This window comes from Ruegeria sp. HKCCSP351, assembly GCF_017872535.1.
In the GTDB taxonomy this organism is placed as follows: domain Bacteria; phylum Pseudomonadota; class Alphaproteobacteria; order Rhodobacterales; family Rhodobacteraceae; genus Ruegeria.
The window spans coordinates 282,524-339,286 of the sequence record NZ_JAEDOV010000004.1; the positions used below are offsets into that span (position 1 = coordinate 282,524).

At 59.0% G+C, this 56,763-nt stretch carries 55 protein-coding genes (2 of these 55 only partly in view); 17 read left to right on the plus strand and 38 right to left on the minus strand.

The features are described from left to right. The 6 genes in view from I9182_RS10975 to I9182_RS11000 are tightly spaced (at most 10 nt apart) and all read left to right on the plus strand, a layout consistent with a single transcriptional unit that may run on beyond the window. Window positions 1-1,182, plus strand: the 3' portion of a protein-coding gene (locus I9182_RS10975; protein ID WP_209598314.1) for a glycosyltransferase family 4 protein. The gene continues 66 nt to the left of window position 1, outside the view; the window shows 1,182 of its 1,248 coding nt (coding positions 67-1,248); the start codon falls outside the window, past its left edge; it ends in the stop codon at window positions 1,180-1,182. Further along, a complete protein-coding gene (locus I9182_RS10980) occupies window positions 1,182-2,258 on the plus strand; it encodes a glycosyltransferase family 4 protein (RefSeq protein ID WP_209598246.1) in 1,077 nt (358 codons plus the stop codon). The genes I9182_RS10975 and I9182_RS10980 overlap by 1 nt, the downstream gene beginning before the upstream one ends. After that, a complete protein-coding gene (locus I9182_RS10985; RefSeq protein ID WP_209598247.1) occupies window positions 2,255-2,839 on the plus strand; it encodes a histidine phosphatase family protein in 585 nt (194 codons plus the stop codon). Before I9182_RS10980 ends, I9182_RS10985 begins: the two co-directional genes overlap by 4 nt. After that, window positions 2,836-3,978, plus strand: a complete 1,143-nt coding sequence (locus I9182_RS10990) for a glycosyltransferase (protein WP_209598248.1) — start codon at window positions 2,836-2,838, stop codon at window positions 3,976-3,978. The genes I9182_RS10985 and I9182_RS10990 overlap by 4 nt, the downstream gene beginning before the upstream one ends. Beyond that, complete coding sequence (locus I9182_RS10995; RefSeq protein ID WP_209598249.1) at window positions 3,975-4,730, plus strand: polysaccharide deacetylase family protein; 756 nt, start codon at window positions 3,975-3,977, stop codon at window positions 4,728-4,730. The genes I9182_RS10990 and I9182_RS10995 overlap by 4 nt, the downstream gene beginning before the upstream one ends. Before the next feature lie 10 nt (window positions 4,731-4,740). Further along, complete coding sequence (locus tag I9182_RS11000; RefSeq protein WP_209598250.1) at window positions 4,741-5,217, plus strand: class I SAM-dependent methyltransferase; 477 nt, start codon at window positions 4,741-4,743, stop codon at window positions 5,215-5,217. Here I9182_RS11000 and I9182_RS11005 read toward each other — a convergent pair whose 3' ends face one another. Continuing rightward, a complete protein-coding gene (locus tag I9182_RS11005; RefSeq protein ID WP_209598251.1) occupies window positions 5,218-6,360 on the minus strand; it encodes an alpha-D-ribose 1-methylphosphonate 5-triphosphate diphosphatase in 1,143 nt (380 codons plus the stop codon). A gap of 52 nt (window positions 6,361-6,412) precedes the next feature. On the opposite strand from I9182_RS11005, the gene I9182_RS11010 reads away from it, so the two are divergent. Next, window positions 6,413-7,096: a DUF1045 domain-containing protein gene (locus I9182_RS11010; protein WP_209598252.1), complete on the plus strand. Its 684-nt coding sequence runs from the start codon at window positions 6,413-6,415 to the stop codon at window positions 7,094-7,096. Here I9182_RS11010 and phnN read toward each other — a convergent pair. Genes phnN through phnG form a run of 8 tightly spaced genes read right to left on the minus strand, consistent with a single transcriptional unit; the run spans window position 7,078 to window position 12,674 of the window. Beyond that, a complete protein-coding gene (gene phnN / locus I9182_RS11015) occupies window positions 7,078-7,626 on the minus strand; it encodes a phosphonate metabolism protein/1,5-bisphosphokinase (PRPP-forming) PhnN (RefSeq protein ID WP_209598253.1) in 549 nt (182 codons plus the stop codon). The genes I9182_RS11010 and phnN overlap by 19 nt on opposite strands. Next, a complete protein-coding gene (phnL, locus tag I9182_RS11020) occupies window positions 7,623-8,306 on the minus strand; it encodes a phosphonate C-P lyase system protein PhnL (protein ID WP_209598254.1) in 684 nt (227 codons plus the stop codon). The genes phnN and phnL overlap by 4 nt, the downstream gene beginning before the upstream one ends. A gap of 22 nt (window positions 8,307-8,328) precedes the next feature. After that, window positions 8,329-9,099, minus strand: coding sequence for a phosphonate C-P lyase system protein PhnK (gene phnK / locus I9182_RS11025; protein WP_209598255.1), 771 nt, complete (start codon window positions 9,097-9,099; stop codon window positions 8,329-8,331). Then, entirely contained in the window at window positions 9,096-9,956 is an 861-nt protein-coding gene (locus I9182_RS11030; RefSeq protein ID WP_209505309.1) for an alpha-D-ribose 1-methylphosphonate 5-phosphate C-P-lyase PhnJ, read from the minus strand. The genes phnK and I9182_RS11030 overlap by 4 nt, the downstream gene beginning before the upstream one ends. Then, window positions 9,953-10,549 carry an HAD family phosphatase gene (locus I9182_RS11035; RefSeq protein ID WP_209598256.1) on the minus strand — a complete coding sequence of 199 codons (597 nt, stop codon included), beginning with the start codon at window positions 10,547-10,549 and terminating at the stop codon, window positions 9,953-9,955. The genes I9182_RS11030 and I9182_RS11035 overlap by 4 nt, the downstream gene beginning before the upstream one ends. Further along, the gene (locus I9182_RS11040; RefSeq protein WP_209598257.1) at window positions 10,546-11,637 is read right to left on the minus strand and encodes a carbon-phosphorus lyase complex subunit PhnI; all 1,092 of its coding nucleotides are present in this window, start codon (window positions 11,635-11,637) and stop codon (window positions 10,546-10,548) included. Before I9182_RS11040 ends, I9182_RS11035 begins: the two co-directional genes overlap by 4 nt. Before the next feature lie 3 nt (window positions 11,638-11,640). Then, window positions 11,641-12,216 (minus strand): phosphonate C-P lyase system protein PhnH, encoded by a 576-nt coding sequence (gene phnH, locus I9182_RS11045; RefSeq protein ID WP_209598258.1) that lies wholly within the window; start codon window positions 12,214-12,216, stop codon window positions 11,641-11,643. After that, window positions 12,216-12,674: a phosphonate C-P lyase system protein PhnG gene (phnG, locus tag I9182_RS11050; RefSeq protein WP_209598259.1), complete on the minus strand. Its 459-nt coding sequence runs from the start codon at window positions 12,672-12,674 to the stop codon at window positions 12,216-12,218. The genes phnH and phnG overlap by 1 nt, the downstream gene beginning before the upstream one ends. Before the next feature lie 103 nt (window positions 12,675-12,777). Here phnG and phnF point away from each other — a divergent pair, with 103 nt between their 5' ends. Beyond that, entirely contained in the window at window positions 12,778-13,488 is a 711-nt protein-coding gene (gene phnF / locus I9182_RS11055) for a phosphonate metabolism transcriptional regulator PhnF (RefSeq protein WP_209598260.1), read from the plus strand. Between the two features lie 202 nt (window positions 13,489-13,690). Here phnF and phnE (I9182_RS11060) read toward each other — a convergent pair whose 3' ends face one another. The 4 genes from phnE (I9182_RS11060) to phnC form a co-directional block, all read right to left on the minus strand. Further along, complete coding sequence (gene phnE, locus I9182_RS11060) at window positions 13,691-15,058, minus strand: phosphonate ABC transporter, permease protein PhnE (RefSeq protein WP_209598261.1); 1,368 nt, start codon at window positions 15,056-15,058, stop codon at window positions 13,691-13,693. Continuing rightward, complete coding sequence (phnE, locus tag I9182_RS11065; RefSeq protein ID WP_209598262.1) at window positions 15,055-15,936, minus strand: phosphonate ABC transporter, permease protein PhnE; 882 nt, start codon at window positions 15,934-15,936, stop codon at window positions 15,055-15,057. The genes phnE (I9182_RS11060) and phnE (I9182_RS11065) overlap by 4 nt, the downstream gene beginning before the upstream one ends. Before the next feature lie 66 nt (window positions 15,937-16,002). Continuing rightward, entirely contained in the window at window positions 16,003-16,905 is a 903-nt protein-coding gene (gene phnD, locus I9182_RS11070) for a phosphonate ABC transporter substrate-binding protein (RefSeq protein WP_209598263.1), read from the minus strand. 67 nt (window positions 16,906-16,972) lie between these two features. Beyond that, a complete protein-coding gene (gene phnC / locus I9182_RS11075; protein ID WP_209505290.1) occupies window positions 16,973-17,794 on the minus strand; it encodes a phosphonate ABC transporter ATP-binding protein in 822 nt (273 codons plus the stop codon). Window positions 17,795-17,957: 163 nt separating this feature from the next. On the opposite strand from phnC, the gene rpe reads away from it, so the two are divergent. After that, window positions 17,958-18,647, plus strand: a complete 690-nt coding sequence (gene rpe, locus I9182_RS11080; protein ID WP_209598264.1) for a ribulose-phosphate 3-epimerase — start codon at window positions 17,958-17,960, stop codon at window positions 18,645-18,647. A gap of 247 nt (window positions 18,648-18,894) precedes the next feature. On the opposite strand, the gene tuf is transcribed toward rpe, so the two are convergent. The 10 genes from tuf to rplJ all read right to left on the minus strand — a co-directional run bounded on the left by tuf (window position 18,895) and on the right by rplJ (window position 35,282). Next, window positions 18,895-20,070, minus strand: a complete 1,176-nt coding sequence (gene tuf / locus I9182_RS11085) for an elongation factor Tu (protein WP_209598265.1) — start codon at window positions 20,068-20,070, stop codon at window positions 18,895-18,897. 84 nt (window positions 20,071-20,154) lie between these two features. Next, window positions 20,155-22,272 carry an elongation factor G gene (gene fusA / locus I9182_RS11090; RefSeq protein WP_209507797.1) on the minus strand — a complete coding sequence of 706 codons (2,118 nt, stop codon included), beginning with the start codon at window positions 22,270-22,272 and terminating at the stop codon, window positions 20,155-20,157. An 18-nt stretch (window positions 22,273-22,290) separates the two neighbouring features. After that, window positions 22,291-22,761, minus strand: a complete 471-nt coding sequence (rpsG, locus tag I9182_RS11095) for a 30S ribosomal protein S7 (RefSeq protein WP_039529242.1) — start codon at window positions 22,759-22,761, stop codon at window positions 22,291-22,293. Window positions 22,762-22,776: 15 nt separating this feature from the next. Further along, window positions 22,777-23,148 carry a 30S ribosomal protein S12 gene (gene rpsL, locus I9182_RS11100; RefSeq protein WP_005621086.1) on the minus strand — a complete coding sequence of 124 codons (372 nt, stop codon included), beginning with the start codon at window positions 23,146-23,148 and terminating at the stop codon, window positions 22,777-22,779. 424 nt (window positions 23,149-23,572) lie between these two features. Next, a complete protein-coding gene (locus I9182_RS11105; RefSeq protein WP_209598266.1) occupies window positions 23,573-24,442 on the minus strand; it encodes a DMT family transporter in 870 nt (289 codons plus the stop codon). Between the two features lie 138 nt (window positions 24,443-24,580). Then, a complete protein-coding gene (locus I9182_RS11110; RefSeq protein ID WP_209598267.1) occupies window positions 24,581-25,360 on the minus strand; it encodes a hypothetical protein in 780 nt (259 codons plus the stop codon). 211 nt (window positions 25,361-25,571) lie between these two features. Further along, complete coding sequence (rpoC, locus tag I9182_RS11115) at window positions 25,572-29,813, minus strand: DNA-directed RNA polymerase subunit beta' (protein ID WP_209507791.1); 4,242 nt, start codon at window positions 29,811-29,813, stop codon at window positions 25,572-25,574. Window positions 29,814-29,919: 106 nt separating this feature from the next. Next, window positions 29,920-34,056: a DNA-directed RNA polymerase subunit beta gene (gene rpoB / locus I9182_RS11120; RefSeq protein ID WP_209598268.1), complete on the minus strand. Its 4,137-nt coding sequence runs from the start codon at window positions 34,054-34,056 to the stop codon at window positions 29,920-29,922. A gap of 250 nt (window positions 34,057-34,306) precedes the next feature. Next, complete coding sequence (gene rplL / locus I9182_RS11125; RefSeq protein WP_209507787.1) at window positions 34,307-34,684, minus strand: 50S ribosomal protein L7/L12; 378 nt, start codon at window positions 34,682-34,684, stop codon at window positions 34,307-34,309. A gap of 79 nt (window positions 34,685-34,763) precedes the next feature. Further along, complete coding sequence (rplJ, locus tag I9182_RS11130; RefSeq protein WP_209598269.1) at window positions 34,764-35,282, minus strand: 50S ribosomal protein L10; 519 nt, start codon at window positions 35,280-35,282, stop codon at window positions 34,764-34,766. A gap of 447 nt (window positions 35,283-35,729) precedes the next feature. Between rplJ and I9182_RS11135 the strand changes: the two genes are divergently transcribed. Next, a complete protein-coding gene (locus I9182_RS11135; RefSeq protein WP_209598270.1) occupies window positions 35,730-36,500 on the plus strand; it encodes a class II glutamine amidotransferase in 771 nt (256 codons plus the stop codon). Window positions 36,501-36,557: 57 nt separating this feature from the next. Here the strand turns inward: I9182_RS11135 and rplA are convergent, their stop codons facing one another. Together rplA and rplK are read right to left on the minus strand one after the other, a co-directional pair. Next, window positions 36,558-37,256, minus strand: a complete 699-nt coding sequence (gene rplA, locus I9182_RS11140) for a 50S ribosomal protein L1 (RefSeq protein WP_209598271.1) — start codon at window positions 37,254-37,256, stop codon at window positions 36,558-36,560. A gap of 1 nt (window position 37,257) precedes the next feature. Then, on the minus strand, window positions 37,258-37,707 hold the full coding sequence (rplK, locus tag I9182_RS11145; protein WP_010440985.1) for a 50S ribosomal protein L11: 450 nt from the start codon (window positions 37,705-37,707) through the stop codon (window positions 37,258-37,260). A 447-nt stretch (window positions 37,708-38,154) separates the two neighbouring features. Between rplK and I9182_RS11150 the strand changes: the two genes are divergently transcribed. From I9182_RS11150 to I9182_RS11160, 3 genes are all read left to right on the plus strand, one after another. After that, the gene (locus I9182_RS11150; protein ID WP_209598272.1) at window positions 38,155-39,366 is read left to right on the plus strand and encodes a peptidoglycan-binding domain-containing protein; all 1,212 of its coding nucleotides are present in this window, start codon (window positions 38,155-38,157) and stop codon (window positions 39,364-39,366) included. Window positions 39,367-39,678: 312 nt separating this feature from the next. Further along, a complete protein-coding gene (locus I9182_RS11155) occupies window positions 39,679-40,539 on the plus strand; it encodes a hypothetical protein (RefSeq protein ID WP_209598273.1) in 861 nt (286 codons plus the stop codon). Next, window positions 40,536-41,300, plus strand: coding sequence for a hypothetical protein (locus tag I9182_RS11160; RefSeq protein WP_209507775.1), 765 nt, complete (start codon window positions 40,536-40,538; stop codon window positions 41,298-41,300). The genes I9182_RS11155 and I9182_RS11160 overlap by 4 nt, the downstream gene beginning before the upstream one ends. A 116-nt stretch (window positions 41,301-41,416) precedes the next feature. Here I9182_RS11160 and nusG read toward each other — a convergent pair whose 3' ends face one another. The 7 genes from nusG to I9182_RS11195 form a co-directional block, all read right to left on the minus strand. Continuing rightward, the gene (nusG, locus tag I9182_RS11165; protein WP_209507773.1) at window positions 41,417-41,950 is read right to left on the minus strand and encodes a transcription termination/antitermination protein NusG; all 534 of its coding nucleotides are present in this window, start codon (window positions 41,948-41,950) and stop codon (window positions 41,417-41,419) included. Window positions 41,951-42,145: 195 nt separating this feature from the next. Next, window positions 42,146-42,343: a preprotein translocase subunit SecE gene (gene secE, locus I9182_RS11170; RefSeq protein ID WP_170427365.1), complete on the minus strand. Its 198-nt coding sequence runs from the start codon at window positions 42,341-42,343 to the stop codon at window positions 42,146-42,148. Between the two features lie 99 nt (window positions 42,344-42,442). Further along, entirely contained in the window at window positions 42,443-42,601 is a 159-nt protein-coding gene (gene ccoS, locus I9182_RS11175; protein ID WP_209507770.1) for a cbb3-type cytochrome oxidase assembly protein CcoS, read from the minus strand. A 5-nt stretch (window positions 42,602-42,606) separates the two neighbouring features. Further along, window positions 42,607-44,784, minus strand: coding sequence for a heavy metal translocating P-type ATPase (locus I9182_RS11180; protein ID WP_209598274.1), 2,178 nt, complete (start codon window positions 44,782-44,784; stop codon window positions 42,607-42,609). Window positions 44,785-44,787: 3 nt separating this feature from the next. Further along, entirely contained in the window at window positions 44,788-45,246 is a 459-nt protein-coding gene (locus I9182_RS11185; RefSeq protein WP_209507766.1) for a FixH family protein, read from the minus strand. A 2-nt stretch (window positions 45,247-45,248) separates the two neighbouring features. After that, window positions 45,249-46,676: a cytochrome c oxidase accessory protein CcoG gene (gene ccoG, locus I9182_RS11190; protein ID WP_209507764.1), complete on the minus strand. Its 1,428-nt coding sequence runs from the start codon at window positions 46,674-46,676 to the stop codon at window positions 45,249-45,251. A 102-nt stretch (window positions 46,677-46,778) separates the two neighbouring features. After that, window positions 46,779-47,654 (minus strand): LysR family transcriptional regulator, encoded by an 876-nt coding sequence (locus I9182_RS11195; RefSeq protein ID WP_209507762.1) that lies wholly within the window; start codon window positions 47,652-47,654, stop codon window positions 46,779-46,781. Between the two features lie 100 nt (window positions 47,655-47,754). Between I9182_RS11195 and I9182_RS11200 the strand changes: the two genes are divergently transcribed. Then, complete coding sequence (locus I9182_RS11200; protein WP_209598275.1) at window positions 47,755-47,913, plus strand: hypothetical protein; 159 nt, start codon at window positions 47,755-47,757, stop codon at window positions 47,911-47,913. Between the two features lie 152 nt (window positions 47,914-48,065). On the opposite strand, the gene ccoP is transcribed toward I9182_RS11200, so the two are convergent. Genes ccoP through ccoN form a run of 4 tightly spaced genes read right to left on the minus strand, consistent with a single transcriptional unit; the run spans window position 48,066 to window position 51,476 of the window. Next, window positions 48,066-48,929 (minus strand): cytochrome-c oxidase, cbb3-type subunit III, encoded by an 864-nt coding sequence (ccoP, locus tag I9182_RS11205; RefSeq protein ID WP_209507758.1) that lies wholly within the window; start codon window positions 48,927-48,929, stop codon window positions 48,066-48,068. Further along, entirely contained in the window at window positions 48,926-49,111 is a 186-nt protein-coding gene (locus I9182_RS11210; RefSeq protein ID WP_209507756.1) for a cbb3-type cytochrome c oxidase subunit 3, read from the minus strand. Before I9182_RS11210 ends, ccoP begins: the two co-directional genes overlap by 4 nt. 12 nt (window positions 49,112-49,123) lie before the next feature. Further along, window positions 49,124-49,852 (minus strand): cytochrome-c oxidase, cbb3-type subunit II, encoded by a 729-nt coding sequence (ccoO, locus tag I9182_RS11215; protein ID WP_209507754.1) that lies wholly within the window; start codon window positions 49,850-49,852, stop codon window positions 49,124-49,126. A 16-nt stretch (window positions 49,853-49,868) separates the two neighbouring features. Next, a complete protein-coding gene (gene ccoN, locus I9182_RS11220) occupies window positions 49,869-51,476 on the minus strand; it encodes a cytochrome-c oxidase, cbb3-type subunit I (protein ID WP_209598276.1) in 1,608 nt (535 codons plus the stop codon). A gap of 201 nt (window positions 51,477-51,677) precedes the next feature. Between ccoN and I9182_RS11225 the strand changes: the two genes are divergently transcribed. Continuing rightward, the gene (locus tag I9182_RS11225) at window positions 51,678-52,517 is read left to right on the plus strand and encodes a universal stress protein (protein ID WP_209598277.1); all 840 of its coding nucleotides are present in this window, start codon (window positions 51,678-51,680) and stop codon (window positions 52,515-52,517) included. 40 nt (window positions 52,518-52,557) lie between these two features. On the opposite strand, the gene I9182_RS11230 is transcribed toward I9182_RS11225, so the two are convergent. Together I9182_RS11230 and I9182_RS11235 are read right to left on the minus strand one after the other, a co-directional pair. Beyond that, window positions 52,558-52,812 (minus strand): GlsB/YeaQ/YmgE family stress response membrane protein, encoded by a 255-nt coding sequence (locus I9182_RS11230; RefSeq protein ID WP_209598278.1) that lies wholly within the window; start codon window positions 52,810-52,812, stop codon window positions 52,558-52,560. 73 nt (window positions 52,813-52,885) lie between these two features. Next, entirely contained in the window at window positions 52,886-53,629 is a 744-nt protein-coding gene (locus tag I9182_RS11235; protein ID WP_209598279.1) for a transcriptional regulator FnrL, read from the minus strand. A 61-nt stretch (window positions 53,630-53,690) separates the two neighbouring features. Here I9182_RS11235 and hemN point away from each other — a divergent pair, with 61 nt between their 5' ends. Then, window positions 53,691-55,046, plus strand: coding sequence for an oxygen-independent coproporphyrinogen III oxidase (gene hemN / locus I9182_RS11240; protein ID WP_209598280.1), 1,356 nt, complete (start codon window positions 53,691-53,693; stop codon window positions 55,044-55,046). 213 nt (window positions 55,047-55,259) lie between these two features. Beyond that, a protein-coding gene (locus I9182_RS11245; RefSeq protein ID WP_209598281.1) for an elongation factor G crosses the window boundary here: on the plus strand, window positions 55,260-56,763 show its 5' portion. The gene runs 425 nt beyond the window's last position; 1,504 of the gene's 1,929 nt are visible here — the first part of the coding sequence; it begins with the start codon at window positions 55,260-55,262; the stop codon falls past the right edge of the window.

Genomic DNA, 56,763 nt, shown 5'->3' on the forward strand with positions numbered 1-56,763 from the left:
ATCGCACAGGAACTTGTTGCCTTGCAGGAAGCCGGGCACCGATTTGACATCTGGTCTCTGCGCCATCCGACCGACACCAAACGTCACCCTTTGCACGACCGTTTCGCAGGGCAGGTTCACTATCTGCCGGAATACCTGCATGAAGAGCCACAGCGGGTGTGGGCGGCCCGCGCTGCCGCCCAAGACCTGCCCGGCTATGCCGAAGCCTACACGATCTGGCGGCACGACCTGCGCCGCGATCCCACGCCGAACCGCATCCGCCGCTTCGGGCAAGCATGTGTTCTGGCCGCCGAGTTACCCGCCCAGACGCAGGGGCTCTATGCCCATTTCATGCACACCCCCTCGTCCGTCGCCCGATATGCGGCCATCATGCGCGGTCTGCCATGGAGCTTTTCTGCCCATGCCAAGGACATCTGGACCTCGCCGGTCTGGGAAAAGCGTGAAAAGTTGCAGGCCTCAACGTACGGAGCTGCTTTCAGTGCCACCTGCACGGCAATCGGCGCGGAACATCTGCGCAGTCTCGCTGATGACCTCAACCGGGTGGACCTTATCTATCACGGTCTGGACCTGTCGCGTTTCCCCGAACCGCCAAAGCGCGGGACACGTGCCGCTGGTGACCCGTTTCACATGATTTCCGTTGGGCGACTGGTTGAAAAGAAGGGCTTTGACCGCCTTATTGCGGCCTTCACGCTGCTGCCGGAGAACCTGAACTGGCATTGGACCCACATTGGCGGCGGAGGCCTTGGTGACACCCTGCGGGCGCAGGCGCGCGCTGCTGGTATCGCGGACCGCATCACCTGGAGGGGAGCCTGCGATCAGCCAGAGGTGATCGATGCCATGCGCAGGGCCGACCTGTTTGTCCTGCCCAGCCGGATTGCTGCGGACGGGGACCGGGACGGATTGCCGAACGTGTTGATGGAGGCCGCATCCCAGCTGTTGCCGATCCTGTCGACACCGGTTTCGGCCATCCCGGAATTCATCCAATCCGGAACGCATGGCGTGTTGTCTGATGACGACCCGGCTGCATTGGCTTCAGCCATTTCAGCTTTGGCCACTGATCCGGAAACGGCTGCAACTATGGCGCGTGCAGCCTATGACCGCCTGATTGCAGATTTTCGAATGGACCCCGGTATTGCACGGCTGTCGGCCCGGCTGAAAACCCTGAGCATGGAAGACGCGTAATGGCGCGGGTTGCGTTTTATGCGCCAATGAAATCTCCCGGCAGCCAGAAACCCTCGGGCGATCGCGAAATGGCGCGAAACCTGATGCTGGCCTTGGCGGCGCAGGGGAATAAGGTCGAACTGGCTTCGGACCTGCGCGTCTACGACAAGAACGGGGACAGGGACCTACAGAGAACCCTTGTTCGCGCGGCTGAGATTGAAGCACAGCGGCTGAGCGCCGAATTGCCCTTTGATACAGATCTGTGGGTGACTTATCACAATTACTACAAGGCACCCGACCTGCTGGGCCCCAAGGTCTGCCAGGCGCGCGGCATCCCGTATGTGCAACTGGAAAGCACGCGTGCATCAAGCAGGCTGAACGGGCCGTGGGCCGATTTCGCTCAAGCGGCGCATCAGGCGTGCGATGCAGCGGATATCATTTTCTACCACACAGCCAATGACCTGATTAGTTTGGAACGGGACCGCCTTGGCAAGCAGGCACTGGTTGAATTGCCGCCATTTCTGCCTGAAACCGTATTGCCTGTGGCAACGACCGGGGACGGCCCCATGCTTACTGTCGGAATGATGCGGCATGGGGACAAGCTGGCGTCCTACCGGATTTTGGCCGAAGCTCTTTCGCACCTGACATGTGACTGGAACCTGAACATCGCGGGGGACGGTCCGGCGCGGCCGGATGTTGAAGCGTTGATGGTGCCGTTCGGAAGCCGGGTGCACTTTCTGGGCCAGCTCGACCGGGCGACCTTGCAGAAAATCTACCAACGCGCATCCCTGCTTGTCTGGCCGGGCGTAAACGAAGCCTATGGGATGGTCTATCTCGAGGCGCAGGCGACAGGCCTGCCCGTGATCGCACAGGATCGCCCCGGCGTTCGGGATGTGCTGGCACCTGCGGTTTACCCAACGGTTGAAGCTGGGGCCAGAGGGCTTGCCGATCACATGCAAAACCTGTTGGAGGATACCGCGCAGCGCCACGCGCTTGGGGCGAATACGCGCAGCTATGTGGCCCGGCGTCATCTTATGCCTCAGGCGACCGAGCGGTTGTGGGCGCATCTTCGGCCCTTGTTGAAGGATGTATCATGACCCGTCTTGCACTGCTTCGCCACGGGCATACCCACTGGAACCGCGCAGGGCGCATTCAGGGGCGCAGTGATATTCCGCTGGATGAGGACGCACGGTCTGAACTGGCTGGGTGTCGCTTGCCTGACCCATGGGCCGCCGCTGATATCTGGTCCAGCCCCTTGCTGCGCGCCAGTGAAACAGCGCGGATCGTGTCTGGGCGCACCCCGAAAACCTCGGACGCGCTGACCGAAATGAATTGGGGCGACTGGGAAGGACTTCGAGGCATTGACCTGATCGCCGATGAAACCAGCGGGTATCGCCATATTGAAGACTGGAGTTGGGATTTTCGCCCGCCTCACGGTGAAAGCCCTGCCGAGGTCTGGACGAGGTTGCGCCCCTGGATGTCCGGGTTGCGGCAGGACACGGTCGCGGTCTGCCACATTGGCATCATGCGGGTCATTCTCGCCCAGGCGTGGGGATGGGATTTTGATGGCCCCGCCCCCTTCAAGATCAAGCGCAATCGGCTGTATATCGTTGATATGAACACGATGACCGCAGACCCGGACCCCGTTCGCCTGATCAAACATGGGCCGCTGCCATGAAGGTAATGATCGTTGTCACGCACCTTTTGGGAACAGGGCATCTGAGCCGGGCCCTGACGTTGGGCCGGGCGTTCCGGGATAACGGCCACCAAGTCATGGTCGTCTCAGGCGGGATGCCTGCGCCTCAACTGGACAGCAGCGGGCTAACCCTGTTCGCTTTGCCACCGCTCAGATCAGATGGAACCAATTTCACCCGGTTTCTGACTGAAAGCGGTGCCGAGGCTGACGCGGATTTTCGGCGCGCACGTGTGACAGCCATCGTGCAGGCGGTAAACAGCTTTCAGCCGCAAATTCTGATAACCGAGCTTTACCCCTTTGGTCGCCGGTCTCTGGCAGCGGAATTCGACGCGGCCCTGAATGCGGCACGGGCCCTGCCTCAGCCTCCGGTCATCCTGGGATCGATCCGCGATATTTTGGCCCCACCTTCCAAACCTGCCAAGGCCCAGCGTACAGAAGATATCGTCACCCGCTGTTATGACGGCATTCTTGTTCACTCGACAGAAAGTGTCACACCGCTTTCGGTCAGTTGGCCGGTGTCGGACCGATTGGCGGAACGGTTGCATTATACCGGCTTTGTAGCGCCAGAACTGCCCCAACCGCATCCCGAGGCCGTTGGACAGGGCGAAATCCTTGTCAGTGCAGGCGGTGGTTCTGTGGGCCAACCGATCTTTCGCGCGGCCATCGAGGCCGCCCGCCAGATGCCCAACAGGTGCTGGCGCCTGCTGGTCGGCGGGACGGATGCCAAGGCGAGAATAGACGAGCTGTCCCAAATGGCTGATGGAACCTCGGCAATTCTGGAACCCGTGCGCCCGGATTTTCGCCAGATGCTGCCCCATGCGGCTGCATCGGTCAGCATGTGCGGCTACAACACCGCCATGGATATTCTGCAAAGCGGAACACCCGCTGTTTTTGTCCCGTTCGATGATGGCAAAGAGGTTGAACAGGGGCTGCGTGGGCAAAGCCTGTCGAGTTTGCAAGCCATCGAGGTGCTTCTCAGCCGAACCCTGAGCGGGCAAGCATTGGCGCAGGCCGTAGAGCGTGTCATTTCAGATGGACCCCGCGCACAGCAGGATTTTGGATTTGATGGCGCGGCCCAAACGGTGGAGATCGCCAAGCACCTGCTGGAGCGGCGTAAATGAACCCGGACTGGCACCCACTTGAGGTCGAGCTGACCCATTGGCGTGCAGCGGGCCTGTCGCTTCCGCTGTGGTGGCGAGACGATGACGCGATCGCTCCGACATCGCGGTTGGACCGCCTGTCCGGTCTGGCCGCACAGTTGGGCCTGCCGGTACATCTGGCCGTCATTCCCCATGCGGCAACCCCTGCGCTGGCTGACTATGTTGCGCGCGGCGAAACTCTCATCCCTGTGGTCCACGGGTGGTCCCACAAGAACCATGCGCCTGTCGGTGAGAAGAAAGCCGAGTTTCGTCTCAACCGTCCGTTGGACGAGGTTGTTGCGGATGCAGCGGCAGGATTGTCATGCCTTGACGCCTTGTTCGGCAACACCCTGCGGCCGATGTTTGTCCCTCCGTGGAACCGCATTGCACCAGAAGTCATCGAACATCTTCCGTCACTGGGATACCGCATTCTTTCAACGGCAACGTCCCGCAGAACGAAAATGGCGGCTGCGGGGCTTGAGCAGGTCAATACACATCTTGACCCGATTGACTGGCGAGGTTTACGCAGTCTGATCTCTCCGGATCGCCTGATCGCGCAGACAGTCAACCTCCTGCGGGACAGGCGCGAAGGCCGCGCAGACAACGCCGAGCCTTTTGGAGTATTGACCCATCACCTGGTCCATGATCAGGACATCTGGGCCTTTACCGAGGCGTTGCTGAAACATCTGCTGGACGGTCCTGCCACACCCTGGGTCGCACCAAAGAACGAATGAGGACATCGTCATGAGCCGACTGGATTCCATGCTGCGCCGATTGACGGCTCAGCGCGACGGGCTGAACTGGGCAGCCGAACAGATCAGTGACCAAACTGGCGACGTGCTGGATATGGGGTTAGGCAATGGTCGCACCTATGACCACCTGCGAGAGATCCTGCCGAACCGCCGGATCTGGGTGATGGATCGTGTGCTGCAATGCCATCCTGACAGCACCCCCCCAGCCGAAGATTTCCTGCAAGGCGAAGCTGAACCCATGCTGCGGAAACTGATGGCCGAGGGGCACAGGATCGCATTGGCGCATTATGATTTCGGACGTGGCATCAAACACGAAGATGTGGCCGAGGCCGCACGCCTCAGCCCGTTGATCGCGCAGGTCATGCAGCACGGAGGGTTGTTGATATCCGGCCAGCCCCTTGTCGGCTTCAACCAGATCAAAGGGCCCGAGACGATCGCGCCGGACCGCTACCTGTTCTATACGGCCTGATTACGCCACGCGGCGACCTCGCGCCCAAACCGAGTTGAGGGCTGGCACACCTGCGCGCATCCGGAAACGGATAACATCGGCGCGGGCATTGGCGCGCAACTCGCCACGATCCTCTAGCCCGGCGGCCCGCGCCGGGGCCAATGTGACGGTCTTCACCCCACGCGCCATATCACCCCACATTTCACCCAGCATGACCGCAGACAATAACAAGGCCGACGGCACGTAATCCGAGGACATTACGTCCAGATGCCCAAGCTCGGCCAATTCTCGGGCTGCAACATTCCCGGAATGAGAGCCTCCGCGAACAACGTTTGGCGCACCCATCATGACCTTGATGCCGTGATCATGACACGCTCGTGCGGCCTCAACCGTTGTGGGGAACTCAGCCAGCCGAATGCCGTGACTTGCCGAGACCTTCACCTGATCTTCGGTCGTATCGTCATGACTGGCAAGAACGGCTCCAAATCGGCGTGCGGCCTTGACGGTTTCGACCTCGTGCACATCACCGTTGCGATCCCGAAGGCCTTTCAGCTGGGCTACATGCTGAAAGAACGTATCATCGTCCATGGCATATTTGCCCTTCAGATAGGATTGCAGCTTGCCCATGTCGCGAAACTGACGCTGGCCGGGGGTGTGATCCATGATGGACACAAGACCAACCCTGTCCTCGGGTCCAAACTCGTCCAGTTCCTCGATCAGTGTCTCAGAACAGACCTCTGCCCGCAAATGCAGGAAATGGCTGATCTTAAGCGCATCCTGCTCGCGCAGATCCCACAACTCCCGCGACAGGCCGCGGGCATATTTTCCGTACCGTCCGGCACCGGACGGGATCGAACCAACCCGCATCGCATCGAACACACTTGTGATCCCCACGCTGGCCAGTTCCGCGTCATGGGCCAGAATGGCGGCAGCATGGGGCCAATGCACATTGGGGCGCGGCTGAATATGGCGTTCAAGATTATCCGTGTGCAACTCGACAAGACCGGGGCTGACATAGTCGCCTTCGCAATCTATCGCACCAGCGGGAACTGCACGCCCGGTGTCGATTTCGATGATAGTGTCACCTGCTATTCGAACACAACCGATCACGGTTTCATTCGGCAACACAAGCGTGGCATTGGCAAGGATCAAGTCTTCTGTCATCTGAACTTTACGCAATCTGAGGTATTGGAAGGCCACTTAATAGGAGGCCAATGTGACATTCACGCGATACGCGATCTATTTTGCGCCACCCGCCGGGGTGGCCTGGACGGAATTTGCAACCAGCTGGCTGGGCTGGGACATGGCAAAGGGAACGCAGGTCGCGCATCCGATCATGGGTGGCATCGACATAGCGACCATCACTGAGGTGCCGCGCAAATACGGGCTGCACGCGACCCTGAAACCGCCGTTCCGGTTGCGCGACGGCCTGACCTTTGACGCATTGCATCAGGCGTGCATTGCGCTGGCTGCAACTCGGCAGCCCATCACACTCGACGGTCTGGAAATTACCCGTCTTGGACGTTTTCTGGCCCTGTGCCCGCTGGGTGAAACACAGGCGTTGAATGCGCTGGCCGCGGCCTGTGTTCGCGACCTCGACCGGTTTCGCGCACCTGCCACTCAGGCCGAACTGACGCGCCGCCGCGCCGCGGGACTGACCCCCGAGCAGGACGCTAATCTGACCCAATGGGGCTATCCCCACGTGCTGGACGCGTTTCGATTTCACATCACGCTCAGCGGTAAACTGGACAAACCAACCCTCAGGGCAACCCAAGAAGCACTGCACACCCATCTGAGCCCCTTGCTGCCGCAACCTTTCCAGATCACTGATCTTGCCCTGATGGGCGAGGCGGAAGAAGGGCGCTTTCACCTGATCCATCGCTACGCGCTTTCCGGTTGAAGGCGGCGCAGGATTTCGGCAACCGTGTCTTTCAGCGCGCCGGAATTGTCAATTTGGATGACCCGGTTCAGACCATCCGGCAACGCCACTTTGGCGCGACACAACCGCCGCGCCTGCTCGTCTGCGCTTTCCCGTGCCCGCTCGGACAGGCGCCGCGCCAAAACCCCTGCATCTGCTGTCAGAGAGATCACAATCAGATCTCCAAACACCTTCTGCGCCTGCAAAAGAACGCTGCGGGAAAGATTGACCAGAACCGCATTCGCCCCCTGACGCTGTCGCAAAATCTCGGCTGGGATACCATAGAACAGTCCATGTGCAGGCCAGCTCAGCGCAAAAGCGCCTGCCTGTTCCATCTGCTGGAACTCTGCAACCGAAACCCGGTCAAAATCCTCGCCTTGTTCACCTGCGGGGCGGGTGATCACCCTCCGCACGCGCCGGACGCCAGGTGCCTGTGCCTCCAGCGCTTCCATGACACTGTCCTTGCCAACGCCCGAAGGGCCAACAATCGCTATGACAGGGGCAAGTGTCATGCCGCCAGTTCCGGTGTGAAGTCAGCGACATTGACTTCGCGGTCACAGACACTCTCACGTGCATCAAGGTCGTGGAATATCCCGACAATCGCCGCGCCACGCCCTTTTGCCTCTTCAATCAGCGACAACACGGTTTCGCGGTTCTGCACATCCAGACTTGCCGTCGGTTCGTCCAGCAACATCGCCGGGTAGTCATGCGCAAAGCCACGCGCAATGTTCGCCCGCTGCTGTTCGCCGCCCGAAAAGGTTGTGGGGCTCAGGGTCCACAAGCGCTCAGGAATGTTCAGCCGCTTCAGTAACCCGGCGGATTTCTCCAGCGCCTCTGTCCTGTCGCAACCCACGGCCAGCAAAGGCTCTGCCACAACGTCCAGTGTCGGCACCCGCGGCACGACCCGCAGGAATTGACTGACATAGCCCAGCGTTTCCCGGCGGAGGGTCAAGATCTGGCGCGGCTCGGCTTTTGCCACGTCCAGACCTCCAACCAGCACCTGACCAGAGGCCGCCAGGTAGTTGCCATAAATCACGCGCATCAGCGTGGACTTGCCCGCACCAGACGCCCCGGTCAAAGCAACGCACTCACCCGGTTCAACCTTCAGCGACGCGCCTTCCATCACCGGGATAACGGCACCGCCCTGATTGTGCAGGGTAAAGCTTTTGCTCACATTGATCAGTTCAATCATTGCTTCACCTTTTCCCAAATACTCAAACCTGCAGAACGCTGGACACAAGCAGCTGCGTATAGGCGTGTTGAGGATCATCCAGCACCTGATCGGTCAGCCCGGCCTCAACCACATGACCATCCTTCATTACCATCAAGCGGTCGGCCAACAGACGCACCACAGCAAGATCATGTGTCACGATGATCGCGCTCAGCCCCATTTCACGCACCAATCCGCGCAAGAGGTCCAGCAGCCGCGCCTGAACCGAGACATCCAGCCCCCCGGTCGGTTCGTCCATGAATACCAGCCTCGGACCGGTCACCAGATTGCGGGCGATCTGCAAACGTTGCTGCATTCCGCCCGAAAACGCGGTGGGCCGGTCATCAACACGGGCCGCCTCGATCTCGACCCGACCCAACCAGTCAATGGCCTTGTCTCGGATGTCACCATAGCGGCGATCGCCCACGGCCATCAGCCGTTCACCAATATTGCCTCCGGCACTAACTGACATCCGCAGCCCGTCACGTGCATGCTGATGCACAAAGGCCCAGTCGGTACGGCTCAGCATCCGGCGTTCGGGCTCAGACATGGTTACCGTGTCCACCGGCCCGTTCGCGCGCGTGTCAAAGATCACCTGCCCTGCATCGGGCACCAGATGACCGGCCAGACAATTCAGCAGGGTCGACTTGCCCGACCCGCTTTCACCCACGATCCCCATCACCTCACCGGGGTAGAGATCAAAAGTTACATCCGCGCATCCGATCCGCGCACCATAGAGCTTTTCGATGCCCTTGACTTGCAACAGGGGGGTCATGCCGCGTTCTCCTCGGCCAGTCGGCCCATATGGCCCGCTTCGCGGCGCGACCGGCAATAATCGGTATCCGAACAGACAAACATCCGGTTGCCCGCATCATCCATGATGACTTCATCCAGATAGCTATCCTCGGCTCCGCACAGGTCACAGGGATGATCGGCCTTGGTGGCTTCGAACGGGTAATCCTCGAAATCAAGGCTCACGACCCGGGTATGTGGCGGTACCGCGTAAATGCGCTGCTCGCGCCCTGCGCCGAACAGCTGGATCGCATCCATTTCAAGCTTCGGGTTGTCGAATTTGGGGATCGGGGAAGGGTCCATCACATACCGACCACACACTTTCACCGGATAGGCGTAAGCGGTCGAGATTGCCCCGTGCTGGCTGATATCCTCATACAGTTTCACATGCATCAGCCCATATTCTTCAAGGCTGTGCATCTTGCGTGTCTCGGTCTCGCGCGGTTCGAGGAAACGCAGAGGTTCCGGGATCGGCACCTGATAAACGATAATCTGATCTTCGCGCAGCTTCGCCTCGGGGATGCGGTGGCGGGTCTGGATCACCGTCGCCTTCTCGGTTTCCTCGGTCGTCTCCACACCTGCGGTCTTTTCAAAGAACTTGCGGATCGACACTGCGTTGGTCGTGTCATCCGCACCCTGATCGATGACCTTGAGCGTATCCTCAGGCGTCAGCGTCGCGGCCGAGACCTGCACCCCTCCGGTGCCCCAGCCATAAGGCATCGGCATTTCACGGCTGGCAAAGGGCACCTGATACCCTGGAATAGCCAGGCCCTTCAGGATGGCCCTGCGGATCATCCGTTTGGTTTGTTCGTCCAGATATGCAAAGTTGTACGCGCTCATAGCAGTCCCCGCGCAGTTAAGGCTACTTCAAAGGCCTGAGGGCTGGTAAAATGTATGGCGTCCATGCCAACGGCGCGGGCTCCATCCACGTTTCTTGGGCTATCATCGACAAAGATACAGTTCTGAGGGGAAAGATCGGCCCGGTCGCACAACCGACGGAAAATCTCGGGCTGCGGTTTCAACAGCTTTTCCTGACCTGACACTACGGTCACGCCAAAGACCTCGCCCAGTTCAGGATGCACACCAACACCAACGGGCCATGTTTCCGCTGACCAGTTGGTGATCGCATGAACCGGGGTGCCCTGTTCTTTCAAACGATGGAGCAATCGCCAAGTTCCCTCGATCTTGTGTGGGACGGTCATGGCATAGCGTTCAACATAAGAACTCAGACGTCGCTGGTCGTCAGCATCTTCCAGTTCAGCAGCCAGATCAGCGAAATCCTCACCCCCATCGGCCCGCAGGTTACGTTTGGGGAAATCGATACGAGTGAGAAACTCTGCCACCGCCTCGCGGCTACCCATCTCATCCAGCCATGCCAAATGCGGATCCCACTGGATCAAAACGTTGCCGATATCAAAAATGACAGCCTTCATTCCGCAACCTCCTTTGACGTGATCCGCGCGTCAGCCTCGCGGCGCAGTTTGCGGACCAGTTCAAGCTCGGACTGGAAATCCACGTAATGCGGCAGTTTGATGTGTTCGAGAAAACCGGTCGCCTGAATGTTGTCCGCGTGGCTCAGAACAAATTCTTCATCCTGCGCAGGCGCGCCCAGATTGTCTTCGCCCAGTTCCTTCCACCGCAGCGCGCGATCAACCAAGGCCATCGCGATGGCTTTTCGTTCGGATTGACCAAAGACCAGACCATAACCGCGCGTGAACTGAGGCGGCTCGGTTTTTGAACCCTTGAACTGGTTCACCGTCTCACACTCGGTCAGTTCGACCTCGCCGATATCGATGGCAAACCCCAACTCGGGGATGTCCATTTCAACCGCAACCTTGCCGATCCGCAATTCACCCACAAACGCGTGGTTGCGCGCGTAACCGCGCTGGGTGGAATAGGCCATGCCCAGCACGAAACCCTCATCCCCGCGTGTCAGCGATTGCAGGCGCAACGGGCGATTGGCGGGGAATTCCATCGGTTCGCGCGTCAGGTCGCCGGGGGTGTCATCACTTGCCGGCTCGTCCTGAATGAGGCCCTCGTCTTTCAGGAATTCAGTGATATGCGGCGTCGGTTCCTGCCGCGCTGAACCTTCCGGAACTTTCGGGACATCACCGTCCGCAGCCAATTTGAAATCCAGCAAACGATGCGTATAGTCGAACGTCGGCCCCAGAACCTGCCCACCGGGCGCATCCTTGAACGTGGCCGATATCCGGCGGTCGCAGGCCATCTCACCCGTTTCGACCGGATTGGAATGGCCAAATCGCGGCAGCGTGGTGCGATAGGCGCGGATCAGAAAGATCGCTTCGATCAGGTCGCCCCGCGCCTGCTTGATCGCCAGCGCAGCCAGATCGGGGTCATAAAGCGAGCCTTCCGCCATGACCCGGTTCACTGCAAGGCTTAGCTGTTCGCGGATCTGCGCAAGGCTCAGTTCCGCCACATCGGTCGCACCCCGGCGTTCTTCGGCCAACCAGGCATGGGCGTTCTCGATGGCTTTTTCGCCCCCTTTTACAGCAACATACATCGCTTACGCCTCCGACGTGATCTGCGTGCTGCGTGGCAGGGCCGCAACCATATTGCCGCAGGTAAAAAAGAAATCGCACCCCAGAGGATATAGCATCGCGTTCCCCTGAAGCGCCGGAATATCCGGCAGAGACAGGCGCGCGGTCTTTTTGATGCCGGGGCCGCTCAGTATGGCACCGTTCTGCTCTAGCCGGTCGCATTCCACTATCAAGGTCGCAGAACGATCCGGGTATTCCGGCGTTCCGATGCGATAGGCGTTTAGCGGCCCCACTGCGCCCCAGGTGCCAACGGCAAAATCAGCCTTTGCTGCGGATACGAGCGGGGCGCCCGTGTGGAATGTCAGCCAATTGCGGATTGCGGCGGTATCGATGCCTCCGGCCAGATGAACCCTGGTCTCGGGGTCGCACAAAGTCAGCAGCAGTGTACCGGCCGCCACGGACAGGGGCGCAGGGGGTTCGCTGCCCGACAGGACACGTATGTCACCCGGGCGTGCCATGACGGTCATCGCAGCGCGAAACGCATGTGCAGCATCGACAGGCGCGTTTTGAAAGCCCCCGGAAAACTGTGTTTGCGCGGCCATCAATCTTCCCCCCGAACAAGCGTGAAAAACTCAACCTTGGTGGCCGCTGCCTTGGCCGCGCGAGTGCTTTTGACCGCCTGCATTTGCTGCTGAAGCGGGTCGAGCAGCCGCGCCTGCACCTCATCTGCCGCCCCGGTCTGCATCATCGCATCAATCAATGCTGCGGCTTCAGCCTTGGATTTCGATCTGCCCTGAACGTAACCGTGACCAACCGTTCCATCCTGCAACACCACAGAACAGCGCGTGACCGTCATTTCGCCCAGATTGAACGGTGCTCCGGTGCCGCCGGTGCGACCACGCACCATCACGCTCCCGACCTCGGGGCGGCGCAGCCAGTCAAAGCTCGGGCGGGTCTCAATCCCGTCCCACAAGGTCATCAGGGTGTCGTCAGGTGCACGGGCCAGCAAACCCATCCGATCCCTGCGCGCCCCGGTCGCGAATTCTGTCTGATCTGTCATCAAAGCCTCTTGGCCGGGTTGTCTATTTGAACTATACAACTAGACAAATATTAACCCGCGTGTGCGCAACACGCAATCTCCAACTGTGTGAAGATTTGGTGACATGAGCAAAACGCCGATCTGGAAAAGCATCGCCCTGCGCCTGACCTCGGACATTGCCGAAGGTCGGTATCAAACCAGTGACCGCCTGCCGACCGAAGCACAGCTGGCCGCCAAATACGGTGTCAACCGCCACACGGTGCGGCGCGCGTTGGCTGACATGTCGGAACAAGGTCTGGTTCATGCCCGGCGCGGTGCGGGCGTTTTTGTGGCGGCGCGGCCAACCGACTATCCGATTGGCAAAAGGGTTCGATATCACAAGAATGTCTCGGCCAGCGGCAAGATACCGGGAAAGAAAATTCTGGCCCTGACAACACGCGCGGCAGATGAAGCCGAAGCCGAAGCATTGGGTCTGTGCAAAGGGGACCCGGTGCATGTCTATGACGGGTTATCGCTGGCGGATGGGCAGCCCATAGCCGTTTTTCAAAGCGTCTTCCCGGCAGAACGCTTTCCAAACCTGTTGCAGGCGCTGACCGAGACCCAGTCAGTAACAAAAGCCCTGCAACGCAGCGGTATCGCGGACTACACCCGCATCTCGACCCGATTGACCGCGCGCGGCGCGACAGCAACGCAAGCCCTTCACCTGCAACTGTCCGAAGGTGCCCCGGTGCTGTTTTCGGTCGGCGTCAACGCGGACCCGGACGGCAGACCCGTCGAATATGGTCGAACCGTCTTTGCTGGTGAGCGTGTCACGCTAACGCTGAACGAAGAGTAAACCACAACCGATACCGCCCGACGTCGACCTCCTGCCGGAGGCCTCATCCCGTTGGGCATGGCGCAAAAATCGGCCCAGATGCCTTTCGGATCAGCATTATACTGATTATGGGATGAACGGTAATGGAATAGGCTCTGTGACGCTTTTTCAAACGTTTGCGCCGCACTGAACCGTGCTGTTTTCTTGCCACTCCAAACCCGGTTCAGGGCAGCAGGAACGGTTTGGGGTCGGGCGTGCGCAGACTGCGCTTTTTACCCGGCTCACCCTGGATCAGACGTCGGCGCAGCCAGCCCGAAAACCAATCCATCAGCATCACCATCAGAATGATCAGGATGATGTAATAGGCGACCTCTTCCCAGTCTTTCTGTGTGATGATTGCCTGCGTCAGCAGCAAACCAATACCGCCGCCTGTGATTGCACCGATCACCGTCGCACTGCGGGTGTTGGATTCGAGGAAATACAAAAGTTGGCTCAGCAAAACAGGCGTGACCTGAGGGATAACGCCGAACCGATACCGTTGCGCGGCGTTCGCACCGGTGGACTGCACACCTTCGATCTGCTTCTGATCCACATTTTCCAGCGCTTCCGAGAATATCTTGCCGAATGTACCGGTGTCCGTCACCAAAATGGCAAGCGCACCGGTCAACGGGCCGGGACCAAAGGCGCGAGCCAGAACCACAGTCCAGATCAACGCATCCACGCCGCGCACAAAGTCGAATATACGCCGTGTCGCAAAGCGGATGGATCTCATCCGGTTGAAATTGCGCGTCGCAAGAAAGGCCAGTGGCAGGGCTACAATCGCCGCGCCAAACGTGCCCAGAAATGCCATCAGGATCGTCTCGAAGATGGCCCAGGCCACATCCTGATGGCGCCACATCTTGTTGGTCCAGAAATCATTAAAGATCGCACCCGCCTCGCCCGACGCCGCGAGCCCGGCCAGTTCCGGGAAGGACTTGCCGAAATAAGGGCTGTCCAGCGTGAACCAGAATAATTCCCACCCTGTGAAATAGCGAAACACCTCGGACCGGTTGCGGGTGACAGTCAAACGACCTGCGTCCGTGGTCACAGACAGCCGGTTTTTAGAGACGTTGATCCACTCCGGAACCTCGCCCTCCGGCAACTCCGCCTGTACACCGGCCGAACGCGTGGGTGTTGCGCGAATAGTGCCATAGCCGGGAATGTCATATTCCACCGTCTGCGCACCGAAACGCACGACATGGCCCTTTTCAAGGTCGATCACAGTTGTCTCGCCCAGCGCCACCCACTCCGGGGCCTGCCCTTCAGGATATGCCCCCTTGCGCTCACCCTCGATGGCGGCTGAGACTTCACCGGTGCGATTATCCCGGGCGATATGCGTTTTGTAGCTATAGCTGTCAGCCACCAGCGTCTTGCCATTTGCCCAGTTTGCGCGCGCCACAGGGCCCGACACGTCAAAAGCAAAGAAGACATAGACCAGATAGACGAAAACCAGAGCAGGCAACCCGAAGTTCACCAACCTCTTGCGGTTGAACAAGCGATCTGCTTCGGCTTTGAGGTCATCAACAGTCAAATTGGTTGCGAAGGTGCTCATGCCAAAGCTCCTTTTTCCGAGCCGTGGGTCAGACGGTCGCGCAGGTAGCCTGACAGCTGGTCGACGACCACGATTGTAACGAACAGAAGAATGAAGATGGCTGCGGCTTCGTCATAACGCCCTTGCCCCCAAGACATGGCATTGCGCAGCTCGTAACCCAAACCGCCCGCCCCAACAAATCCAAGAATGGCCGAGGCACGGATGTTGATCTCGAACCGCAGCAGCGCGTAGCTGACATAGTTCGGCCCGACCTGCGGAATCACCCCCAGATACATCCGCTGTGACCAATTGGCACCCACGGAATGCAGCCCTTCCACCGGTTTCAGCGAGGCGTTCTCGTTCACCTCGGAAAACAGTTTGCCTAGTGCGCCAGCAGTGTGAATCGCGATGGCGATCATCGCAGGAACCGGGCCACCGCCCAGAATGAAGATCAGAACCAACGCAATTACGATCTCGGGAATGGCGCGGCAGATGTCTGATATTCGGCGAAACAGCGGGATCATTGACGGCCACAGCGCCATGCCGCGTGTCGACATCAGGGCGAAAAACGTTCCAATAATTGTGCCGACAAGCGTCGCCGCCGCCGCGATGTTGATTGTCTCAATCAGAGCCGGGAAGAACGAGCGCAGATTGGCTGGCATCTCGGAAATCTTCTCCCCCGCCTCGGACAGAACCTCTGTGGGGTAATCAAGAATACGGTGCCAGCCATCGACAAAACTGCCGGCATTCCGGTTGTCGGCTGTGCGAAACCCTGCCGCCATCAACGACAGGAACAGAATCAGGAGGATGCCGCCATAGACCCGCTTGCGTCGTGTCATCGCTGTATAGTCGTTGCGGATCTGATCGACGGATAAGGACCCTGCAGTAAGGTCTGTCATGGAATGCTCCTGAAGGGAAAACGGGGTCCGGTACATCACCGGACCCCGATCATTGGATTTGCGGTCTTAGTTGGACTTCAGCTTGCGCGCTTCGATGATGACCTCGTAGGCCTCATGCGTAATTGGATCAAAGCTCTTGGCCTCACCCGCGGCCACGCCGTAGAAACATTCGCGGTCTTTTTCATCCAGCGTGTTCCACAATTCGGTGACCTGAGCTTTGACATCCTCGGGCAGAGCCTTGCGCAGAACAACCGGACCTTCCGGGATCGGTGCCGATTTCCAGATCTCGACCAGATCGTTCATGTCGACCAGACCAGCATCCACAGCACGGCGCAGCGCGCCCGACTGATAGCCGTCTTCCCACTCGCCAAGACCATCAGCCCAGGTCACACCGCCATCAACGTCACCGTTGTTCACCGCGACAATTGTCTGCTCGTGACCGCCGGTGAATTTCACCTCAGCAAAATAGTCACCCGATTCCATGGTTGCTCCGGTGGCCTGGGGAATCTCGATCGACGGGATCAGATAACCCGAGGTCGAATTCGGGTCACCAAAGCCAAAAACCTTGCCCTTCATGTCACCAAGCGAAGTGATGCCGCTGTCCTTGCGTGCAAAACCAACCGAGTAATAGCCGTAACCGCCATCGGTGTTCACCTTGACCAGCACCGGCTCAACCGCTTCGGGGTCGCTCAGATAGGTTTTGGCATAGCCCGACGCACCCAGCCAGGCGACATCAATCGTGCCGCCCAGCAGCCCCTGAATCACTCCGTTATAGTCGGCAGGGGCAAACAATTTGGTCGGAACGCCCAACAGTTCTTCGGTGTATTTGCGCAGACACTCGTTTTTGCTCATCCGGTCCTGAGCGTTCTCGCCACCTAGAATGCCGATGCGGAATTCGCTGATTTCTTCGGCCATGACCGGTGCGGCCAGTGTTGTGGTTGCGACCAAGGCTGCAATCAGTTTTTTCATCTGTCTCTCTCCAGTTTGATAACCCCGGCCTCTCATCGGGCCGGGCGATGAAAGGGTTTGGGACCGCTCAGATGGTTGCCTCTGCTTCCATCAGCGACTTTTGCGTGGCGTCGAGCGTTTCGATTTCCGTTGATGTCGCTTCTTCCGAGAAGCTGGCATCGGCACCATAGATTTCGCGGGCGACGCCGGTGGTCAGTTGCTCGGGCAGCCCATCGAACACGATGCGCCCGTCGCGCATCCCAACCACGCGGTCGCAATAGCGACGTGCAGTGTCCAGCGTGTGCAGGTTGGCGATGACGGTACGGTCATCTTCTTCGTGGATGCGGCGCAGCGCCTGCATCACAACCTGTGCATTCATCGGGTCCAGTGAGGCAATTGGTTCATCTGCCAGAATAATCCTCGGGTCCTGCATCAGCGCCCGCGCAATCGCCACGCGCTGTTGCTGGCCGCCCGACAAGGCCTCGGCCCGTTTCGGAGCGTGTTCCGCGATTCCCAACCGGTCCAGAATGTCGATGGCACGGTGAATTTCATCCATTGGGAACAGGTTGAACATAGCGGCCAGCGTCGAATGACGGTTGAGCGTGCCATGCAGCACGTTCGAAACCACATCCATGCGCGGCACCAGGTTGAACTGTTGGAAAATCATCGCGCAATCAGCCTGCCAGGCGCGTTTGTCACGGCCTTTCAGTTGGGTGATGTCCCGGCCTTCAAACAGGATTTCGCCTTCGCTGGCATCCGTCAGGCGGTTAATCATCCGCAGCAGGGTGGACTTACCCGCGCCCGACCGTCCGATGATCCCGATCATGCATGGCTTGTCCACATCCAGCGTTGCGGCATTCACGGCAACATTGTCACCAAAGCGTTTGGTCAGTTTCTTGATACGCAGCACGTGCCACCCCCAATTCATGTTGGCGGACTGCTACAGATGCCGTTCAAAGGATATGTGTCAGCGTAGTGAAAGTTTTGTAACGCCCCGGAGCGCGCGAGGGGTATCCATCGCTCCGCCTCACGGGTATACGCGTCCGCGACTCTTCAGCTGATACGAGGCCACCATGAGCTTTGACCGCACCATCAAGATCGCGCCGTCCATTCTGTCCGCGGACTTTGCCAATTTCGGGCAGGAAATTCAGGCCATCGAAGCGCAGGGCGCCGACTGGGTTCATGTTGACGTTATGGACGGCCATTTCGTCCCGAACCTGACCTTTGGCCCGCCAGCCGTCAAAGCCTTCCGCCCGCATGTAAAGACGGTCATGGACGTGCACCTGATGATCACGCCGGTCGATCCATACATCCAGGCCTACGCTGATGCAGGTGCAGACATTTTGACCGCGCATGTCGAGGCGGGGGCCCACACCCACCGCACGCTGCAAGCGATCCGCGCCGCAGGCATGAAGGCAGGCGTCGCCCTGAACCCGGGCACCCCGGCTGAAGCGGTCGAGCATCTGCTGGACCTCACCGATTTGGTCTGCGTCATGACCGTGAACCCCGGCTTTGGCGGCCAGAAGTTCATCGACATGACCGGCAAGATCCGCAAATTGCGCCAGATGATCGGTGACCGCCCGGTGCATATCGAGATCGACGGCGGAGTTGATCCCCAGACAGCGCCCCTTGTTGCCGCAGCGGGGGCTGATGTGCTGGTGGCCGGGTCTGCCGTGTTCAAAGGCGGATCAGTTGATCGGCCCGAGGTTTACGGTGAGAATATTCGGGCCGTACGGGCCGCAGCTGAAGGCGGGTTGGGCTGAGCCGCCCGCTCTCGACAGAGTAGTTTGCTTTTCACACAAAGCTGGATTTCTTTGAAATCGTCGGTCGGGATGCGCCCTGCCTTGACGTTCTGGTCGTGGCCTTCATTAGGATCATAGACGCGCCGGGCTGAAGCCCGGCCTACGGGTAGGTCGACGGTCTTCGATAGAAAAGCCTAAAAAAGGCCGCCCCTTATGGAGCGGCCTTCATTCGTTCACCGATGTGCCGGGCTGAAGCCCGGCCTACCGATTATTCTACGATTTTCGACACGACGCCGGCGCCGACGGTGCGGCCGCCTTCGCGGATGGCGAAGCGCAGGCCGTTTTCCATCGCGATGGGCGCGATCAGCTCAACGCCGAACGACACGTTGTCGCCGGGCATGACCATCTCGGTGCCTTCCGCCAGGGTCACGGTGCCGGTCACGTCTGTGGTCCGGAAGTAGAACTGCGGACGGTAGTTCGCGAAGAACGGGGTGTGACGGCCACCCTCTTCCTTGGTCAGGATATAGGCTTCGGCTTCGAACTTGGTGTGCGGTGTCACCGAACCCGGCTTACACAGAACCTGGCCACGCTCAACGCCGTCACGATCCACACCACGCAGCAGGGCGCCGATGTTGTCGCCCGCTTCACCGCGGTCCAGCAGCTTGCGGAACATTTCAACGCCGGTGCAGGTGGTTTTTGCGGTGTCGCGGATGCCGACGATCTCGATCTCGTCGCCAACGTTGATCACGCCACGCTCGACACGGCCGGTCACAACGGTACCACGGCCCGAGATCGAGAACACGTCTTCGATCGGCATCAGGAACGGCTGGTCAACAGCACGCTCAGGGGTGTCGATGTAGTCATCAACAGCCGCCATCAGCTCGCGGATCTTGTTCTCGCCGATTTCAGGGTCACGGCCTTCCATCGCGGCCAGAGCCGAACCTGCGATGATCGGGATATCGTCGCCGGGGTATTCATACGAAGACAGCAGCTCGCGGATTTCCATTTCCACCAGTTCCAGCAGCTCTTCGTCGTCAACCTGGTCAACTTTGTTCATGAACACGACCATCTTCGGGATGCCAACCTGGCGGCCCAGCAGGATGTGCTCGCGGGTTTGCGGCATCGGGCCGTCCGCGGCGTTCACAACCAGGATCGCGCCGTCCATCTGAGCGGCACCGGTGATCATGTTCTTGACGTAGTCGGCGTGGCCGGGGCAGTCGACATGCGCATAGTGGCGCGCGTCGGTCTCGTATTCCACGTGCGCGGTCGAGATGGTGATGCCGCGGGCTTTCTCTTCCGGCGCACCGTCAATCTGGTCATACGCTTTGAAGTCACCGAAATACTTGGTGATTGCTGCGGTCAGCGTCGTCTTGCCGTGGTCAACGTGCCCAATCGTGCCGATGTTGACGTGCGGTTTTGTACGCTCAAACTTTTCCTTTGCCATGATGGCCTCCTTAATTTGCGGGTGCCGGGCTGAAGCCCGGCCTACGGGTGTGCGGTAGGCCGGGCTTCAGCCCGGCCCACTGCTTTATGCGTATTTCGCCTGGATCTCGTCCGAGATGTTCTGCGGAACCGGATCGTAGTGGTCGAACTGCATGGTGAACTGGGCGCGGCCCGACGACATCGAACGCAGGGTGTTGATGTAGCCGAACATGTTCGCCAGCGGCACAAACGCATCGATCGCGATCGCGTTGCCGCGCGGTTCCTGACCCGATACCTGGCCCCGACGCGAGGTCAGGTCACCGATGATACCGCCGGTGTATTCTTCCGGGGTGATCACTTCGACCTTCATGATCGGTTCCAGCAGTTTCGCGCCAGCTTTGCGCATGCCCTCACGCATACACATACGGGCCGCGATTTCGAACGCCAGAACGCTCGAGTCAACGTCGTGGAACTTACCGTCCAGCAGGGCAACCTTGAAGTCGATCACCGGGAAGCCAGCCAGAGGGCCGCTGTCCATGACCGAGTTGATGCCTTTTTCAACACCGGGGATGTATTCCTTCGGAACGGCACCACCAACGATGCGGCTTTCGAACGAGTAACCTTCGCCTGCCTCGGTGGGCTGGATCTCCAGCTTGACTTCGGCGAACTGACCCGAACCACCCGACTGTTTCTTGTGGGTGTAGGTGTGTTCGACCGGCATCGAGATGGTTTCACGATAAGCCACCTGAGGCGCGCCGATGTTGGCCTCGACCTTGAACTCGCGCTTGAGACGGTCCACCAGGATGTCCAGGTGAAGTTCGCCCATGCCCTTCATGATGGTCTGACCCGATTCCAGGTCGGTTTCCACGCGGAAGGACGGGTCTTCGGCGGCCAGACGGGCCAGACCCTGAGACATCTTTTCCTGGTCGCCCTTGGTTTTGGGCTCGACCGCGATCTCGATCACCGGATCGGGGAAGGTCATGGTTTCCAGAACCACCGGATCCTTGGCATCGCAGAGGGTGTCACCGGTGGTGGTGTCTTTCAGACCCGCCAGCGCGATGATGTCGCCTGCAAATGCTTCTTCGATCTCTTCCCGGTTGTTGGAGTGCATCATCATCATACGACCGATGCGCTCTTTCTTGCCTTTGGTCGAGTTCAGGATCGAGTCGCCCTTGTTCATGGTGCCCGAGTAGATCCGGGTGAAGGTCAGCGAACCGACGAAGGGGTCGTTCATGATTTTGAACGCCAGACCCGAGAAGGCCATGCCGTCATCGGCACGACGTGCGATGTTACGAACTTCTTCCTCGTCGCCGGGTTTGAAGCCCATGTAATCGACAACGTCCAGCGGGCTGGGCAGATAATCGATCACAGCGTTGAGCAGCGGCTGAACGCCTTTGTTCTTGAACGCCGAGCCACCCAGAACCGGCACGAAATGCAGGGCCAGCGTGCCTTTGCGCAGCAGTTTGCGCAGAGTCGGAACGTCGGGCTCTTCGCCTTCCAGATAGGCCATCATCGCGTCGTCGTCTTCTTCGACGGCCGCTTCGATCATCTTGCCGCGCCATTCGTCAGCCATGTCTTTCAGGCTGTCACGGATCGGAGCTTTGACCCAGCTTGCACCAAGGTCTTCGCCCTGCCACAGCCACTCTTCCATGGTGACCAGATCAACCAGGCCTTCCAGCTCGGTTTCGGCACCGATCGGAATACCAACCGGAACAGCGCGTGCGCCGGTGCGGTCTTCGATCATGCGAACGCAGTTGAAGAAGTCTGCGCCGATCTTGTCCATCTTGTTGACGAAAACCATGCGCGGAACCTTGTAGCGGTCAGCCTGACGCCACACGGTTTCGGTCTGCGGTTCAACACCGGCGTTTGCGTCCAGAACGCAGACGGCACCGTCGAGAACCGCCAGCGAGCGTTCAACTTCGATGGTGAAGTCAACGTGGCCGGGGGTGTCGATGATGTTCAGGCGGTGCTTTGGGGTATCGGCGGTCTGACCATCCTCGGTGCGTTCCCAGAAAGTGGTGGTCGCAGCCGAAGTGATGGTGATGCCGCGTTCCTGCTCCTGCTCCATCCAGTCCATGGTGGCTGCACCATCGTGCACCTCACCGATGTTGTGGGATTTACCAGTGTAATACAGGATACGCTCCGAGCAGGTGGTCTTACCTGCGTCGATGTGCGCCATGATACCGAAGTTACGGTATAGTTCGAGCGGATATTCGCGTGCCATTTGGATAAGCCTCTGGGATTACCAACGGTAATGGCTGAAGGCTTTGTTCGCCTCGGCCATCTTGTGGGTGTCTTCGCGCTTCTTCACGGCGGTACCGCGGGACTGTACAGCGTCCAGCAGTTCACCGGCGAGGCGTTCTTCCATGGTGTTTTCATTGCGGCCGCGCGCAGCGGTGATCAGCCAGCGGATGGCCAGTGCTTCGCGGCGCTCGGGGCGGACTTCGACCGGAACCTGATAGGTTGCACCACCAACCCGGCGCGAGCGAACCTCGACCGACGGTTTGATGTTGTCGAGTGCTTCGTGGAACACTTCGACGGGCGCGCGCTTGATCTTGTTCTCAACGCGGTCAAAGGCGTTGTAGACAATGCGCTCGGCGACCGACTTCTTGCCGTCGATCATCAGGTTGTTCATGAATTTGGTCAGAACCTTATCGCCAAACTTGGCGTCAGGCAGGACTTCGCGTTTTTCGGCGGCGTGACGACGTGACATATCAGCCTCTCCTTCTTACTTGGGACGCTTCGCGCCGTATTTCGAACGGCGTTGCTTACGGTCTTTGACGCCCTGAGTATCCAGAACACCGCGCAGGATGTGGTAACGCACACCGGGAAGGTCTTTCACACGGCCGCCACGGATCAGAACAACCGAGTGTTCCTGAAGGTTGTGGCTTTCACCGGGGATGTACGAGATGACCTCGAACCCGTTGGTCAGGCGCACCTTGGCAACCTTACGCATAGCCGAGTTCGGTTTCTTCGGTGTGGTGGTGTAAACACGTGTGCAGACGCCGCGTTTCTGCGGGCACTGCTCCAGGTGCATGGACTTCGAGCGTTTTACTTTGGGCTGCCGCGGTTTGCGGATCAGCTGTTGAATAGTTGGCATTCCGGTTTCTTCCCCGTTTTGCAACACACATGACATGCACGCGGGCTGCGTGCGGCTAACTTCGCTGCGCTTATGCGTCCACAAGCGCAAAACCCACGAGCGTTCCCATTCCGAGGTGAACGTCGCGGTTGTTTCTCAGAGGGCGCGAACTGCAAAATTGTCCGGGCCTTGACCAGCTCATTACTGGAATCGGCTATGGGGCGGCCCCCGTCACCGAGATGACGCGCGTAATAGGGGGAGTCGGCCCGAGTGTCAACAGCACGATACCGGTTGCCCGGCAATAGGCTGACCCGGGCCGTGGCGAAGTAGGTGCGCGGGCTTTACCGGGTTCATATAACCGCGCTGCACCGGAAGTGCCAAGCCTGCAACCGGAGGCTGGGTTTCGCCTTCGGATAACCAGTGTTCAGAGCCGTGTCACGCAGGTTCACGCCGCTTCCCGACGCGCGCGTTCCCGGAACAGCGTAAACAGTCCGGCGGCCACAATCAGTGTCGCACCCAGCATGGTCAGACCGTCGGGCCATTCATCGAATACGGCCCAGCCCAGCCCCAGGGCCCAGATCAGGCTGGAATAGCGAAACGGCGCGATGAACCCGACATCGCCCTGACGCATGACCATGACGCTGAACAGATAGCCCATCAGGACGAACACGGCCGCCGCCGCAACCAGAGAACCCGCAGCGCCGGAAACCGGAACCCATCCTTCGAACACCGATGCGATGGCCGCGGCCACCGTGATGGAAAGAGACGTCGCCAACGTCACCACCATTGACGGAACCTGGGGCGACATGCGTCGCGTCACCAGATCGCGAACCGTGATCGAAGCCACTGCTATCAGCGCGTAGATGGAATACAGGCTGAAGCCGTCAGGACCGGGTCTGACGATCAAAACCATGCCACCAAAACCAATGGCAATCGCCAATATGCGCCGCCAGCCGACCTGTTCGGAGAAGACCAGCGCCGCGCCCAGAGTCACGGTCAGAGGCAGCGCCTGTAGAATGGCCGTCACATTGGCAAGCGGCATGTTCTTGAGCGCTGTCAGAAAAAAGAAGGTAGCCGACAGTTCGGCCAGACTGCGCAGCGCAACCAGCCACCGGTCGTGGTTTGAGAAATTGAGGTGCAGCGCCCCCAGATAACGGGCAAGACCGTAGACAAGGAAAACGGCCAGGACGCCCCGCATGGCCACCAGTTGGAACAATGGCAGATCCCGAAGCGCGACCTTGACCAAAGTGTCGTTCAGGGTGAAGGCCGCCATGCTGCCCATCATCAGCAAGGCACCTTTGGTGTTTGGGTTCATGTCAGATTTGGCCCTGCGCAGAGTGATCGGGCCATTGGCCCAATCGGACAGCCGCCTGTCAACGCATCAAATCAGATCATCGCAAGAATTGCGTTCCGACGCGTGGGGAGAGTGTCGAAAACGCCTACTGATCCCCTATCAGAGACCGGAGACCCGGCCGCCTCCGATACCTTCCACAGCCACCCCGGCGCTGAGCGTGTGCGTTGCGATCAACCCGCCGGACATGTCCAGAACGCCAAGCTGGTTGCCGTTCTGAAGGGCGACATAAAGCTCGCGGCGTTTGGAATTGATGCCAAGACCAAAGCGTTCGATCTGCACTGCCGCGCCGACCGATGGGTTGGTCGCCCGGATCGTCCTTAGCACCGTACCGTTCAAATCCACCTCGGCGATCAGGCGATTGCGGATGAACAGCACATAAAGCGTGCCGGTCGTTTCATCAAAGGCCAGCCCACCAATCGGCCCCTGTGGCTGGCTGAGGGTGATGTTGCGCACAAATTGCCCGTCGCGGGTCAGTTCCGCGATCATCACCCCGTTCGGATGGTCGAGGAACAGATGCCCGTCGCTGCCCCGAATGGCCAGCCCGCATTCCTTTATAGGAAACTCGTCAGGTGTGATGCCACCGCATCCGGCCGGAACCCGCTGTGCCGCAAAGGTACGCAGGACACGGCCATTTCGGTCCAACTCCTGTAGTTGGGTGCCGGGAAGATTGCGCAGGAAGATCCGCCGTCGCGGCTCATCATAAGCCAGCCCGACGATCGAGCCGGATATCGGGATCAGGCGCGTCGTGCCGTTCGGGATCACGATCTCACGCGATGGCTGGCCCGGTGGCATCCCCACATAGGCATAATCCGTGCAGGCGGCCATCAGGCCCAGACCAAAAACCGAAAATACGCGCGACAGCTTTGTGACAGCTCTCATCATCCACCCCCATCACCTGTGTGAATTCAAGGCGGATGGTAGCACAGTTTAGGCTAAATCAGAAAAACCCTGCTGTTATTGCAGGTCTCATGCGGCGAGCGCAATATTCCAGTGGTCTGGAACCGCCTTAAGCGTCGTCCGCGTTTCAGCCCTGCAAAAACGAAAGGCCCCGCGAAATCGCGGGGCCTTCCTTAACTTGTCAATAGGGCGATTACTCGCGGCTTTCGGGTGTTTCCACCAGAACGTCCAGCTCATCCCCGACCAGATCATCATCCATGATCGGTGCAGCCAGGGCAGCGGCCGCTTCGGCCTCTTCCCGGCGGGCTTCGATCACCACATTGTCGCGCGACTGCGCGATGTGGCGGACGGCCTGTGTGGCCCCACCGGTACCGGCGGGGATCAGGCGACCAACGATGACGTTCTCTTTCAGGCCGACCAGCTTGTCCTTTTTGCCCTGCACGGACGCTTCGGTCAGTACGCGGGTGGTTTCCTGGAACGACGCCGCCGAGATGAACGATCGCGTCTGCAACGAAGCTTTGGTGATCCCCAAGAGGATCGGCTCGCCCTGTGCCGGACGACCACCGCGGGCGATGGTCTTTTCGTTGGCTGCGTCGAACTCCTGCTTGTCGACATGTTCGCCTTTCAGCAGGGTGGTGTCACCTGAATCCAGGATCTCCCACTTCTGCAGCATCTGGCGCACGATGACTTCGATGTGCTTGTCGTTGATCTTCACGCCTTGCAGACGATACACGTCCTGCACTTCGTCGATCATGTAGTTCGCCAGCGCCTCGACACCCATGATGGACAGGATGTCATGCGGGGCCGGGTTACCGTCCATGATGTAGTCGCCCTTCTGAACGAAGTCGCCTTCGACAACAGGGATGTGCTTGCCCTTGGGCACCATGTACTCGATGGGTTCCAGCGACTCGTCAGCCGGTTCGATGCTGATGCGGCGCTTGTTCTTGTAGTCGCGGCCAAAGCGCACGTAACCATCGGCTTCTGCGATGATCGCGTGATCTTTCGGACGGCGGGCTTCGAACAGTTCGGCCACACGCGGCAGACCACCGGTGATGTCCTTGGTCTTGGCACCTTCACGCGGAATACGCGCAACAACGTCACCGGCTTCGATCTTCTGGCCATCTTCGACCGACAGGATCGCATCCACCGACATCGGATAGTGAACCGGGTTGCCCGCATCGTTGCGGACCGGTTCGCCATCGTCACCGACCAGAATGATCTCGGGCTTGAGGTCGCTGCCACGGGGGGCGGCGCGCCAGTCGATCACGATCTTCTGGGTCATGCCGGTTGCTTCGTCGGTCTCGTCACGGACGGCAAGGCCCGAAACCAGGTCGACGTATTTGGTGGTACCGGCTTTCTCAGCGATGATCGGCAGGGTGTAGGGATCCCATTCGAACAGCTTGTCGCCGCGGGCCACCTTGGTGCCTTCCTTGACGAACAGCTTGGAGCCATAACCCAGCTTGTGGCTGGCGCGCTCTTCGCCGTGATCGTCCTTGATCACCAGCTTCATGTTGCGGCCCATGACGAGGCTTTCGCCTGCGGCATTGACCAGGATCTGCGGGTTCTCGAAGGATACGACACCAGCCTGGCTGGCTTCCTGGAACGACTGCTGACCACCTTGCGCAACACCACCGATGTGGAAGGTCCGCATCGTCAGCTGTGTACCGGGTTCACCGATGGACTGGGCGGCGATGATGCCGACAGCTTCACCCGTGTTCACCATGGTACCACGAGCAAGGTCACGGCCGTAGCAGGTGGCACAGACGCCTTCCTCGGACTCGCAGGTCAGGGGCGAGCGGATGCGGGTCGACTGAACGCCCGCTTCGTCGATGGTGTCTGCCATCCGTTCGTCGATCAGCTGACCTGCGGCCACGATCACCTCGTCCGTGCCCGGACGCAGGATGTCATCGGCGGCCACACGGCCCAGAATACGCTCGGCCAGCGAGGCGACAACCTCACCATCGTTCACCGCAGCTTCGGCCGTGATCGCGCGTTCGGTGCCGCAGTCGATCTCGCGAACGATGCAGTCCTGCGCCACGTCCACCAGACGACGGGTCAGGTAACCCGAGTTCGCGGTTTTCAGAGCGGTATCCGACAAACCCTTACGGGCACCGTGGGTCGAGTTGAAGTATTCAAGAACGGTCAGACCTTCCTTGAAGTTCGAGATGATCGGTGTCTCGATGATGTCACCGTTCGGCTTGGCCATCAGGCCGCGCATACCGCCCAGCTGTTTCATCTGAGTGACCGAGCCCCGCGCACCGGAGTGGGCCATCATGTAGACGGAGTTCGGTTCCTGCTCGGCGCCATTTTCGTCACGCGCGGAAGCCGAGATGGTGTTCATCATCGCCTCGGTGACGCGGTCGTTACACTTCGACCAGGCATCGACAACCTTGTTGTACTTTTCGCCCTGAGTGATCAGGCCGTCCATGTACTGCTGTTCAAAGTCTTTCACCTGGTCGCGGGTGTCATCGACGATGCCCCACTTGTCGTTCGGGATGACCATGTCGTCCTTGCCGAACGAGATACCGGCCCTGAAGGCCTCCTTGAAGCCCATCGACATGATCTGGTCACAGAAGATAACCGACTCTTTCTGACCGCAGTAGCGGTAGACAGTGTCGATCACCTGCTGCACTTCTTTCTTCCGCAGCAGGCGGTTGACCAGATCGAACGGTGCCTTGTTGTTCATCGGCAGCAACGCACCCAGACGCAGACGGCCCGGAGTGGTCTCAAAGCGCTTCTGAACTTCGTTGCCTTCCTCGTCGATCTGCGTGATCCGCGCGGTGATTTTCGAGTGCAGATGCACCTCACCCGCGTCCAGCGCGTGCTGAACTTCTTCGATCGAGCCAAAGACCTTGCCTTCGCCCGGCATGCCTTCACGTTCCAGGGTCACGTAGTAGAGACCCAGGATCATATCCTGCGACGGAACGATGATCGGCGCGCCGTTTGCAGGCGACAGAACGTTGTTCGTCGACATCATCAGAACGCGGGCTTCCAGCTGTGCCTCAAGGCTCAGCGGCACGTGAACGGCCATCTGGTCGCCGTCAAAGTCGGCGTTGAAGGCCGAGCAGACCAGCGGGTGCAGCTGGATCGCCTTGCCTTCGATCAGGACCGGTTCGAACGCCTGAATGCCAAGACGGTGCAGCGTCGGCGCACGGTTCAGCATGACAGGGTGTTCGCGGATCACCTCGTCGAGGATATCCCACACTTCGGGACGTTCCTTCTCGACCAGTTTCTTCGCCTGTTTCACGGTCGAAGACAGACCTTTGGCTTCAAGGCGCGAGTAGATGAACGGCTTGAACAACTCCAGCGCCATCTTCTTGGGCAGGCCACACTGGTGCAGCTTGAGTTCCGGACCCGTCACAATGACCGAGCGGCCCGAGAAGTCGACGCGTTTCCCCAGAAGGTTCTGACGGAAGCGACCCTGCTTACCCTTCAGCATGTCCGACAGCGATTTCAGTGGACGCTTGTTTGCGCCGGTGATCACGCGGCCACGACGGCCGTTGTCGAACAGAGCATCCACGGATTCCTGCAACATCCGCTTTTCGTTGCGGACGATGATGTCAGGCGCACGCAGTTCGATCAGACGCTTCAGACGGTTGTTCCGGTTGATCACGCGGCGATACAGATCGTTCAGATCCGAGGTCGCGAAACGGCCACCATCCAGCGGAACCAGCGGGCGCAGTTCCGGCGGGATGACCGGGATCACGGTCATGACCATCCATTCAGGCCGGTTGCCCGACTCGAGGAAGGATTCAACAACCTTCAGACGCTTGATGATCTTCTTGGGCTTCAGCTCGCCGGTTGCTTCGGCCAGATCAGCGCGCAGCTGCTCGGCTTCGGCTTCCAGATCGATTTGGGCCAGCATCTCACGGATGGCTTCAGCACCGATATTGGCGGTGAACGCGTCCATGCCATAGGCATCCTGCGCATCCATGTACTCTTCTTCGGTCAGCATCTGGCCGTAGGTCAGGTCAGTCAGACCGGGCTCGATGACGACATAGTTTTCAAAGTACAGAACGCGTTCCAGATCGCGCAGCGTCATGTCCAGCATCAGACCGATGCGGGACGGCAGCGATTTCAGGAACCATATATGCGCAACAGGCGCGGCCAGTTCGATATGGCCCATACGCTCGCGGCGGACTTTCTGCAGGGTGACTTCCACGCCGCATTTCTCGCAGACAACGCCGCGATACTTCATCCGCTTATATTTGCCGCACAGACATTCGTAATCTTTGATCGGGCCAAAGATACGCGCGCAGAACAGGCCGTCACGTTCAGGCTTGAACGTCCGGTAGTTGATGGTTTCGGGTTTCTTGATCTCGCCATAGGACCAAGACAGGATCCGCTCGGGCGACGCCAACGAGACCTTGATCTCGTCAAACACCTTCGGGGGCGTCAGCGGGTTGAACGGGTTGTTGGTGATTTCCTGGTTCATCTCTTTACCTCAGAGTTAGAGGGTGCGGGGGTCACGCAGTGCCGGGCTGAAGCCCGGCCTACGCCGGATCAGATGGTAGGCCGGGCTTCAGCCCGGCATCCCTTCGTCACTCATCGACCTCCGCATCCAGGAGTTCCATATTCAGGCCGAGGCCGCGGACTTCTTTCACCAGAACGTTGAACGATTCCGGTACGCCCGCTTCAAAGTTATCCTCGCCCTTGACGATCGACTCATAGACCTTGGTCCGGCCGGCGACGTCATCCGATTTCACGGTGAGCATCTCCTGCAGGGTGTAGGCGGCGCCGTAAGCTTCCAGAGCCCAGACTTCCATCTCACCAAAGCGCTGACCACCGAACTGCGCCTTACCGCCCAGCGGCTGCTGGGTGACCAGGCTGTAGGGCCCGGTCGAACGCGCGTGGATCTTGTCGTCCACAAGGTGGTGCAGTTTCAGCAGGTACTTGATGCCCACGGTCACCGGACGCGCAAATTGCTCACCGGTGCGACCGTCGAACAGAACCGACTGACCGCTTTCCGAGAAGCCCGCACGCACCAGCGCGTCGTTGACGTCAGCCTCTTTGGCACCGTCGAAGACCGGAGTTGCAATCGGAACACCTCGGGTCACGTTGCCCGCTGCTTCGACCAGCGTTTCCTCGTCCATGCCGGTGATGCCTTCTTCGTAGACATCTTCGCCATAGGCCAGCTTCATCGCCTCGCGCACCGGGGTCAGGTCGCCGGAACGGCGGTATTCACCCAGAGCTTCATCGATGTTCAGACCCAGACCGCGTGCAGCCCAACCCATGTGGGTTTCAAGGATCTGACCAACGTTCATACGCGAAGGCACACCCAACGGGTTCAGACAGAAGTCAACCGGCGTACCATCTGCCAGGAACGGCATGTCTTCCATCGGAACAACCTTGGAGATCACACCTTTGTTGCCGTGACGACCGGCCATCTTGTCGCCCGGCTGCAACTTGCGCTTCACGGCGATGAAGACTTTGACCATCTTCATCACACCCGGCGGCAGGTCGTCGCCACGGCGGACTTTCTCGACCTTGTCTTCAAAACGGGCGTCCAGAGCACGCTTTTGCACTTCGTACTGCTCGTTCAGGGCCTCGACGATCTGTGCGTCCTGCTCACCTTCCAGTGCTAGCTGCCACCATTGACCACGGGTCAGGGTGTCCAGCAGATCCTCGGTGATCACCGACCCTGCCTTGACACCTTTCGGGCCTTTGACAGCGGTTTTACCCAGGATCAGACCTTGCAGACGCGCATAGATGTTGCGATCAAGGATCGCCAGCTCGTCGTCCCGGTCACGGGCCAGACGTTCGACTTCCTCACGCTCGATCTGCAGCGCACGCTCGTCTTTCTCGACGCCGTGACGGTTGAAGACGCGGACCTCGACGACCGTGCCGTAATCACCCGGCTTCACGCGCAACGAGGTGTCGCGCACGTCAGATGCTTTTTCACCAAAGATGGCGCGCAGCAGCTTTTCTTCCGGGGTCATCGGGCTTTCGCCCTTCGGAGTGATCTTGCCGACCAGAATATCGCCCGGCTCCACATCCGCGCCGATGTAAACGATGCCCGCTTCGTCGAGGTTGCGCAGCGCTTCTTCACCGACGTTCGGGATGTCGCGGGTGATCTCTTCCGGGCCCAGCTTGGTGTCACGGGCGGCGACTTCGAATTCCTCGATATGGACCGAGGTAAAGACGTCATCACGCGCGATACGTTCCGAGATCAGGATCGAGTCTTCGTAGTTGTAGCCGTTCCACGGCATGAACGCGACGACCACGTTCTTACCAAGGGCCAGTTCACCCATATCGGTCGACGGACCGTCGGCAATGACCTCGCCCTTCTGGACGGTGTCACCCACCTTGATCAGCGGACGCTGGTTGATGCAGGTGTTCTGGTTCGACCGCTGGAATTTGCGCAGACGGTAGATGTCAACGCCAGCGTCGCCCAGTTCCAGATCCTCGGTGGCGCGGATAACGATACGCTGGGCATCGACCTGGTCGATGATACCGGCGCGTTTCGCCTGGATCGCAGCGCCCGAGTCGATCGCAACCTTTTCCTCGATGCCCGTCCCGACCAGCGGTGCCTCGGCCCGCAGCAGCGGAACCGCCTGACGTTGCATGTTCGAGCCCATCAGAGCGCGGTTGGCGTCGTCATTTTCAAGGAACGGGATCAGCGATGCCGCGACCGAAACCAGCTGTTTCGGCGACACGTCGATCAGGTCCACATTCTCGCGCGGGGCAAGCGTGTAGTCACCGGCCTGACGGGTCGAAACCAGATCGTTGATGAACTTGCCGTTCTTATCCAGCGTCGCGTTCGCCTGCGCCACGGTGTGACGCATTTCCTCGGTCGCGGACATGTAGTGAACCTCATCGGTCACCTCGGCGTCCTTGACGACGCGGTAAGGTGTTTCGATGAAGCCATACTTGTTCACGCGGGCGAAAGTGGCCAGCGAGTTGATCAGACCAATGTTCGGGCCTTCCGGCGTTTCAATCGGGCACATCCGGCCATAGTGGGTCGGGTGCACGTCGCGCACCTCAAAGCCTGCACGTTCACGCGTCAGACCACCGGGGCCAAGCGCCGAGAGACGGCGTTTGTGGGTGACTTCCGACAGCGGGTTGGTCTGGTCCATGAACTGCGACAGCTGCGACGAGCCGAAGAATTCGCGCACAGCAGCAGCAGCGGGTTTCGCGTTGATCAGGTCCTGCGGCATGACAGTGTCGATCTCGACCGACGACATACGCTCTTTGATCGCGCGCTCCATACGCAGCAGACCGACGCGGTACTGGTTTTCCATCAGTTCGCCGACCGAACGCACACGACGGTTGCCGAGGTGGTCGATATCGTCCACGTCGCCTTTGCCGTCGCGCAGTTCAACCAGAGCCTTGACGCAGGCCACGATGTCTTCGCGGCGCAGGGTGCGCAGGGTATCCGGCGCGTCCAGAGCCAGGCGCATGTTCATCTTCACGCGACCAACGGCGGACAGGTCATACCGCTCACTGTCGAAGAACAAGGTGTCGAACAGGGCCGACGCCGCCTCGACGGTGGGCGGTTCACCCGGACGCATGACGCGGTAGATATCCATGAGCGCGCTTTCGCGGTTCATGTTCTTGTCCTGCGCCATGGTGTTGCGCATGTAGGGACCGACATTGACGTTGTCGATGTCGAGAACCGGAATATCGGTGATGCCCGCGTCGATCAGTTCCTTCGCGGTACCGCCGATCAGGTCGCCATCCTTGTCGTATTCCAGCGTCAGTTCGTCACCGGCTTCGACATAGATCGCGCCGTTTTCTTCGTTGATGATGTCCTTGGCGACAAATTTGCCAACGATGTGATCGAACGGAACCAGCAGTTCTGTGACGGTGCCCTCGTCGATCAGCTTCTTGACCGCGCGCGGGGTGACTTTCTTGCCTGCCTCGGCAATTACCTCACCTGATTTCGCGTCGATCAGGTCATAGGTCGGACGGGTGCCGCGAACACGCTCGGGGAAGAACGGCGTGACCCAGCCCTTCTTCTTGTCCAGCTTGTAGGACACGGTTTTGTAATACGCGTCCATGATCGCTTCCTGATCCAGACCCAGCGCATATAGCAGGGTTGTCACAGGCAGTTTACGGCGGCGGTCGATGCGGGCGAACACGATATCCTTGGCATCAAACTCGAAGTCCAGCCAGCTGCCGCGATACGGGATGATGCGGCAGGCAAACAGCAGCTTGCCCGAGGAATGGGTTTTACCCTTGTCGTGGTCAAAGAACACACCGGGCGAGCGGTGCATCTGGGAAACGATCACGCGCTCGGTGCCGTTGACGACAAAGGTGCCGTTCGGGGTCATCAGGGGCATGTCACCCATGAAGACATCCTGTTCCTTGATGTCTTTTACCGATTTCGCGCCAGTGTCCTCATCGACATCGAACACGATCAGGCGCAGGGTAACCTTCAGCGGTGCGCTGTAGGTCATGTCGCGCTGCATGCACTCTTCGACGTCGTATTTGGGTTTTTCCAGATCGTATTTCACGAACTCCAAAACAGAGGTTTCGTTGAAATCCTTGATCGGGAAAACCGACTGGAACACGCCTTTGATGCCTTCGCCGTCTGTGGGCTGATCTGCATCGCCGGAGCGCAGGAAAAGATCATAAGAAGATTTCTGTACCTCAATGAGGTTCGGCATCTCCAGCACTTCGCGGATTTTGCCGTAATATTTACGAAGACGTTTCTGGCCAAGGAACGTTTGAGCCATGTCAGATGTCACCTTTCGATGTTCTCAGCGGGCAAAGACACCGTCGGGCCCCGGCATCTTGCACAATCGAGACAACACGTCCGGATCAATTCGTGGCCACCGTCCCGAAGGCGGCCTCCCGATCCGAAAACCGTGTCTTAGAAAACGCCCCAGTCCGTGAGGCCCTTTCTAAGACAGGTTCGGCTGGACCCGGATTTCTCCGGATCCAGCCAAAATTTTCGGCGCATCAGCGATGCGCCTGAGACCAGGCTTAGGCCAGCTCGACTTCGGCGCCAGCTGCTTCCAGCTTGGCTTTGACGTCTTCGGCTTCGTCTTTCGACACGCCTTCTTTGATCTTGCCGCCAGCTTCGACCAGTTCCTTGGCTTCTTTCAGGCCCAGACCGGTGATGCCGCGAACTTCTTTGATCACGTTGATTTTCGAAGCGCCGGCGTTCTTCAGAACGACGTCGAATTCGGTTTTTTCTTCCTCAGCTGCGCCACCGGCGTCGCCACCAGCTGCTGCGACCATTACGGCACCGCCAGCTGCGGGCTCGATGCCGTATTCGTCTTTGAGGATGGTTTTCAGTTCTTGTGCTTCCAGCAGGGTCAGACCCACGATGCTTTCTGCGAGTGCTTTCAGATCAGCCATTTTATCAGCTCTTTCCGTTTACAATGTGTGTTCCAACGTCAGGGTAGGTACCCTACGCAGATCATTCAGTGCCAACCGCTTACGCAGCTTCCGCCTTCTCTTCGATGGTGGAAAGGATGCTTGCGATATTGCTTGCAGGTGCGCCAATCGCGCCGGCGATGTTCGAAGCAGGTGCGCCAATGCAGCCCACGATCGAAGCAATAAGCTCCTCACGAGACGGCATTTTCGAAACGGCTTCAACGCCTTTGCGGTCCAGAGCGTTCTCGCCCATTGCACCGCCGAGGATTTCAAATTTCTTGTTATCCTTGGCGAAGTCCTCGGCCACCTTGGCTGCTGCCACGGGGTCCTCGGAATAGGTCAGAACGGTCATCCCTGTCAGCAGGTCGGCCATGTTTTCACACGGCTTACCCTCGAGGGCGATTTTGGCGAGCCTGTTTTTGGCAACACGCACGGAGCCACCCGCGTCACGGGCACGTGCGCGAAGGTCCTGCATCTCGGCAACTGTCAGACCGGCGTAGTGGGCAACCACTACGACGCCAGAGCTTTCGAAGATTTGGCCGAGTTCCTCGACCACTTTCTCTTTCTGGGCTCTATCCACAGTTCTCTCCAAGTTAGGGGTGAGATCTCACCCCGGCTCATATTTGCCGCGGCTTGCGCCCCGGCGTTCAGGTCCGTTGTTACGGGATTGGCCAAAACTCGCCCGAGGGTGGGACCCTCAGAATTCTTTGGTCTTACCCGTCTCAGGCAGGGAATTAAGGGGCCATATGGCACCACCCACCGTCTTGGACGAAACAAAATAAAGCGCACGACGAATCGCACGCTTTATTCCGCAGGTCTACTTAGGACAGATGGCCGGGGTTTCCAAGAGGTAAATTGGGATAAATCAAACGCTGCAAGGGACGGCCAAAACCACAAGATCAAGTGCGGTGACGAGCAATTGATTTGGTCGAATTACAGGGCTGAGCGCAAAATAGTTCGTGACATTGTTCCAAATTCAAGACTATAACCCGACAATTTTTCTCAGAAACAAGAAGAATCAAGACAAATGTGCAGAATTGCCGCCTATTGCGGACCAAGTATCCCGCTTGAAAACATCGTCATCCGGCCCCAGCATTCCTTGCTGGAGCAAAGCCAGCATGCCGCCGAGGCAAAACTTGCCGTCAATGGCGATGGATTCGGTATGGCCTGGTACGCGGATCAGGATCGCCCTGGCCTGTACAGGGATGTCCTGCCCGCGTGGTCGGATGGCAATTTGGTCGATCTTTGCAGGATGATAAAATCCTCGCTGTTTCTGGCCCATGTCCGCGCGTCGACGTTCGGGGAAGTGTCGCGCGCGAACTGCCACCCTTTTACATTTGGCAAATGGTCCTTCATGCACAATGGTCAGATCGGAGAGTTCGGGCGTTTGCGCAGACAGCTTGAATCCTCTCTGCCGGACGAGCTTTATGCGGCGCGGCGCGGGTCGACGGATTCTGAGCTTCTGTTTCTGCTGCTGCTGGCCAACGGGCTGGATGATGCGCCGCAGGACGCTGTTGTCGCAACTTTGCGTCAGATCGATGCGCTTGGAGGTCATCGGACGCAACCGGATCGCATGGCCGTCGCCTTTTCGGATGGGCAGAACCTGTATGCCTTTCGGTATTCCAGCGACCAGCGCAGCCCGTCCCTGTATTTCGGGGAAGGTCTGGACCACGGCGGCAAGGTCATTGCGTCCGAGCCGCTGGACAAGGGCACAGGAAAATGGACGCCCATTGAAGACCGGAGCTTCTTCACCCTGACTGACGATACAGCCAGCCACACCGCGTTGCCGTTCAGTTAAACGAAAACGGGCGGTCCGTTTGGACCGCCCGCAACATTGCTTTGACGAAGGTCCGGCTTATTCGCCCGAAGCTTCTGCCACATCAACGGTCACGCCGGGGCCCATGGTCGAGCTCAGCGCGATTTTCTTCATGTAGGTGCCTTTGGCACCCGACGGCTTGGCCCGGGCAACAGCCGAGACGAAGGCGCGAATGTTTTCGACCAGCTTGGCTTCGTCAAACGACGCTTTGCCAACACCGGCATGCACAACGCCGCCTTTTTCCGCCTTGAACTGAACTTCGCCGCCCTTGGCTGCTTCCACGGCTGCTTTCACGTCCATGGTCACGGTGCCAACCTTGGGGTTCGGCATCAGGTTGCGGGGGCCCAGAACCTTACCCAGACGACCGACGATCGGCATCATGTCCGGGGTTGCAATGCAGCGGTCGAATTCGATGGTGCCGCCCTGAATGGTTTCCATCAGGTCTTCTGCGCCAACGATATCCGCGCCTGCTTCTTTCGCCTCGTCAGCCTTCGCGCCACGTGCGAACACAGCAACGCGCATGTCTTTGCCTGTGCCGTTAGGCAGGCCGACAACGCCGCGCACCATCTGGTCTGCGTGACGGGTGTCAACGCCCAGGTTCATCGCGATTTCGATGGTCTCGTCGAATTTCGAAGTTGCATTGGCTTTGACCAGGGCAACAGCTTCGTCCACCGACAGGCTTTCCTTGCCAGCGACAGCTTCGCGCGCAGCGCGGGTACGTTTACCGAGTTTTGCCATCTTACTTCACCTCGATGCCCATGGAGCGGGCCGAGCCCAGGATGATCTGCATTGCGCCTTCGACGTCGTTGGCGTTCAGATCTTTCATTTTGGCTTCGGCGATTTCACGAACCTGCTTGCTGGTCACGGTTGCCACGGTCTCGCGACCTGGGTTTTCCGCGCCGCGGGGGCGGTTACGCTTACCGACCGGCTTAAGACCAGCCGCTTTTTTCAGGTAGTAAGACGCGGGCGGCGTCTTGATGTCCATGGTGAAGGACTTGTCCTGATAGTAGGTGATCACGGTCGGGCACGGCGCGCCGGGCTCCATATCTGCGGTTTTGGCGTTGAACGCCTTGCAGAATTCCATGATGTTGATGCCGCGCTGACCCAGCGCCGGACCAACTGGCGGCGACGGGTTCGCCTGACCTGCAGGAACCTGCAGTTTCATTGTACCAGCAAGCTTCTTGGCCATTTGGTTTTCCTTTCAACTAAGGTGAAACGCGTCTCACCCGGATTATGTTGCGTGGTCCGGCCCGGGATCGCGACCCCGGTAACCTCCCACGAGAGAATCTCGCCCGAAGACGATAGAGGCGGCGTTTACAGGGGATCAAAGGGGTTGGCAAGTGGCCCGCCTTTCAATTCGGGATCACCGAATCGAATTCCACGTCGATGAACACCGGCGTTGACGCGCCAGGGCGCGAAATTGCTCATCTTTCCGGTCAAACCCAGGAAAAACCAGCCGGCCTGCAACACAAGGTTTCGCGCCATATTAAGGGTTTAATTTGCTTGAAAAAACCGGATCGAACCCGGCACCCGGCCGACAGACTGCTATGGCTTCGTTCCTTGCGCCGCATAAATAACCGCGCCATGCTGTGGCTGTGCTATAATCGGGGAAAACATATTTGTTCGGAGGTTCGTCATGATTATTCGTTTATTAACTATGCTCGTCGCTGCACTGTCTTTTGCAGCAGCCGTTCCCCAGACAGCGCGGGCCGATGCGGGCGACTTCATCGGTGGTGCTGTCGTAGGTGGGGTCGTCGGATATGCAATCGGCAAGGACCAGCAGAAGAAAAAGTCGCGGTCAACAACCCGGACCTACAGGTCGACCATTCCATCGACCTCGCAAGGGGCACAAACGCAAACGGCGCTCAACTATTTCGGCTATAATGCCGGACGTGTAGATGGCCAGGTCGGGCACGGGACCCGGTCGGCAATCGAACGTTACCAGGCGTCCATGGGTTATCCTGTGAACGGCTATGATTTCCAGCCCTATCAGTATGACTTCCTGATGCAGGCCTATTACTGGGCGACTAGCGGCGGTCAGGCGACGACTCAGCTTTCGGGTCAACCGCTTTTGATGGCCTATCGGCAACAGGTGCAAACCGGCTCCGCCTTGGCTGCGGCACCTCAGGCCGCGGCGCCAGCCGTCCCGGTTATCACACCTCAGGAAGCCGACGACGTGACGGAGACCACCGAAGCATCAACGGCCAGCCTACCAAGCCTGTTTTCCGGTGGTGCCGGAGGTCCTTCGCTGGCCAACCGGTGCAGCGGGGTCATGCTGCAAACGTCGACCAATGGCGGCTACACGACCCTGTCGAACATGTCCGATCCTGACTTTGCGCTCAGTGAACAGTTCTGCCTTGCCCGCAGCTATGCGATGGCACAGGGTGAAGAACTGATGCAGGACATTCAGGGCCTTACACCCGATCAGGTCGCAGCCCAGTGCGCCTCCTATGGCGACATGTTGGCACCGCAAGTTGGCGCGCTGTCTATCAACTCGAAGTCAGAAGCTGAAACTCAGGTGCGCAAGCTTGCCTTGGATTCGGGTCTAAGCCCTGCTGATCTTGCCGCAACCAGCAAGGTCTGCCTTGCGATGGGATACCGTCAGGACAACATGGATACCGCAGTTGGGTCTGCGCTGATGCTGGTTGCCATGGGTGAACCCGCATACGGAGAACTGGTCGGGCACCACCTGCGCGAAGGCTTTGGTGTTCAAGCGCGCCGCGACCTTGCGATGCAGTGGTATGATGCAAGCCTTTCGGCGCTGGACGCCGGGTCGCAGGCGGTCTTCCTGCCGTCCCAGACCGACCGCCCGCAGCTTTTGCGCGCAGCCATGGTTCAGTCGCAGTAGAGTCACAAACAGTAAACGCTTTATCAAAATGCGCCGCGGAGCCTACAGTTTTGCGGCGTATTTTCGGATATGCGCGAAACTTGTTGATCTGATTAATGCACAGTTTGATCTGGGCCTCATCTGATCGGAATAATTCTCCCAAAGGCGTTGGAAGGGGACTGGCGAAGCGCTACACAACAGACGTTTTGCGCCCTGATTAGACCCGAGCGCCAGCAACGGAGCAAGAGTCAAAAAGTTTTCAAAGACATACATTGCTTAAGACGCACGGGCGGGTATCTTAGAGCAACTTGGTTGCAGAAGGGGCGGTCTGGGATGGCATCATCTCGACTAAACAAAGGGCTGCTGGTCAGCGTTCTTATCGCTATGCTGCCTGGATGCGGCAGCAAAGCCCAAGATCAAGGTGCGGTGCCCGAGGCATCTGCCCAAACCGAAGCATCCCAAAACGCTTCTTCACGCAATGCGGCAGGAATTGATCCCGCCACCTATGCCGGTCGCTTTCAAGTCAAATTGACCAAAGAAGTACCTCTGCGCAATATTCCCGTTCCCTTCACCGTCTACGGCGGTCTAGAGGAATCCAGCCCAACCCGCCTGCGATTGCGAGCGTTCATGGATTTGCGCGGATTGCAGGAGAAGGCGCCTCAGATACTGACTGGCCCCTTGGAAGAAAGCTGTAAACGCCAGATTTACCTCGAGATCCGAGATGTCACTGCAATAGGTGAAACCGTTAAAGTAGAAGGCTCAGCCCGCGCCCAGTTTACGCGGTGCAAACGAAATGAAGAACCCGGCTTTCGGTATTTCGGGGCCACGGTGGATGCAACTGCTGTCGCCAAGGCAGAGGTTAAAGGCCAATGCCTTACGTTCAGTATCGAAAGCGCTGACCTCAGACCCCGTGGGTTTATCGGAGCTGTCACCAATCTTTTTGGGCTGACCAACCGTATTAACGAAGCTGTACTTGAAAAGGGCGGCGAGTTTTTAGCGGCCAATCCAGTTTGTCCGCCATTGCCAGAAGAGTTCTCTGTTCTTGATCCAAATTACGAATCTGGCGGAACACGCGAAATCGCGCCAGGAGGATTAGGCGCTGCTGTTGTCGGTTCGGCCGATGTAAGCGCTGAGACGATAGTGAAGGTTCTTGCAGGACTGAAAGACCTTGGCGTGTTGGAGTTTGCTGAATGAGACTTTGGTTTATTCTTCCCGCCCTTATGGCAGCGGTTCTGACCGCTCGCGCACCCGACGCGCAACAGGTAGACTTTGTCATCGACGCGACACTACCTGTTCGCGATACCGAACTGCCGTATACACTTGATCTGAACCTGACCGCTGCGGCGCCCACTCGGATAGGAGTTGGTGCTCTTCTCGATCTGCGCGAAATCCAGAAGATTGTGCCAGAGAGGTTGGCTGACAATGCGATCGTCGACAATTGTGGCCTGCAAGTCCGACTAGATGATTTGAGCTTTAAAGCCGAAGACCAAGCAATTGATCTGGATGGTGATGTAACCGTCACGATCTTCGAATGCAGCCGCACCGGCGAACGGAACTTTCAACGCGGTGAAGAAAAAAGAGCGATCCTGGCCAGCTTGTCCACCGAAGCGACCGTCGAAGTGCGGGACAACTGCGCCTATTTCAAGCTTATTGATCTTACTCTTACGGCCCCCGAAGAACAGCGAGAGCAACTGCTGGAAGACGACACTTTAGACTCTGTGAAGGAGTTGATGTTGGCTGCGGTGGATCTTGCACTGAACGACACTCCGTTGTGCCCGGAACTCCCGGCAGAGCTTGCGTCACTTGACCCAGCTTACGACAAAGGCGGCCCGCGCGAGATCGGAGAAGGTGGTGTTGGCGTTTTCCTTGAAGGCTCTGTTGACGTCAGTCCTTCGACAATCCTCGACATTCTGACAGTGCTTCAAGAACAAGATCTTATTCCGGGTCGGCCGTAATAACGACTGGCCGTGTGGCTGGATCGCTATTTGGTGCTGATTGATAAACCGATCGTCAAAAAAAAACGCCGCGATGCTTTGACATCGCGGCGTTTCGAATTTCTCTGGAAGCGCGCTTAGCTTTGCTTGGTAACCTGCGTGAAGTCCAACTCGACCGGGGTTTCCCGGCCAAAGATCGAGACTGATACTTTCAGCTTCTGCGCCTCGTCGTCCACGCCTTCGACCATGCCGTCGAAATCCTCGAACGGTCCGTCGTTGACCTTGACCTTCTCGCCGATCTCGAAGGTGATCATCAGCTTGGGCGCTTCTTCGCCTTCCTGAACACGGTTGAGGATCTGGTTCACCTCGGCGTCGCGCATCGGCATCGGGCGGCCCTGTGGGCCCAGGAAGCCAGTGACGCGGTTGATCGAGTTGATCAGGTGATAGCCTTGATCCGACATTTCCATATGTACCAGCACGTAACCCGGCATAAAGCGGCGTTCGGTGGTTACTTTCTTGCCCCGACGCACTTCGATCACCTCTTCGGTGGGCACCAGAACTTCGTCGATATCGTTCTCAAGGCCCTGTTCAGCCACCGACGTGCGGATCTGCTCTGCGATCTTTTTTTCGAAATTCGAAAGAACGCTGACCGAGTACCACCGTTTCGCCATGAACCTGTCGTCCTTGTTTGTCTTCGGGGTATCACATCTTGCGGACACACCCGTCATTTAAATCCTATCACGTCATCCGGAATAAAAAGCGGCGCGTGACCCGAATCGCCACACGCCCATTCCGAATATGCGTCACCTACTCTGACATCGCGCGAGGTGCAAGGGGCAGTCGCAATTGCCCCCGCCTGAACCGGCTTAGCCGAAAGCGCCCAGAATCAGCTGAAGGCCGCCCCGGATACCCAGATCGACCAAAGCAAAAAACACAGCTGTCAGCGCCGCCATGATGAAGACCATGACCGTGGTCAACAGCACTTCGCGCCGGGTCGGCCAGACGACCTTGGAAACTTCGGCACGGACTTGCTGAATGAACTGGATCGGGTTGGTGGTGGCCATTTGGCGTGTTCTCTCTGCTTGCGGATGGGCCGGACATAGCCGGGCATTGCGGCAATTTCAAGGGCGCTTGAATGAACTCTATGCGTATAGGGCGATTGGTCAGGGTTTGGGTTTGTCGTCCCACTCGTCACTCAGGATGCGGCGCGCGTCTCCATCGGGGTCTTCGTACTGATTGGAACGAACGGTATAGATAAAGGCGACCAGACCAACGCCCCCCAGAAACAGGGAAATCGGGATCAGATAGGCAAGCACTTCCATCAGGGTTACCTCAGCCGCAATGCATTCAGCGATACGGTAATCGACGAGGTCGACATCGCCAAGGCCGCGATCAGCGGTGTCGCCAAGCCGATCACGGCCAGCGGAACGGCAATCACGTTGTAAACGGTTGCGATCTGGAAGTTCTCGCGGATGCGACGAGTGGCCTTGATGGCCGTATCACAGGCATCCGCAATGGGCAGAAGGTCATTGCCCAGAAGAACGATGTCCGAGGCAACCCGCGCCGCATCCAGCGCCGAGGCCGGAGAGATCGACACATGCGCCGCCGCCAAAGCAGCCGTGTCGTTCAGGCCATCCCCCACCATCAGAACTTTGCGGCCCTGATCCCTGAGGTCCTGAATGCGCTGTGCCTTGTCCTGCGGCAAAGCCTCGGCGACCCAATCCGTTATTCCCAGCTTCTCGGCCAATGCGCGCACGGCACCCATCGAATCCCCTGAGATCAGCAGCACGAGCTTGCCTGACGCGCGCAACGCTTCCACTGCCTCGTCCGCGCCCGGACGCAGCGCGTCCGAGTAACGGAATGCTAGGGGCGCATCGTCGCCAATTGCAAGCCAGGCGGACGTTTCCGCGCCCTGCTGTGCGCCAACCCATGCGGCCCGGCCCAAACGAACGGGTTGACCGCGGTATTCCCCTTCGGCGCCGTATCCCGGCACTTCGGTTATGTCCCGAACATTTGCAGGTTTGATCCCGGCCTGTCGCGCGGCTTTGGCCAATGATACCGACAAGGGATGCGCAGAGGCCTCGGCCAGGGCCAGCGCAACCTCGACCTGTGCGCGGGTGTGATCGCCAAGATTGACCAGTTCCGGCGCACCCGAGGTCAGCGTGCCCGTCTTGTCGAACACCACGGTGTCGGTCTCGGACAACCGTTCGAGCGCGGTTGCGTGCTTGATCAGCATACCCTTGCGGAACAACCGGCCCGAGGCAGCGGTGGTCACTGCCGGAACAGCCAGACCCAAGGCGCAGGGACAGGTGATGATCAGAACCGCCGCGGCAATGTTCAGAGCGGTGCGCAAATCGCCCGAATAGATGTACCACCCCACAAAGCTGAGCGCCGAAAGGATGTGGACACCGGGCGCATAAAGCTTGGCGGCCTTGTCGGCCAGGGAGGTATAGCGGGACCGCCCCGATTCTGCGATGGCCACCAGATCCGCCATCCGGTGCAGCGACGTATCCTGACCCACTGCTGTGGCGCGCAGGGTCAGCGGACCTGTCAGGTTGACCTCGCCCGCGCTGACCAACTGGCCGGCTTCGGCAAATACCGGCAGGGTTTCCCCCGTCAACAGCGAGCGGTCCAGTTCGGACTGACCAGACACGATCTGACCGTCCACCGGCATTCGGCCACCGGGGCGCACAAGGATCAGATCACCGACCTTCAGATCGGCCACCGCAACTTCGGCCTCCACCCCGTCCACGATGCGGATCGCGCGCGGCACTTCCAGAGCGGTAAGCTCTTCTGCGGCGGATCGGGCTGCGGCGCGGGTGCGGTAGTCCAGATACCGGCCCGCCAGCAGGAAGAATGTCAGGGTCAGCGCGGCATCGAAATAGGCGTGCTCTCCGCTCAGCGCGGTCTCCCACAGGGATGTGACCAGCGCCAGCAGGATCGCCAGCGTGATCGGCACATCCATGTTCAGCCGCCGCACCCGCAGGGCGCTCCAAGCGTTGGCAAAGAACGGTTGAGCCGAGAAGGCAATGGCAGGCAGCGCGATTGCAGCGGAAATCCAGTGGAACATGTCGCGCGTCGCGTCTGTTGCACCGGACCAAACCGACACCGACAACAGCATCACGTTCATGGATGCAAACCCGGCGACGGCCAGTCGCATCAGCAGGTCACGTCCCGCCTTGTCCGCCTGTGTTGCTGACAAAGCGCCGGGGTCAAGCTCGTGCGCTTCGAAACCTGCCCGTTCAAGCACCGGGATCAGATCGGCCGCGCGGGTATCCGGCGCGGCTTTGATCATCGCCCGTTTCAAAGTCAGGTTGACGCGCGCGTCTTCGACACCGGGATGGGCGTTCAGTTCACGTTCGACCGTCGCGATACAGGCCGAGCAGTGGATGCCCGGCAGCGACAAGGCGATCTGCACATCGTCCGGAATCGGGCGCGCGGGCTCTGCCGGGGTTGCCAGACACCCCGGACAGGCCGCCGTACCGGATGAAAGCTGCGCCGTCATCGGCTACCCTTTCACGTACAGCGGAACGCGCTGCGAAAACTCGGCACCACTGCCGTCACGCGCGACCAACCGGATGTTCCAGTTGCCCTTGCCCAGCGTGGCAGGCGTGGCATAGGCCGCGCCGTCAAAGGTGAAATCCGGTGCAAAATCGTCCCGCACATGGGTTGCGCGGCCAACCACCGCCTGCAATTCGCTGACCTGAACCGGTGCACCGGTCGCGTCCGTAATATGCAGGATCAGAAGGCCACCTTTGGTTTCTGCCCGAACCGTCCAGCCCAATGCCTGCTGCTCTTTCAGGCGATCGTTGAACTCCTGGCTGGCAACGTAGGAATTCTTTACCTCCAGCCCGGGAAACGTTTTCACCGCATTATAAGCCAGCACGAGGTTCACCGCGATGATCACGCCAAAGGCACCGACAAACACCGCCAGAGCGTGCTTTCCTGTGAATTTACGTTCGGCCATGATCAGTTCCCCCGTCCGTTGAACGTGGTGTCTTTGTAAGCGCGTTCGCCGCTGCTGAGGTCTTCGACCCAGATCCGCACTGGTGTCGCTTCTGCTGCCGCCGGACCGCTGTCACGGGATGCCACGATATATACACGGGTCAATTGTGCCGTATCCGCCGGAACATTCACAGTGTGAAGATTGGTGCCTTCGATTTCCAGGCGCATCGCCGGATCACCGGCCAGTGACAGGGTGAACAGGCGGTCCTCGCCGTGCTTGTTGCGCAGCCTGACGTCATAGGTGTTTCGAATGGTGCCATCCGACAGGGTGACAAAGGTCGGGTTGCGCACGGGCGCTACGGTCAGATCGATGTCAGAGCGGATGAACAGGGCAAACAGCAGCGCAAACCCCACCAGTGACCACAACGAGGTGTACAGGATCGTACGGGGCCGGAAGATATGCTTCCAGATATTCTTGGGCGGCTGGCCTGCGCGTTCGCGCGGCTCGTCGCTGAGCGCCATATAGTCGATCAGCCCGCGTGGTTTGCCGATCTTGGCCATCATGTCATCACACGCGTCGATACACAGGGCACAGGTGATACATTCAAGCTGCTGACCATCCCGGATATCGATTCCGACAGGGCAGACATTCACGCAGGCCATGCAGTCGATGCAATCCCCCAACTCTGAATCGGCTGTCCGCTTGCCTTTGCCGCGCGGCTCACCGCGCCATTCGCGGTATCCCACGACCAGCGTGTCTTCATCCATCATCGCGGCCTGAATGCGCGGCCAAGGGCACGCGTAGATACAAATCTGTTCGCGGGCGAACCCGCCGAAGAAGAAGGTCGTGCCAGTCAGAACCAGCATCGTCGTGTAAGCGATGGGATGCGCGTTACCCGTCACAAGATCGCGGAGCAGCGTCGGCGCATCCGCAAAATAAAACACCCAGGCGCCGCCGGTGGCCAGACCGATCAGGAACCAGGTCACCCATTTCGTCACCCGGAGCCGTGCCTTACGGAAATCCAGCTTTTCCTGACGATGCAGGCGCAAACGGGCGTTCCTGTCGCCTTCGATCCAGCGCTCGACCAGAATGAAAAGGTCTGTCCAGACCGTTTGCGGGCAGGCATACCCGCACCAGACCCGCCCCAGCGCAGATGTGAACAGGAACAGACCCAGCCCCGCCATGATCAGCAGGCCCGCCACGAAATAGAACTCGTGCGGCCAGATTTCGATCCAGAAGAAATAGAAGCGCCGGTTTGCCAAATCCAGCAGGACGGCCTGATCCGGCAGGCTGGGGCCGCGATCCCATCTGATCCAGGGCGTTACATAGTAAATGCCCAGTGTCACGATGAGGATGATCCATTTCAGGTTCCGGAATGGCCCGGAAACGCGTCTTGGAAAGATCGGTTCTCGTGCGGCGTATAGGCTGGGGGTGGGGTTGGAATCGCTCACAGGCTGGCTCCGGTACTGGCTCTTCTGAGTGTGTGTTCTTCCAGATCACGCGCATAGCAACTTTGACATGGGTCAAAACGCGCATCGTACAGACACCTTTTATCACATTTCCCGAGCCTGACGCCTCAACCACGTCACAAATGTCCTGACTGCGGGTCTAAGTGCCGAATTTGGCGTCACAATATGGTAACCGCGCGTATCCGGCTCTGCATAAAGCTCAACGATGCGACCGGCCTTGATGTCCGGCTCGACGAAATGTCGCACTGTGACAGTGACCCCCTGCCCGGCCCTCAGACCGTCCAGTACCAGGTTTCCCGGCAACTCGGTGCGCCCCGCACCGCGTTCGGGACCAGCACCATGTTCGGCCAGCCAGGTCGTCGCCTCGGTGGTGCCGATTTCCTCAAGCCAGGGCAGCTGGGCCAGTTCGGTCGGGGTCCAAGACGTCTTTTCCCCCAGCAGTTTCGGGGCAGCGACGATGACCACGGGCGACTGCAACAGCATTTCTGATTGCACACCGGTCCAACCGCCGGGGCCGTACCGAATGGCAATGTCGATCCCACCCGGCCGCAGTTCGACAAGTTCCGCAGTGGGGTCGAGGATCAGGTTCACCTCGGGGTGGGTTTCGCGAAAAGCCGGTAGACGCGGCATCAGCCAAGAGGCCGCAAAAGAGGATGTCAGCGACACGTGGACCGGGCGATCCTGACCAGACCGCGCCAAATCTCCCACTGCCGCCTCGATCGCGCCAAACCCCAGTTGCAGGGCTCGGGCCAGGTGTTCGCCATCGGCGGTCAGGGTCAGGGCCTTGCCCGTTCGATCCAGCAAGGCAGCACCCAGATGTTTCTCAAGTACACGCAACTGCTGGCTAATTGCCGCATGGCTTACGTTTAACGCAGCCCCAGCTTCGACGACGTTGCGCTTTTCAGCAAATGCTGCAAACGCCCTCAGCGCGGCCAACGGGGGAAGCGACAACCAGTTCATATGTAACCCTGACTTACACTATGGAATGGTATTTGAGTCGCATTCAGCACCTCAAAGGTCAATCTTTATTGCAGAGATACCCTTGCAGAGGAGACCAACCATGCTGACCGTTTTTGCCAGATCTTTCATGACCGCAACCCGGATCAATGCGCCGCATATTCGCGATGCGCCAAAGCCGGGTCCCCGAAAACGCCGTTGGCTGCCGGAAGGTCATTGGTGGATGAAAAACCCGCGCGAGGTGGATCCGCACAACTTTTGACCCAGGGAACAATAAACCTGAATCTGGACCACAGGTTTAAGTGGCCTTATTGTGGGAAAAAAGCACCGGCTGTTCAGGAAACGCGCGAACAGATGGAACAGCCGGTGCCCCAGCCATCGGGCGGCGAACCGCCCGAAGGTGTTCTTTAGATCTTACTGACCGCCGCCCAACTGGTGGACATAGGCAGATACGGCGCGAATCTGCGCCTCGGTCAGGCGGGTATCCCAGTTCGGCATGACACCAAAGCGGCTGTAAGTTACGGTTTCCGTCAGCGCTTCTTCGCTGCCACCGTAAAGCCAGATCGCGTCAGTCAAATTCGGCGCACCCTGGAAGATATCGCCTGTGCCATCCTCGCCGTGGCAGGCCGCACAGTTGTCTTCGAAGACAACTTTACCTGCCTGCGCCGCCGCATCGTCGGTCTGGGCATTGCTCAGCGACATGACGTACTGAACCACCTGCGTGATTTCGTCGTGTTCGAGGATTTCGCCAAATGCCGGCATCTCGGAATAGCGCGCATCGTCGCTTTCTTCGTTCCGCACACCGTAGCTGACGGTGTAGACGATATCGTCCAGCGTTCCGCCCCACAGCCAGGCATCATCCAGCAGATTCGGGAAACCCGGCGCACCCTGCGCACCCGAACCATGGCATTGTGCGCACCAGGTCCGGAACACCGCACCGCCCGAGTTCACGGCATATTGCTGAAGCTCTGCATCCTTGGCGATGTCTTCCAGCGAAGTTTCCACCAGCTTGGCGTTCCAAGGCGCGTTTGCCTCTTCGAAGGCAACCATGTCCTGCTGTACGTTTTCACGGGTTGACCATCCCAGCACACCGGCTGTCGCGCCATGGACCAGAGGCCAGGCCGGAAACATGATCGTGTAGATCACGCCCCAGAAAATGGTGGCGTAGAAAGTCCATAGCCACCAGCGCGGCATGGGATTGTCGAATTCCTCGATCCCGTCCCAGCTGTGCCCGGTTGTGTTCGGATCGCCCGGCTGTTTATCAGGTGTCTTGCTCATTGCCGCGCCTCCTTGGGTGTGGCGGGTTTGTCTTGATGCCGGAAGGGGATGTTGGCGGTGTCCTTGTATTCCTTGCTGGCACCGGGGCGGAAAACCCAGATCACGATGCCAACGAAGAAGGCAAACAACACAAGCAGCATCCAGCTATCCGCGAACTGTCGAAGCAGTGTGTATTCTTCCATCACACCCTCCTGTTAACGGCTTGCATCCGGGGTAAAGGTCGAGAAATCGACCAGCGTACCCAGCATCTGCAAATAGGCGATCAGCGCATCGGCTTCGGTCAGTTCAGGCTGACCATCGAAGTTGCGCACGTTGACCTTGTCACCGTACCGCTCCAGCAGACCGTCGTAGTCACTGTCAGGATCGGCCTGCGCGCTGAAATCGGCAACCGCGTTTTCCAGCATCTCCTCGGTATATGGGGTGCCAACAACCGCATTGGTCGCCATGATGTCACCGATATACTTGCCGTCGATCTTGCGATGTTCGAGGAAGCCGTATTTCGGCATCACCGATTCAGGCACCACAGACTGAGGGTCACGCAGGTGGTCCATTTGCCACTGATCAGAATAGCGGCCACCGACACGCGCCAGATCAGGTCCGGTACGCTTTGATCCCCACTGGAACGGGTGGTCATACATCGATTCAGCCGCCAGCGAGTAGTGACCGTAACGTTCGACCTCATCCCGCATCGGGCGGATCATCTGGCTGTGGCAGACATAGCAGCCTTCGCGGATGTAGATCTCACGCCCTGCCATTTCGAGAGGGGTGTAAGGGCGCATGCCCTCCACCTTCTCGATGGTGTTCTCAAGATAGAACAGCGGGGTGATCTGCACCAGGCCACCGATGGTCACGACCAGAAAGCTGAAGATCAGCAGGAGGGTCGCGTTGGTCTCGAGGATCTTATGTTTGTCGAGAATTGCCATTGCTCCGGCCCTCCCTCTATTCAGCCGGGACCGCGACGGTCAGGCTGGCCTCTTTGGCCGGCGCTTTCCGCACAGTCATCCACAGGTTGTAGCACATGATAAGCGCACCAGCGACGAACATCACGCCACCCAGCGCACGCACCACGTACATCGGGAACTTGGCGGCCACGGTGTCAGCGAACGAGTTCACCAGGAAGCCGTTGGCATCCACTTCACGCCACATCAGGCCTTCCATGATACCGGTGACCCACATCGACGCGGCGTAAAGCACGATGCCGATCGTGGCGAGCCAGAAGTGCCAGCTTACCATTTGCAGCGAGTACAGACGCTCGCGTTTCCACAGGACAGGCACCAGGAAGTACAGTGCACCAAAGGTGATCATGCCGTTCCAGCCCAGCGCGCCAGAATGCACGTGACCAATGGTCCAGTCGGTGTAGTGGCTGAGACTGTTCACAGCACGGATCGACATCATCGGACCTTCAAAGGTGGACATGCCGTAGAAGCCGACCGAGATGACCATCATGCGGATGATCGGATCGGTGCGCAGCTTGTCCCAGGCCCCCGACAGGGTCATCAGACCGTTGATCATACCACCCCAGGACGGCATCCACAGGATCACCGAGAACACCATGCCCAGCGTCGACGCCCAGTCAGGCAGTGCGGTATAGTGCAGGTGGTGAGGACCGGCCCAGATATACAGGAAGATCAGCGCCCAGAAGTGGATGATCGACAGCTTGTAGGAAAACACCGGACGTTCGGCCTGTTTCGGGATGAAATAGTACATCATGCCCAGGAAACCCGCGGTCAGGAAGAAGCCCACAGCGTTGTGGCCATACCACCACTGGATCATAGCATCCTGCACGCCTGACCAGACGATGACCGATTTCGAACCCCAGATGCTGACCGGGATGGTCATGTTGTTGACCAGATGCAGCATGGCGACGGTGACGATAAAGGCCAGGTAGAACCAGTTGGCCACATAGATGTGGGGTTCTTTCCGCTTGATGATCGTACCCAGGTAGACAGCCAGATAGGCGACCCAGACGACGGTCAGCCACAGATCGACATACCATTCAGGTTCGGCATATTCCTTGGACTGCGTTCCGCCCAGCACATAGCCGGTCGCGGCCAGCACGATGAACAGCTGATAGCCCCAGAACACGAACCACGCGAGGTTGCCGCCCCAAAGCCGCGCCGCGCTGGTACGCTGAACCACGTAGAACGAGGTTGCGATCAGTGCGTTGCCGCCAAAGGCAAAAATGACCGCCGAGGTGTGCAACGGACGCAGACGACCAAAGTTCAGATAACCCTGCGCCCATTCGAAGTTCAGCACCGGAAACGCCAGCTGAAACGCGATAAAGGTCCCTGCAAGGAACCCGATCACGCCCCAAAAGGCGGTTGCGATCACGCCATAGCGGATCACGCCATCCATGTATTCGCCCGAGCGGTCGATCTGAATATCTGGCTCGTCAGTGTTTCGAAGCGTCCAGATGAACAGGCCACCGGCGATGAGCATCACCAGCAGCGCATGTACCTGATACGCCAAATCGCGTGCATAATTGGTTCCGATCGCTGCAAACAGCGCGATCAGACCAAGCACGATCAGCTTGATGTAATTCGACATATTGCGTCCCTTTGCCATGCTCCGCACGTTTTTGATTCTTGTGACGCGCGAAGCCCATTTGACTGGCTGCCGTTCTGAAGCACGGCCACCTTCATTGCTTTGATCTGTATCAAGACAGCCCAGCGTTTTCTATGACACGCATGGTAGTGGAAAAGGGCTAACGGGTCACATGAGACCAATTGCCCGAAACATGAGGTCAAAATGGCGTACAAATCTCTTCTCACAGTCATGACCGAAACGCAGACTGCACAGGCTGCTCTGGCGCAGATTGTGGCCCTGGCCGAGTCCCAGGATGCCCATGCCGAGGTCCTGTGTCTGGGCGTCGATCGCAGTCAGACAGGTTATTATTACGCGGGTGCCAATGCGTTGATCGTTCAGGAAACGCTGAACCGGGCCAATGCCGAAGCACAGGATTTGCTGGCCTTTGCCAATGATTATCTCGGCAAATCCGGCGTACGTTGGTCTGCCGAACACGGCGTTGCACAGATTGCCGATATCGGGCGCCACGTCGCACACCGGGCCCGGTTTTCCGACCTTGTGATCCTGCCTCACCCGTATGGTGAAGGTCGCGGGGCCGAGGCCGAGCCCATTATCGAAGCAGCCATGTTCGAAGGACATTGCCCGGTGCTTGTGGTTCCCGACAGCGGCGTGCCGTTGAAAGCGCCCGGCAACATCATGATCGCCTGGAACGAAAGTGTCGAGGCCATGTGCGCCATCCGGCGGGCCCTGCCCTTCCTCAAACAGGCCGAGATCGTCCGTATTGTGGTCATCGACCCGCCACAGCATGGGCCGGACCGGTCAGACCCGGGTGGAATGCTGTCCCAGATGCTGGCCCGTCATGGTGTCAAATGCGAGATCGACGTGCTCAGCAAGACCATGACCCGAGTCTCGGATATCCTTAATCGCCACGCGACGGATACCGAATCGGACATGATCGTGATGGGCGCTTATGGCCATTCCCGCTTTCGCGAAGCCATTCTGGGAGGGGCGACCCGGAACATGCTGGAACAATCCTCGGTTCCGGTGTTCCTGGCGCACTGACCCAATCAAGTTAAAAAGCCGCCTCGACAGGCGGCTTTTTTCACCCCCGGCGGATGAGGCCGATCAGGAACAACAGGATCACCGCCCCAATTGTCGCGAAAAGGATCGACGAGAACAGGCCCCCTCCAACGGAAAAACCAAGCGCCGGAAAGATCATGCCCGACAGGAACGCGCCTACGATGCCGACGATGATGTTGCCGATCAGGCCGAACCCACGGCCTTCCATGATCTTTCCCGAAAGCCATCCGGCGATTGCGCCAATGAACAGCATTGCCAACAGACTGCTGAACCCCATGCCACACTCCTATGTTAGTACGTGAACCGACCGGCTGGTCGCGGTAAGCGAACTCTGCCGAACGAAAGACTGGTCAGACCAGAAACCCGCCATCGGAATCGTCGCCTGCTTCTTCCATGAGTCGCCCAAGATCGGGGATGGTCACGTGACGTTTGCCTTCCAGTAAGATCAAACCGTCCTTTTTCAGAGCTGAAATCTGGCGGCTGACCGTCTCAAGCGTAAGTCCCAGATAATCCGCCATGGCTTCTCGGGTCAGGGGCAGATCGAACACGATCGGTCCTGACAGGCCCTTTTGACCAATCGACGCATCCCGCCGGGCAATGATCGAAATCAGGCTGGCAATCTTTTCGCGCGCTGTCTTGCGACCCAGAACCAGCATCCATTCGCGGGCGGCGTCAAGCTCGTCCAATGTCATCTGCAGCAGGCGATGCGCGATGTGAGGCGTTTCGTCCATCAGCTCTTCGAATGGTTTCTTGCGGAAACAGCACATCACGACATCCGTTGTCGCCTGTACATCGTAAGGCGCAACGTCGCGCCCCGGGCGACCGACGAAATCGCTGGGCAGAAGCAGACCGACCATCTGAGTGCGCCCGTCTTCCATGGTTTGCGTCAGCGATGCGATTCCCGATACGACCGAGCCGACGAAATTCATCTGGTCGCCCGACCAGATGATGGTCTGACCCGCTTCGAAATTGCGGTAATATTTAATGCCGTCAAGCGCTTCCAGCTCGTCCGCGTCACAGCGGGCGCAGACCGCGCGATGTCGTATCGGGCAGTCTTCGCAATTTGAGTGATCGAACTGTGCTTTTATTGTCATCTGCGTTTCCACTTGATCTCCGTCAAAGCACCTAAGTCGCCTGCCCCCTAAGGGTATCGTCATGATAGTGAAACCACAATTGGCAAAGCTTGGACTTTTTGACGCGAAAGTACCGCGTTACACAAGCTATCCCACAGCGCCCCATTTCAACAATGACGTGGGGGCGGACATGTTTGGCGACTGGATTTCGGGAATCAAACCCGGCAGCGCCATATCCCTTTATATCCACGTCCCGTTCTGCCGCAGGCTGTGCTGGTTTTGCGCCTGCAGAACGCAAGGCACACAAACCGACAATCCGGTGATTGCCTATGTGGATGTTCTGAAAGCCGAGCTGGACCTGCTGGCGGCGCGCCTGCCTGCGGGTGTGGTTCTGTCGCGCCTGCACTGGGGCGGCGGTACGCCGACGTTGCTGAACGCCCAGCTGATGCGCGATCTGGCACAGCACATTCTGGGGATCGTCCCCATGGGGCCGGATGCCGAATTCTCGGTTGAAATCGATCCGAACGAGATTGACGAGGCGCGTCTGGATGCGCTGGCAGAGGCGGGCATGAACCGCGCCTCGATCGGGGTGCAGGATTTCGACGATGAAATCCAGAAAACCATTGGCCGCATTCAAAGCTACGATACCACGCGCGATGCAATCGACATGATCCGCGCACGTGGCATTGCCAGCCTGAATGCGGACATCCTTTACGGGCTGCCACACCAGACAAAGGCCCGGATGACGGAAAGCGTGCAGAAGCTTCTGTCGCTCAGCCCGGACCGCGTGGCGCTTTATGGGTATGCCCATGTGCCGTGGATGGCCAAACGGCAGCAGCTGATCCCGTCGGACGCACTGCCAACGCCCGAACAACGGCTGGAACTGTTCGACACCGCCCGCCGCCTGTTCCTGTGGGACAACTACGCCGAGATCGGCATCGACCATTTTGCCACGCAGGATGACGGGCTGACCCATGCCCTGCGCGCGGGTCGTCTGAAGCGGAACTTCCAGGGTTATACCGACGACCTGGCCGATGTTCTGATCGGTGTCGGGGCCAGCTCGATCTCGCGCTTTCCACAAGGCTATGCGCAGAATGCCCCGGCTACGTCTGCTCATACCAAGGCCATTCGCAACGGGCAGTTTTCGACATCCCGCGGGCACCTGTTCAAAGGTCAGGATATTCTGCGCGCCCGTCTGATCGAAGCGCTGATGTGCGATTTCCGGATCGATTCGGCTGAAATCCTGCGCGATCACGATATCTCGGTCGCAGCGCTGAACGACATGTATCGCGCTGCCAACGCCTCATTCGACGGGCTGCTGCAAATCAGCGACGAGGGGCTGTTTATCCCCCCCGAGGCGCGCGCGCTGACCCGGATGGTTGCCCGCAGCTTTGACGCATACGACCTCAGCAAAGCCGGGCACAGCTCGGCGATCTGACCTCTCTTTTTGCGGGCAACATTCAGCCCGTAAAGCACAAAACACATCGGGGGCTTGACGCACGCCTGCGGTTTTTCCCACACTCAAGCTGTGGGGTGATGTTTCGCCCTGCGGCCTGAGGCGGGCAAATTACAGACAGTCCTAGCTGACGCGACTGCGTCGGATGGCCCTTTTCGTGCAGCCATTCTGCAACCTGAAAGAGGGACAACACTCATGCGCGTATTCACCGTCCTCGGGCCCAGCCAGTCGGGCAAATCTACCCTGGTCGAGGCCATCAGCCGCCTCGACGGGCGCCCGACCACATTCGATGTTTCCGGAACCGTGCACTTGCACGGTTTTTCTTACCTGGACGAGCCCTGGTGCGCGATCGATGTGGATGGGGGTGGCGATTCCCTCGCTTATGTCGGCCCTGCCATGGCAATCTCGGATGCTGCCGTTATCGTGGTACCACCCGATCCAAATGCCGCCGTGCTGTGCGCGCCCTATCTTCGGCTGGTGGAAGAGGCGGGCATTCCCTGTTTTCTTTTCATCAACCGCATGGACAACCCCAATGGCCGCATCCGCGACATCATCGCGGCGCTGCAAACCTATTGCACGCACCACATCGCCCTGCGTCAGGTTCCGATCCGCGAGGGCGACACGATCATCGGCGCGGTCGATCTGATCTCGGAACGGGCGTGGAAATATCAGGAGGGCCAGCCGTCGGCCCTGATTGAGCTACCCAAATCTGTCGAGGATCGCGAGCAGGAAGCGCGGACCGAGTTGCTTGAGACGCTTTCCGATTTCGATGATCACCTACTGGAACAATTGATTGAAGACAAACAGCCCCCAAGCGATGAGGTTTATGAACTGGCCGCGCAGGTTCTGCAGAATCATCAGTTGATCCCCGCTTGTCTGGGCGCTGCAAGCCACGGCAACGGGCTGACGCGCCTGATGAAAGCGCTGCGTCATGAGACCCCCGAGTTTGATATCGCCGCCGGACGGGACGAGGCCGCCGAAAGCGCCCGTGCCATCGCGGGCTTTGCGGATGTCAAAAAGCATATCGGAAAGATCATCGTTCTGCGCGGCCTTGGGGACGGGGTAAAAGCGCATGAGGCGTTGGGCGGTGAAACGGTTGGCAACCTGACAACACTGGACGCCAAGACCCAGATCGCCACGCTGGATGCTGGGCAGATCGGACTGGCGGTCAAATCCGATCACCTCAACCCCGGATACATTTATGACAGTTCTTCTGCGACGGAGCTGCCGGAATGGGCGTCGTCTCATCCGGTTGCGCATCGTCAGGTCGTCTCGCCCGCGCATGAGCGGGACGATGTGCGCCTGTCAAACGCCCTGAGCCGTCTGGCCGAAATCGATCCGGGCCTGCACCTGCAACAGGATGAGATGAGCGGTCATTCGATTCTGGGCTCGCAAGGTCCGCAGCACATGCGCCGCGTGACCGCCAAGCTGGCCGAGGATTTCGGGATCGAGATCGAGGCGGAACAGGTGGAAACCGCCTATCGCGAAACCATCCGCGCAACGGTTGAGCATCGCCATCGCCATCGCAAACAGTCCGGCGGTGCCGGGCAATTTGCAGATGTGGTGATTTCGGTCGCGCCTTTGCCGCGCGGATCGGGGTTCCAGTTCGATGAAGTGGTCAAGGGCGGTGCTGTTCCCAAGAACTACATCCCGTCGGTGGAACACGGGGCCAAGGACGCATTGGAACAAGGCCCCGAGG

What these genes read in the sequence shown, in the direction of transcription:
- I9182_RS11110 (WP_209598267.1), bottom strand. Translation starts at nt 25,360, where the DNA reads ATGAGAGCTGTCACAAAGCTGTCGCGCGTATTTTCGGTTTTTGGTCTG.
- I9182_RS11030 (WP_209505309.1), bottom strand. Translation starts at nt 9,956, where the DNA reads ATGAGCGCGTACAACTTTGCATATCTGGACGAACAAACCAAACGGATG.
- I9182_RS11035 (WP_209598256.1), bottom strand. Translation starts at nt 10,549, where the DNA reads ATGAAGGCTGTCATTTTTGATATCGGCAACGTTTTGATCCAGTGGGAT.
- rpoC (WP_209507791.1), bottom strand. Translation starts at nt 29,813, where the DNA reads ATGAACCAGGAAATCACCAACAACCCGTTCAACCCGCTGACGCCCCCG.
- I9182_RS11155 (WP_209598273.1), top strand. Translation starts at nt 39,679, where the DNA reads ATGGCATCATCTCGACTAAACAAAGGGCTGCTGGTCAGCGTTCTTATC.
- I9182_RS11210 (WP_209507756.1), bottom strand. Translation starts at nt 49,111, where the DNA reads ATGGAAGAATACACACTGCTTCGACAGTTCGCGGATAGCTGGATGCTG.
- I9182_RS10990 (WP_209598248.1), top strand. Translation starts at nt 2,836, where the DNA reads ATGAAGGTAATGATCGTTGTCACGCACCTTTTGGGAACAGGGCATCTG.
- phnL (WP_209598254.1), bottom strand. Translation starts at nt 8,306, where the DNA reads ATGATTGAACTGATCAATGTGAGCAAAAGCTTTACCCTGCACAATCAG.
- I9182_RS11105 (WP_209598266.1), bottom strand. Translation starts at nt 24,442, where the DNA reads ATGAACCCAAACACCAAAGGTGCCTTGCTGATGATGGGCAGCATGGCG.
- I9182_RS11000 (WP_209598250.1), top strand. Translation starts at nt 4,741, where the DNA reads ATGAGCCGACTGGATTCCATGCTGCGCCGATTGACGGCTCAGCGCGAC.
- phnH (WP_209598258.1), bottom strand. Translation starts at nt 12,216, where the DNA reads ATGGCCGCGCAAACACAGTTTTCCGGGGGCTTTCAAAACGCGCCTGTC.
- fusA (WP_209507797.1), bottom strand. Translation starts at nt 22,272, where the DNA reads ATGGCACGCGAATATCCGCTCGAACTATACCGTAACTTCGGTATCATG.
- hemN (WP_209598280.1), top strand. Translation starts at nt 53,691, where the DNA reads ATGATAGTGAAACCACAATTGGCAAAGCTTGGACTTTTTGACGCGAAA.
- secE (WP_170427365.1), bottom strand. Translation starts at nt 42,343, where the DNA reads ATGGCCACCACCAACCCGATCCAGTTCATTCAGCAAGTCCGTGCCGAA.
- ccoN (WP_209598276.1), bottom strand. Translation starts at nt 51,476, where the DNA reads ATGTCGAATTACATCAAGCTGATCGTGCTTGGTCTGATCGCGCTGTTT.
- rplL (WP_209507787.1), bottom strand. Translation starts at nt 34,684, where the DNA reads ATGGCTGATCTGAAAGCACTCGCAGAAAGCATCGTGGGTCTGACCCTG.
- nusG (WP_209507773.1), bottom strand. Translation starts at nt 41,950, where the DNA reads ATGGCGAAACGGTGGTACTCGGTCAGCGTTCTTTCGAATTTCGAAAAA.
- I9182_RS11040 (WP_209598257.1), bottom strand. Translation starts at nt 11,637, where the DNA reads ATGTATGTTGCTGTAAAAGGGGGCGAAAAAGCCATCGAGAACGCCCAT.
- phnN (WP_209598253.1), bottom strand. Translation starts at nt 7,626, where the DNA reads ATGACACTTGCCCCTGTCATAGCGATTGTTGGCCCTTCGGGCGTTGGC.
- rpoB (WP_209598268.1), bottom strand. Translation starts at nt 34,056, where the DNA reads ATGGCTCAAACGTTCCTTGGCCAGAAACGTCTTCGTAAATATTACGGC.
- phnE (WP_209598262.1), bottom strand. Translation starts at nt 15,936, where the DNA reads ATGACAGACCTTACTGCAGGGTCCTTATCCGTCGATCAGATCCGCAAC.
- ccoP (WP_209507758.1), bottom strand. Translation starts at nt 48,929, where the DNA reads ATGAGCAAGACACCTGATAAACAGCCGGGCGATCCGAACACAACCGGG.
- phnF (WP_209598260.1), top strand. Translation starts at nt 12,778, where the DNA reads ATGAGCAAAACGCCGATCTGGAAAAGCATCGCCCTGCGCCTGACCTCG.
- I9182_RS11150 (WP_209598272.1), top strand. Translation starts at nt 38,155, where the DNA reads ATGATTATTCGTTTATTAACTATGCTCGTCGCTGCACTGTCTTTTGCA.
- ccoS (WP_209507770.1), bottom strand. Translation starts at nt 42,601, where the DNA reads ATGGAAGTGCTTGCCTATCTGATCCCGATTTCCCTGTTTCTGGGGGGC.
- I9182_RS11160 (WP_209507775.1), top strand. Translation starts at nt 40,536, where the DNA reads ATGAGACTTTGGTTTATTCTTCCCGCCCTTATGGCAGCGGTTCTGACC.
- I9182_RS11195 (WP_209507762.1), bottom strand. Translation starts at nt 47,654, where the DNA reads ATGAACTGGTTGTCGCTTCCCCCGTTGGCCGCGCTGAGGGCGTTTGCA.
- I9182_RS11200 (WP_209598275.1), top strand. Translation starts at nt 47,755, where the DNA reads ATGCTGACCGTTTTTGCCAGATCTTTCATGACCGCAACCCGGATCAAT.
- I9182_RS11135 (WP_209598270.1), top strand. Translation starts at nt 35,730, where the DNA reads ATGTGCAGAATTGCCGCCTATTGCGGACCAAGTATCCCGCTTGAAAAC.
- I9182_RS11180 (WP_209598274.1), bottom strand. Translation starts at nt 44,784, where the DNA reads ATGACGGCGCAGCTTTCATCCGGTACGGCGGCCTGTCCGGGGTGTCTG.
- rpsG (WP_039529242.1), bottom strand. Translation starts at nt 22,761, where the DNA reads ATGTCACGTCGTCACGCCGCCGAAAAACGCGAAGTCCTGCCTGACGCC.
- I9182_RS10980 (WP_209598246.1), top strand. Translation starts at nt 1,182, where the DNA reads ATGGCGCGGGTTGCGTTTTATGCGCCAATGAAATCTCCCGGCAGCCAG.
- I9182_RS11225 (WP_209598277.1), top strand. Translation starts at nt 51,678, where the DNA reads ATGGCGTACAAATCTCTTCTCACAGTCATGACCGAAACGCAGACTGCA.
- I9182_RS10985 (WP_209598247.1), top strand. Translation starts at nt 2,255, where the DNA reads ATGACCCGTCTTGCACTGCTTCGCCACGGGCATACCCACTGGAACCGC.
- rpe (WP_209598264.1), top strand. Translation starts at nt 17,958, where the DNA reads ATGAGCTTTGACCGCACCATCAAGATCGCGCCGTCCATTCTGTCCGCG.
- phnK (WP_209598255.1), bottom strand. Translation starts at nt 9,099, where the DNA reads ATGACCCCCCTGTTGCAAGTCAAGGGCATCGAAAAGCTCTATGGTGCG.
- I9182_RS11230 (WP_209598278.1), bottom strand. Translation starts at nt 52,812, where the DNA reads ATGGGGTTCAGCAGTCTGTTGGCAATGCTGTTCATTGGCGCAATCGCC.
- I9182_RS11235 (WP_209598279.1), bottom strand. Translation starts at nt 53,629, where the DNA reads ATGACAATAAAAGCACAGTTCGATCACTCAAATTGCGAAGACTGCCCG.
- rplK (WP_010440985.1), bottom strand. Translation starts at nt 37,707, where the DNA reads ATGGCCAAGAAGCTTGCTGGTACAATGAAACTGCAGGTTCCTGCAGGT.
- phnD (WP_209598263.1), bottom strand. Translation starts at nt 16,905, where the DNA reads ATGAAAAAACTGATTGCAGCCTTGGTCGCAACCACAACACTGGCCGCA.
- rpsL (WP_005621086.1), bottom strand. Translation starts at nt 23,148, where the DNA reads ATGCCAACTATTCAACAGCTGATCCGCAAACCGCGGCAGCCCAAAGTA.
- I9182_RS11005 (WP_209598251.1), bottom strand. Translation starts at nt 6,360, where the DNA reads ATGACAGAAGACTTGATCCTTGCCAATGCCACGCTTGTGTTGCCGAAT.
- I9182_RS11185 (WP_209507766.1), bottom strand. Translation starts at nt 45,246, where the DNA reads ATGGCCGAACGTAAATTCACAGGAAAGCACGCTCTGGCGGTGTTTGTC.
- phnE (WP_209598261.1), bottom strand. Translation starts at nt 15,058, where the DNA reads ATGAGCACCTTCGCAACCAATTTGACTGTTGATGACCTCAAAGCCGAA.
- ccoO (WP_209507754.1), bottom strand. Translation starts at nt 49,852, where the DNA reads ATGGCAATTCTCGACAAACATAAGATCCTCGAGACCAACGCGACCCTC.
- rplA (WP_209598271.1), bottom strand. Translation starts at nt 37,256, where the DNA reads ATGGCAAAACTCGGTAAACGTACCCGCGCTGCGCGCGAAGCTGTCGCT.
- I9182_RS10995 (WP_209598249.1), top strand. Translation starts at nt 3,975, where the DNA reads ATGAACCCGGACTGGCACCCACTTGAGGTCGAGCTGACCCATTGGCGT.
- tuf (WP_209598265.1), bottom strand. Translation starts at nt 20,070, where the DNA reads ATGGCAAAGGAAAAGTTTGAGCGTACAAAACCGCACGTCAACATCGGC.
- phnG (WP_209598259.1), bottom strand. Translation starts at nt 12,674, where the DNA reads ATGACAGATCAGACAGAATTCGCGACCGGGGCGCGCAGGGATCGGATG.